Annotated in this window: 41 protein-coding genes, 1 rRNA gene and 1 riboswitch; of the genes, 17 read left to right on the top strand and 25 right to left on the bottom strand. The window is 71.1% G+C overall.

The genetic code is table 11. The annotated features are described in order from the left end of the window. Nucleotides 1-195, top strand: a 195-nt coding sequence (locus AB0F56_RS16755) for a hypothetical protein (protein WP_362009636.1), incomplete at its 5' end; no start/stop codon positions are given. A gap of 101 nt (nucleotides 196-296) precedes the next feature. Continuing rightward, a complete protein-coding gene (locus AB0F56_RS16750; RefSeq protein ID WP_362009633.1) occupies nucleotides 297-956 on the top strand; it encodes an MSMEG_1061 family FMN-dependent PPOX-type flavoprotein in 660 nt (219 codons plus the stop codon). Between the two features lie 63 nt (nucleotides 957-1,019). On the opposite strand, the gene AB0F56_RS16745 is transcribed toward AB0F56_RS16750, so the two are convergent. The 3 genes from AB0F56_RS16745 to AB0F56_RS16735 form a co-directional block, all read right to left on the bottom strand. Next, on the bottom strand, nucleotides 1,020-5,207 hold the full coding sequence (locus AB0F56_RS16745) for a bifunctional nitrate reductase/sulfite reductase flavoprotein subunit alpha (RefSeq protein ID WP_362009631.1): 4,188 nt from the start codon (nucleotides 5,205-5,207) through the stop codon (nucleotides 1,020-1,022). 292 nt (nucleotides 5,208-5,499) lie between these two features. Then, nucleotides 5,500-6,090 (bottom strand): exonuclease, encoded by a 591-nt coding sequence (locus tag AB0F56_RS16740; RefSeq protein WP_362009628.1) that lies wholly within the window; start codon nucleotides 6,088-6,090, stop codon nucleotides 5,500-5,502. A gap of 208 nt (nucleotides 6,091-6,298) precedes the next feature. Next, nucleotides 6,299-7,120, bottom strand: coding sequence for a methyltransferase domain-containing protein (locus AB0F56_RS16735; RefSeq protein WP_362009625.1), 822 nt, complete (start codon nucleotides 7,118-7,120; stop codon nucleotides 6,299-6,301). 153 nt (nucleotides 7,121-7,273) lie between these two features. On the opposite strand from AB0F56_RS16735, the gene AB0F56_RS16730 reads away from it, so the two are divergent. Further along, nucleotides 7,274-8,587: an MFS transporter gene (locus AB0F56_RS16730; protein WP_362009623.1), complete on the top strand. Its 1,314-nt coding sequence runs from the start codon at nucleotides 7,274-7,276 to the stop codon at nucleotides 8,585-8,587. Nucleotides 8,588-8,609: 22 nt separating this feature from the next. Here AB0F56_RS16730 and AB0F56_RS16725 read toward each other — a convergent pair whose 3' ends face one another. Further along, nucleotides 8,610-9,074, bottom strand: a complete 465-nt coding sequence (locus AB0F56_RS16725) for a hypothetical protein (protein WP_362009621.1) — start codon at nucleotides 9,072-9,074, stop codon at nucleotides 8,610-8,612. Between the two features lie 175 nt (nucleotides 9,075-9,249). Between AB0F56_RS16725 and AB0F56_RS16720 the strand changes: the two genes are divergently transcribed. From AB0F56_RS16720 to AB0F56_RS16710, 3 genes are all read left to right on the top strand, one after another. Continuing rightward, entirely contained in the window at nucleotides 9,250-9,726 is a 477-nt protein-coding gene (locus tag AB0F56_RS16720) for a hypothetical protein (protein ID WP_362009618.1), read from the top strand. Nucleotides 9,727-10,003: 277 nt separating this feature from the next. Further along, a complete protein-coding gene (locus tag AB0F56_RS16715; RefSeq protein WP_362009615.1) occupies nucleotides 10,004-12,280 on the top strand; it encodes an alpha-N-acetylglucosaminidase in 2,277 nt (758 codons plus the stop codon). Between the two features lie 127 nt (nucleotides 12,281-12,407). Further along, nucleotides 12,408-12,830, top strand: a complete 423-nt coding sequence (locus tag AB0F56_RS16710) for a Rieske (2Fe-2S) protein (protein WP_362009612.1) — start codon at nucleotides 12,408-12,410, stop codon at nucleotides 12,828-12,830. Nucleotides 12,831-12,903: 73 nt separating this feature from the next. On the opposite strand, the gene AB0F56_RS16705 is transcribed toward AB0F56_RS16710, so the two are convergent. Then, complete coding sequence (locus AB0F56_RS16705; protein ID WP_362009609.1) at nucleotides 12,904-13,563, bottom strand: cysteine hydrolase; 660 nt, start codon at nucleotides 13,561-13,563, stop codon at nucleotides 12,904-12,906. A 150-nt stretch (nucleotides 13,564-13,713) separates the two neighbouring features. On the opposite strand from AB0F56_RS16705, the gene AB0F56_RS16700 reads away from it, so the two are divergent. Continuing rightward, a complete protein-coding gene (locus tag AB0F56_RS16700; protein WP_362009606.1) occupies nucleotides 13,714-14,181 on the top strand; it encodes a pyridoxamine 5'-phosphate oxidase family protein in 468 nt (155 codons plus the stop codon). A 39-nt stretch (nucleotides 14,182-14,220) separates the two neighbouring features. On the opposite strand, the gene AB0F56_RS16695 is transcribed toward AB0F56_RS16700, so the two are convergent. Continuing rightward, entirely contained in the window at nucleotides 14,221-15,126 is a 906-nt protein-coding gene (locus AB0F56_RS16695; protein WP_362009604.1) for a LysR substrate-binding domain-containing protein, read from the bottom strand. 74 nt (nucleotides 15,127-15,200) lie between these two features. Between AB0F56_RS16695 and AB0F56_RS16690 the strand changes: the two genes are divergently transcribed. Continuing rightward, complete coding sequence (locus tag AB0F56_RS16690) at nucleotides 15,201-16,268, top strand: DMT family transporter (protein ID WP_362009601.1); 1,068 nt, start codon at nucleotides 15,201-15,203, stop codon at nucleotides 16,266-16,268. A 17-nt stretch (nucleotides 16,269-16,285) separates the two neighbouring features. Here the strand turns inward: AB0F56_RS16690 and AB0F56_RS16685 are convergent, their stop codons facing one another. Continuing rightward, entirely contained in the window at nucleotides 16,286-17,617 is a 1,332-nt protein-coding gene (locus AB0F56_RS16685) for an aminotransferase class I/II-fold pyridoxal phosphate-dependent enzyme (protein WP_362009599.1), read from the bottom strand. Nucleotides 17,618-17,652: 35 nt separating this feature from the next. On the opposite strand from AB0F56_RS16685, the gene AB0F56_RS16680 reads away from it, so the two are divergent. After that, complete coding sequence (locus tag AB0F56_RS16680; protein ID WP_362009596.1) at nucleotides 17,653-18,348, top strand: pyridoxamine 5'-phosphate oxidase family protein; 696 nt, start codon at nucleotides 17,653-17,655, stop codon at nucleotides 18,346-18,348. Between the two features lie 13 nt (nucleotides 18,349-18,361). Beyond that, a complete protein-coding gene (locus tag AB0F56_RS16675) occupies nucleotides 18,362-19,012 on the top strand; it encodes an FMN-binding negative transcriptional regulator (RefSeq protein ID WP_362009593.1) in 651 nt (216 codons plus the stop codon). Between the two features lie 58 nt (nucleotides 19,013-19,070). Here the strand turns inward: AB0F56_RS16675 and AB0F56_RS16670 are convergent, their stop codons facing one another. From AB0F56_RS16670 to AB0F56_RS16660, 3 genes are all read right to left on the bottom strand, one after another. After that, nucleotides 19,071-20,018, bottom strand: a complete 948-nt coding sequence (locus tag AB0F56_RS16670; protein WP_362010286.1) for a DMT family transporter — start codon at nucleotides 20,016-20,018, stop codon at nucleotides 19,071-19,073. Between the two features lie 200 nt (nucleotides 20,019-20,218). After that, a complete protein-coding gene (locus AB0F56_RS16665) occupies nucleotides 20,219-21,208 on the bottom strand; it encodes an EamA family transporter (protein ID WP_362009590.1) in 990 nt (329 codons plus the stop codon). Between the two features lie 41 nt (nucleotides 21,209-21,249). Further along, nucleotides 21,250-21,822 carry a Clp protease N-terminal domain-containing protein gene (locus AB0F56_RS16660; protein WP_362009587.1) on the bottom strand — a complete coding sequence of 191 codons (573 nt, stop codon included), beginning with the start codon at nucleotides 21,820-21,822 and terminating at the stop codon, nucleotides 21,250-21,252. A 197-nt stretch (nucleotides 21,823-22,019) separates the two neighbouring features. On the opposite strand from AB0F56_RS16660, the gene AB0F56_RS16655 reads away from it, so the two are divergent. After that, nucleotides 22,020-22,229, top strand: a complete 210-nt coding sequence (locus AB0F56_RS16655) for a hypothetical protein (protein WP_362009586.1) — start codon at nucleotides 22,020-22,022, stop codon at nucleotides 22,227-22,229. A gap of 68 nt (nucleotides 22,230-22,297) precedes the next feature. Continuing rightward, nucleotides 22,298-22,726, top strand: coding sequence for an SRPBCC family protein (locus AB0F56_RS16650; protein WP_362009583.1), 429 nt, complete (start codon nucleotides 22,298-22,300; stop codon nucleotides 22,724-22,726). A 73-nt stretch (nucleotides 22,727-22,799) separates the two neighbouring features. On the opposite strand, the gene AB0F56_RS16645 is transcribed toward AB0F56_RS16650, so the two are convergent. After that, entirely contained in the window at nucleotides 22,800-23,429 is a 630-nt protein-coding gene (locus tag AB0F56_RS16645; RefSeq protein WP_362009580.1) for a PadR family transcriptional regulator, read from the bottom strand. A gap of 134 nt (nucleotides 23,430-23,563) precedes the next feature. On the opposite strand from AB0F56_RS16645, the gene AB0F56_RS16640 reads away from it, so the two are divergent. Together AB0F56_RS16640 and AB0F56_RS16635 are read left to right on the top strand one after the other, a co-directional pair. After that, nucleotides 23,564-24,154 carry a DinB family protein gene (locus AB0F56_RS16640; RefSeq protein ID WP_362009578.1) on the top strand — a complete coding sequence of 197 codons (591 nt, stop codon included), beginning with the start codon at nucleotides 23,564-23,566 and terminating at the stop codon, nucleotides 24,152-24,154. Nucleotides 24,155-24,296: 142 nt separating this feature from the next. Beyond that, a complete protein-coding gene (locus tag AB0F56_RS16635; protein ID WP_362009575.1) occupies nucleotides 24,297-25,106 on the top strand; it encodes a PhzF family phenazine biosynthesis protein in 810 nt (269 codons plus the stop codon). 67 nt (nucleotides 25,107-25,173) lie between these two features. On the opposite strand, the gene AB0F56_RS16630 is transcribed toward AB0F56_RS16635, so the two are convergent. Next, the gene (locus AB0F56_RS16630) at nucleotides 25,174-25,953 is read right to left on the bottom strand and encodes a CPBP family intramembrane glutamic endopeptidase (protein ID WP_362009572.1); all 780 of its coding nucleotides are present in this window, start codon (nucleotides 25,951-25,953) and stop codon (nucleotides 25,174-25,176) included. 123 nt (nucleotides 25,954-26,076) lie between these two features. After that, nucleotides 26,077-27,576, bottom strand: a complete 1,500-nt coding sequence (locus AB0F56_RS16625) for a glutamate-cysteine ligase family protein (protein ID WP_362009569.1) — start codon at nucleotides 27,574-27,576, stop codon at nucleotides 26,077-26,079. A 480-nt stretch (nucleotides 27,577-28,056) separates the two neighbouring features. On the opposite strand from AB0F56_RS16625, the gene AB0F56_RS16620 reads away from it, so the two are divergent. Both AB0F56_RS16620 and AB0F56_RS16615 read left to right on the top strand, forming a co-directional pair. Continuing rightward, nucleotides 28,057-28,677, top strand: coding sequence for a hypothetical protein (locus AB0F56_RS16620; RefSeq protein WP_362009566.1), 621 nt, complete (start codon nucleotides 28,057-28,059; stop codon nucleotides 28,675-28,677). Nucleotides 28,678-29,041: 364 nt separating this feature from the next. Next, nucleotides 29,042-29,248: a DUF5999 family protein gene (locus tag AB0F56_RS16615; RefSeq protein ID WP_362009564.1), complete on the top strand. Its 207-nt coding sequence runs from the start codon at nucleotides 29,042-29,044 to the stop codon at nucleotides 29,246-29,248. A 133-nt stretch (nucleotides 29,249-29,381) separates the two neighbouring features. Here AB0F56_RS16615 and gcvP read toward each other — a convergent pair whose 3' ends face one another. Next, nucleotides 29,382-32,267, bottom strand: a complete 2,886-nt coding sequence (gene gcvP / locus AB0F56_RS16610) for an aminomethyl-transferring glycine dehydrogenase (protein ID WP_362009561.1) — start codon at nucleotides 32,265-32,267, stop codon at nucleotides 29,382-29,384. Between the two features lie 178 nt (nucleotides 32,268-32,445). Beyond that, nucleotides 32,446-32,545, bottom strand: a riboswitch (glycine riboswitch). A 124-nt stretch (nucleotides 32,546-32,669) separates the two neighbouring features. On the opposite strand from gcvP, the gene AB0F56_RS16605 reads away from it, so the two are divergent. Beyond that, nucleotides 32,670-33,038 (top strand): PRC-barrel domain-containing protein, encoded by a 369-nt coding sequence (locus tag AB0F56_RS16605; RefSeq protein WP_362009558.1) that lies wholly within the window; start codon nucleotides 32,670-32,672, stop codon nucleotides 33,036-33,038. Between the two features lie 261 nt (nucleotides 33,039-33,299). On the opposite strand, the gene AB0F56_RS16600 is transcribed toward AB0F56_RS16605, so the two are convergent. The 11 genes from AB0F56_RS16600 to rrf all read right to left on the bottom strand — a co-directional run. Next, nucleotides 33,300-34,685, bottom strand: coding sequence for a DNA polymerase IV (locus AB0F56_RS16600; RefSeq protein WP_362009555.1), 1,386 nt, complete (start codon nucleotides 34,683-34,685; stop codon nucleotides 33,300-33,302). Between the two features lie 147 nt (nucleotides 34,686-34,832). Continuing rightward, entirely contained in the window at nucleotides 34,833-35,435 is a 603-nt protein-coding gene (locus AB0F56_RS16595) for a MerR family transcriptional regulator (protein ID WP_362009553.1), read from the bottom strand. Between the two features lie 282 nt (nucleotides 35,436-35,717). Beyond that, complete coding sequence (locus tag AB0F56_RS16590; protein ID WP_158985224.1) at nucleotides 35,718-36,191, bottom strand: bifunctional nuclease family protein; 474 nt, start codon at nucleotides 36,189-36,191, stop codon at nucleotides 35,718-35,720. A gap of 53 nt (nucleotides 36,192-36,244) precedes the next feature. Then, entirely contained in the window at nucleotides 36,245-36,988 is a 744-nt protein-coding gene (locus tag AB0F56_RS16585; protein ID WP_362009550.1) for a MerR family transcriptional regulator, read from the bottom strand. Between the two features lie 28 nt (nucleotides 36,989-37,016). Further along, nucleotides 37,017-37,937: an FHA domain-containing protein gene (locus tag AB0F56_RS16580; protein WP_362010283.1), complete on the bottom strand. Its 921-nt coding sequence runs from the start codon at nucleotides 37,935-37,937 to the stop codon at nucleotides 37,017-37,019. An 82-nt stretch (nucleotides 37,938-38,019) separates the two neighbouring features. Continuing rightward, nucleotides 38,020-38,865, bottom strand: coding sequence for a DUF881 domain-containing protein (locus AB0F56_RS16575; protein ID WP_362009547.1), 846 nt, complete (start codon nucleotides 38,863-38,865; stop codon nucleotides 38,020-38,022). A gap of 5 nt (nucleotides 38,866-38,870) precedes the next feature. After that, entirely contained in the window at nucleotides 38,871-39,203 is a 333-nt protein-coding gene (locus tag AB0F56_RS16570; RefSeq protein WP_015032176.1) for a small basic family protein, read from the bottom strand. After that, nucleotides 39,200-40,129 carry a DUF881 domain-containing protein gene (locus tag AB0F56_RS16565; protein WP_362009546.1) on the bottom strand — a complete coding sequence of 310 codons (930 nt, stop codon included), beginning with the start codon at nucleotides 40,127-40,129 and terminating at the stop codon, nucleotides 39,200-39,202. The genes AB0F56_RS16570 and AB0F56_RS16565 overlap by 4 nt, the downstream gene beginning before the upstream one ends. Before the next feature lie 101 nt (nucleotides 40,130-40,230). Next, nucleotides 40,231-42,726 carry a mannose-1-phosphate guanyltransferase gene (locus AB0F56_RS16560; protein ID WP_362009544.1) on the bottom strand — a complete coding sequence of 832 codons (2,496 nt, stop codon included), beginning with the start codon at nucleotides 42,724-42,726 and terminating at the stop codon, nucleotides 40,231-40,233. A gap of 117 nt (nucleotides 42,727-42,843) precedes the next feature. Next, nucleotides 42,844-43,452 carry a CDP-alcohol phosphatidyltransferase family protein gene (locus AB0F56_RS16555; RefSeq protein ID WP_362009541.1) on the bottom strand — a complete coding sequence of 203 codons (609 nt, stop codon included), beginning with the start codon at nucleotides 43,450-43,452 and terminating at the stop codon, nucleotides 42,844-42,846. Between the two features lie 148 nt (nucleotides 43,453-43,600). Further along, nucleotides 43,601-43,692: ribosomal RNA gene (gene rrf / locus AB0F56_RS16550) — 5S ribosomal RNA — on the bottom strand; the annotation flags it as partial.

Here is a 43,692-nt window from a genome sequence, read left to right as displayed (position 1 = left end):
AAGCCGATGTGGACCGTCCCCGACCGGGTCTGGAACGCGCTCCCGACCCGGTTCGCGGACAACACCCTGCTCAAGTCACCTGAATCAGCCACGGTTTGGCGGGTGGTCGACGGCAGGAAGGCCCAGATCACCGATCCGGCCGCCACCGTATGGGTCGTCCCCCAGCGCATTCTGGACGCCATTCCAGAAGGCTGACCCTCACAGGCGGCATGGCGGGGCCAGGGAGGGTGTTCCTTCCCTGGCCCCGCTTCGTTGTCGACGACGGGCCATCGCAGGTCGGCCCGTAGGGTCGGGGCATGACGACTTCTCTCGCCGGCAGTGCCTTCGACTCGCTCCGCCTTGACGCCGTGTCCGATCAGGACACCTTGCGCCGGGTCTACGAACGTCCCAAGGACGCGGCCATGCGCAAGCAGATGACCGAACTCACGGAGCAGACGAGGCAGTTGATCGGCTGCTCGTCGTTGGTCCTGGTCGCCAGCACGGACGCCGAGGGAAACTGTGACGTGTCCCCGCGCGGCGGCCCCGCCGGGTTCGTCGCCGTCCTGGACGCACGGACGGTGGCGATACCGGACGCGACAGGCAACAAGCGTCTGGACACCCTGCGGAACGTCGTCGCCACCGGGCGGGCCGGGCTGCTGTTCGTCATCCCGGGGCGCACCACGACGCTCAGGGTGAACGGCCGGGCCTGCGTCTCCACCCGCCCGGAGCTGCTGTCGCAGCTGACCGCCGTGGGCAAGCCTCCGGTCAGTGCGCTGGTGCTGGGGGTCGAGGAGGTCTACCCGCACTGTCCCAAGTCGCTCCTGCGCGGCGCGGCCTGGAAGCCGGAGCAGTGGCTGCCCGCGGACGCCCAGCCGACGTCGGCCGAGGTGACGCTGGCCCAGCTGCGGATGCCGGAGCTGACGATCGCCGACATCGAGCAGGCGGAGGCGGATTCGCTGGAGTACCGGTACGAGTAACGGGCTGGTGCCGGCGCTCAGTAGACGTCGGTACCCGTACGCGTAACGGTTCGGCACCGGCCGTCAGTAGACGTCGCGGACGTAGCGATGGTCCGAGGCCAGGCGGCGGACGTAGGCGGCGGCCTCGTCCTCGGTCAGGCCGCCGTGCGTGGCGGCGATGTCCCTGAGGGCTCGGTCGACGTCCTTGGCCATGCGGGAGGCGTCGCCGCAGACATAGAAGTGGGCGCCGTCCTGGAGCCATTGCCACAGGCGGGGGCCGTGTTCGCGCATGCGGTCCTGGACGTAGACCTTGTTGCGCTGGTCCCGGGAGAAAGCGAGGTCGAGGCGGTCGAGGTGGCCGGACGCCCGGTACGCCTCCAGCTCCTCGCGGTAGTAGGAGTCCGTGGCCTGGCGCTGTTCGCCGAAGAAGAGCCAGTTGGGGCCGGTGTGGCCGCGGGCCTGGCGGTCTTCGAGGAACCCGACGAAGGGGGCGACGCCGGTTCCGGGTCCGACCATGATCATGGGGGTGGCGGGGTCGGCGGGCGGCCGGAAGTGCGCCGAACGCTGGACGAAGACCTGGACCGGGCCGTCGTCGGCGTGGTCGGCGAGGTAGGTGGAGCAGACGCCCTTGCGGTCGTGGCCGAGGCTGTTGGTGTAGCGGAGGACGGAGACGGTGAGGCGGACCTCGCCGGGGTGGGCGAGCGGGCTGGAGGATATCGAGTACAGGCGCGGCTGGAGGCGCTTGAGGACGCCCGCCCATTCCGGTGCCGAGGCACGGACGGGGAACGCGGCGATGACGTCGGCGGCCTGTCGTCCCCAACTCCACTGCGCGAGGGCGTCCTTGTTGTCGGTCCGTAGCAGGCGCTTCAGGTCGTGGTTGCCGGTGCGTTCCGTCACGAACCTCAGCAGGTCGGTGGTGATGCGGGCGATGTCCAGGCGGGTGCGCAGGGCTTCTTCGAAGGGGAGGGGTATGTCATCCCCGAGGTCGACGGGTTCGTCGGGGTCGAGGCCGGTGAGGGCGAGCCACTCGGCGACGAGCGGGGCGCCGTTCGCGGGCCAGACGCCGAGGGCGTCGCCCGCTTCGTAGGCGAGTTCGCCGCCACGGGTGTCGAAGGCGAACTGCCGGACCTCCTTCTCGGAACCGGGCAGGCTCAGCAGCCTGTTGCCGACGAGGAGCGTGGCGAAGGGGGATGTCTTGGTGTAGCCCGGCGATGACGGTGCCGGTGACGGCTCCGGTGCCGGTTTCGCAGGGGAGACGACCGGAGCGGTCGTGGCCAGGGCGGTGACGACCTGGCCGAGCCACTGTTCGGCGGGCTCCTCGAAGTCGGGCTCGCAGTCGGTACGGGGGACGAGCCGAGTGGCGCCGAGGGCGTCGAAGCGTTCGTCGAGGCGGCGGCCGTGGCCGCAGAAGTCGGCGTAGGCGGAGTCGCCGAAGGCGAGGACCGCGTAGCGGACCCCCTCCAACCGTGCCGCGTCCGGAGCGGAGAGCGCCTGCCAGAAAGCGGCGCCGTTGTCCGGGGCGTCGCCGTCGCCGAACGTGCTGGTGACGAGGAGGACGTCCGTGTCCGGTGTGAGGCGTGCCGGGGAGGCGTCGGCCATCGGCAGCACTTCGGCGGCACGGCCGGACTCGGCGAGCCGGGAGGCGGCGGCCACGGCGAACTCCTCGGCGCTGCCGGTCTGCGAGGCCCACAGGATGACCAGGCGGCGGGTCGGCCCGGCCGAGGCGCCGGACTGCGCCGGTATCGGAGCCGGTACGGCAGTAAGAGACGCGGCCGTACGGGAGAAGATGCCGGCGAGCAGACCGTCGGCCCACAGGGCGTTGTCTGCGGTGAGCGGCGCCCCCGGCGGCAGGACGGGCACTCCTCCGTCGGGCGGGGCGACGGCGAGGCCGGAGAGGAATCCGGACAGATACCGGCGCTCCGGCTCGGCCAGGGCCGCGGGGGCGAGGTCGCTGACGCCGAAGAGAGTGGCGAGCGCGTCGAGGCGCGAATCCACCGGGGGCGCCACGGGAGGCGTCGCCGCCGGGAGGGCGGTTACGGACGCTTCTTGCTGGGACTGGACACTGGGGCGCGTCGCCGTGACGGGGGCGGCCGTCTTGGCGAGGGTGACGGCGCAGACCTTGAGTTCGGGTTGGAAGGAGATCGGGTCGACGGCGTCGTTGGTGACGGCGTTGATGCTGAGGTATTCGCCGAACAGGTCATTCCAGTGGAAGGGCGCGAAGCAGGTACCCGGCCGGACCCGGTCGGTGAGCACGGCGGGCAGGACGGCCCGCCCGCGGCGGGAGGCGACCTCCAGGTGGTCGCCCTCGACGACACCCAGCCTGTCGGCGTCTTCGGGATGGACCTCCACGAACGGCCCGGGGTGGAGCCTGTTGAGCTTGGCCACCTTGCCGGTCTTGGTCATGGTGTGCCACTGGTGCTGCAGGCGACCGGTGTTGAGGACGAACGGATAGTCGTCGTCGGGGAGTTCCGCCGAGGGCAGGTGGGGGCGGCCGAAGAACTGGGCGCGTCCGCTGGCGGTCGGGAAGGCCAGCCGGGGGCGGGTGCCGTCCTCGCGTTCCAGGAGGGTCTGGCTGACGCCGTCGTTGAGGTAGCGGATCGGGTTGCGGTCCGGGCCGTCGGCGGCGGGCGCCGGCCACTGGACGGGGGTTGTGCGCAGCCGTTCGTACGTCACACCGCGCAGGTCCCAGCCGGTCTTGGGGTTCCACGCCTGCTTGAGCTCCTCGAAGACCTCCTCCGAGGAGGAGTACGTGAACGCTTCGGCGAAGCCCATCTCGCACGCCACCCGGGCGATCAACTGCCAGTCGGGCAGCGCCTGCCCGGGCGGGTCGACGACACCGGGCACGAGGGTGAGGTTCCGCTCGGAGTTGATCATGACGCCGTCGGACTCCGCCCACAGCGTCGCGGGCAGCACGACGTCGGCGTAGGCGTTGGTCTCGGTCTCGGCGAAGACGTCCTGGGTGATGACGAGTTCGGCGGCCTCCAGGCCGGCGATGACGGTCTTGCGGTTGCCGACGGAGGCGACGGGGTTGGTGCAGATGATCCAGCACGCCTTGATGTCACCGGAGGCCATCTGCTCGAACATCTCGACCGTTCCGCGCCCGACCTCGGTCCGCAGGGAGCCCTCGGGGATGTTCCACAGCTTCTCGACGAAGGCGCGCTCCGCCTCGACGAGGACCGAGCGCTGGCCAGGCAGTCCGGGCCCCATGTAGCCCATCTCACGCCCGCCCATCGCGTTGGGCTGGCCGGTCAGCGAGAACGGGCCCGATCCCGGGCGGCAGATGGCGCCGGTGGCGAGGTGCATGTTGACCAGGGCGTTGGTGTTCCAGGTGCCGTGGGTGGACTGGTTCAGGCCCATGGTCCAGCAGCTCATCCACTCGCCGGCCTCGCCGATCCAGGCGGCGGCCTGCCGGATGTCGGCCTCCGGGATTCCGGTGATCTCCGCGACCTTCTCCGGCGGATAGTCCGCGAGGAACGCCGGCATCTCCTGCCAGCCCTCGGTGAACTCGGCGATGAACTCCTCGTCGGTGTGGCCGTTGGCGACAAGGAGGTGCAGCAGGCCGTTCAGCAGCGCGAGGTCGGTGCCCGGCTTGATCTGCAGGAAGAGGTCGGCCTTGTCGGCGGTGGCGTTGCGGCGCGGGTCGACGACGATCAGCTTGGCCCCGGCCGACTTGATCCGGTCCATCATGCGCAGGAAGAGGATGGGGTGGCAGTCGGCCATGTTGGCACCGATGACGAAGAACGCGTCCGCGTGGTCGAAGTCCTGATAGGAGCCGGGCGGGCCGTCCGCGCCCAGCGACAGCTTGTAGCCGGTGCCCGCCGACGCCATGCACAGCCGGGAGTTCGACTCGATCTGGTGGGTACGGACGAACCCCTTGGCCAGCTTGTTCGCCAGGTACTGCGCCTCAAGCGACATCTGGCCGCTGACGTAGAAGGACAGCGCGTCGGGCCCGTGCTCGTCCAGGATCGCCCGCAGCCGGCCGGCGACCGCGGCGATCGCCTCGTCCACGCCGGTCGCGACGGGCTCGCCACCCCGCTCGCCCCGCATCAGACCCGTGGAGAGCCGTCCGGCCGCGGCCATCATGTCCGCACTCGCGGCCCCCTTCGTGCACAGGCAGCCGAAGTTGGCGGGGTGCGCCTTGTCTCCGGACGTCTTCGCGACTCGACGGCGGCCGTCGGCAGGGTCCCGCGTGAGGTCGAGCACGATTCCGCAGCCGACCCCGCAGTACGAGCAGACCGTGCGGACTCTGCCGCCCTTCGAGCCAGATGCCACCGAAACTCCCACCCGCCGCGCGCGTACCGTCCCGAGCCGGGATGGACCCGTCGACGACGGACATCCCACGATCAGCACCGTAGGAAGATCGAATTTCCGGCCGGTCACACACCCGGAACGCCCCGGGTTACACCCCGCGCACACCCTGCGACCGGGCCGTGTGAGACACAAGATCCGCTCGCCGAGCCAGCCTAGGCCATCGTCAACTGCCCGATCTCCTCCTACTCGGTCACCAAGTGAACCGGAGGCCTCAGCCCGCTCCCCCGGGACGGCGGGCTCACGTCTCCCTGGCTCAGTCGTCGGCGCCCCACCGCATCAGGTTCTGGAACAGCTCGGCCTGCTCGATCGCGTCGTCCAGGGCGTTGTGGGTATGGGCCCGCGAGGACAGCAGATGGGCGGGCATCGACCGCTTCGTCGCCCGATTGACCTGCACGGCGGCCTTGGCGGCGTACAGCGTCTTGATGTCCATGCAGCGGGAGTGCCCGAACGGCGAGCCGGCGTCCGCGAACCGCATGAAGTACCAGTACATCCACATCCAGTCGTACCCCAGCGGATACGCGACGAAGACCGGAACGGCCCCCGACTCCTCGGCCACCCCGCCGAGCCAGGCTGCCGCGGCATTCATCCCCTCGGCAGGCTCCCGCCCTTCCCGCGCCAACCGCCCCCGATCGAGCCCACTGACCGCGAGTGCCTCCGGGTCGTAGCCGTCACTGATCGGCTTGAGCTCAGCGTAGAAGGTCCGCTCGGCAGGATCACAAGCCGTGAACCCGTCGCCGTCATGCACCCCCGCGACGGCAAGCCCGAAACTCGACATGGAAAACGGCCCGGGCACGGGCCCGTCGGCCTCCACGTCGGCCGACACATAGAACTCGGCTTTCGCCATAACTTCCCCCTCCTCAGAACCACCTGCAGGCTTCTGTCAGGAACCTCCGCTCTCAAGGCCATTCGAACTGGCCTTTGAAGAGTCGATCATCGTCATCCATGCGAACGCGCGTTGTCCAGTCGGAAAGTCGACGGGCGAGGGCGGGCGACGTGCGACGGGCGACGTGCGACGGGCGAGTCACAGCAATGGTCAAGGTCATCCGCATCGGTCAGCGCTTGACCGGCTTCCTCCCCCACGCAGTGAGCATCCCGGCCGAAAGTGCCGCGCATTCCTCCGAGTCCAGGTAGCGGATCGCCGTGTCGACGAACGCGTCGTCCACGAGGCCGGTGGCGCGCATCGCGGCTCGGCTGCGCTCCCAAGTGTCCGCCCAGAAGCGGCTGATGGGGCTGCCGGGCTCCAGTGGTGGCACGTGGATCTCTGCAGCGACGGGTTCGAGCCCGGCTCTGCGCAGGAGGTGCGGGTACGACGGTACCCAGGAGACGTCGGTGCCGATGGTCTCGCGCAGCCCCCGCCACATCGCGCGCATCACCTCGCTGTACGGCGTGGGAGGCGTCCGGTCGCTCGTCAGGTCGATCGCGTCGCTGAGGACCAACACACCGCCTGGCGCGACGAGTTCGGCGAGGCGGCCGATGAGGCGCTCGTGTTCGGGGAGGTGCATCAGGACGAAGCGCGCGTGGACGAGCCGGAACCGGCCGGGGGCGAAGTCCGGGGCGGTGACGTCGGCTTCCCGTACCTCGAGTCCCGGTACCGGCCGCTCGCGGAGGAACCGTACGTCACGGTCCACCGCGAGGACGCTCTCCACCCCCGCCTCTTCCAGCAGCCGGCGGGAGACCGTGCCCGTCCCGGCGCCGACGTCGAGGCAGTGCCACCCGGGACCCGCCCCCAGGGTGCGGAGCCGGGCCATGGTGATGTCGTCGTACGCGAGGGCACCGAAGTCGATGCGCTCACCCTCGCCCGCCTGTTCGGGGCGGAACACCGCCTCGCCGTAGCGGCCGCTTTCCTGCGCGTCCGGGTCGTCACGCTCATCCATGGCCGGATCTCTTCACACTGTGGCGTGATGCCGGACTAGGCGCGCCGCGCCTGAGCCGATCGGCCCAAGGCGCGCCGCCCCGAGGCCGGGGAACCAGAGGGAGTCGGCTGGATCTCGGGCGTACGGAGTGGCCGACCCGGGCAGGTCGTGATCATGACAGACACCCCCTCCGTCGGCCTCGAACCCGCCCCCGGTCGCCCCACCGCCGTCCCGCCCCAGCGCCCGCTCCGTCAGTTGCTGGCGGCCTCCGTCGGCAACGCGGTCGAGTGGTACGACTGGTACGCGTACACCTTCCTCGCGGCCTACATCGCCAACCAGGTCTTCCCCAAGGGCTCCGGCAACTCCCTCGTCCCGCTCCTGTCGACCTTCGCCGTCTTCGCCGTCGGCTTCTTCATGCGGCCCGTCGGCGGGCTCCTCATGGGTGCCGTGGCGGACCGGCGCGGCCGGCGGACCGCGCTCACCGTCACCATCCTCCTCATGGGCGGCAGCAGCCTGCTGGTCGGCCTCACCCCGACGTACGCGGCCGCCGGCGTCCTCGCGCCCGTCGTGCTCGTCGTCGCCCGGCTGCTCCAAGGGCTTTCGGTGGGAGGGGAGTTCGCCGCCTCGACCACCTTCCTCGTCGAATCCGCCGGACCCCGGCGGCGCGGACTCTTCTCGTCCTTCCAGTACGTCTCCACCTCCGCCGGACAGCTCGCCGCCTCCGGGACGGCCGCCCTGCTCGTCGCCGTGCTCGGGGACGACGGGATGAACGGCTGGGGCTGGCGGATCCCCTTCCTCCTCGGAGCCGTCCTGAGCCTCGCCGGCTTCTGGATCCGCCGCGGCGCCGAGGAGACCCACGACGTCGGGCGGCAGGACGCGCCCCGACCGCGCCTCTTCGAGGCGCTGCGGCGCCATCCCCGCGCCTCGCTGCTGATCTGCGGCATCACGGCCGGCGGAACCCTCGCGTACTACACATGGACCTCCTACCTCCCGACGTACGCTGAGCTCAACACCGGTATCGACAAGGCGGACGCACTGCTCGCCGGGACCCTGTCGCTGGCGTTCTTCGCCCTTCTCCAGCCGGTCGGCGGGCTGCTCTCGGACCGGTTCGGGCGCAGGCCGCTCCTGCTCTTCTTCGGCCTCGGTTTCGCCCTGCTCGGCGTGCCGCTGCTGCGCGCCCTCGACGGTTCGTTCGGCTCGCTCCTGCTGGTGCAGTGCGCGGGCATGGTGCTGCTGACCGGCTTCACCTCGATCTCGGCGGCCGTGAACGCCGAGATGTTCCCCGCCCGCGTCCGCGCGGCCGGGATCGGCTTCCCGTACTCGCTCACGGTCGCGGTCTTCGGCGGAACGGCGCCGTACGTCGGCACGCTCTTCAAAGAGCTGGACCGGCCGGGTCTCTTCCCCTGGTACGTCGCGGTCCTCTGCCTGGTCTCCTCGGCGGTGTACTTCCGGCTGCCGGAGGCCGCCCACAAGGAGCTGGACCGCTGAGGCGGTGCCCCGAGCGAGGAGATCAGGCGACGGGCCGTGGGCGGGCCCGGTTCGCGGGGAGCCACATCGGGACGATCGCGGCCGCCGCCAGCAGGTCGGGCAGGGCGTTGCACGCGGCCCACCAGGCCGGCTCCACGCCGTCCATGCCGAAGTCACCGACCCGGAACAGCACAAGCCCCGCGCCGATGACGGTCAGGACGATCCGGGCCCAGCCACGTCCGGCCCGCATCCACACCGCGACGGCCACCCAGGTGCCCAGGAGCAGGGCCAGGACACCGGCCGAGACGGCCAGCCGTGTGACCGCCTCCCCGCGCCCCGCGTACTCGGTCAACTCGTCGAGCCCCGTGGGCGCGACGACGAAGGCGCCGAGGAACCAGACGGCCACTTCCGCCGCCACGGCGGCCAGCGTGACCGCCCAGGCCACCTGGAACCCTCCCGGGCGCTCCGGGCCCATGCGCATGTTCGTGCTCGTGATGTCGCTCGTCATCCCGGCCTCCCTCGGGCTCCCCCTACGAGGGGCGAATCGCGGCTCCACGGTTCCCTCGCCACCGACTCCGCCTCCGTGGTGATTCCGTGGTCAGCACGGAGGCGGCCCGTACCCCCGCCGGGCGAGGCTGTGACCACAACGAACGGGCCGCCGGCCCACCACGACGGGAGTAGCCATGACCAGCAAGGCCATCACCACGACGGGCAACACGACCAGCACGGCGTACGAGGGCTTCACGGCCGAGGAGCGGGCCGCGATGAAGGACCACGCGCAGGAGCTGCGCGCGGCGGCGCGGCGCGGTTCGCGCGCCGACAAGGCGGCGGAGGCGGAACGCGACGTGCTCGCGAAGATCGCCGACATGCAGGACTCGGACCGGACGATGGCCGAGCGCCTCCACGCCGTCATCACCGCCGCCGCCCCCGCCCTCGCGCCGAAGCTCTGGTACGGCATGCCCGCCTACGCGCTCGACGGCAAGGTCCTCTGCTTCTTCCAGAGCGCGGAGAAGTTCAAGGCGCGTTACGCGACGCTCGGCTTCAGCGACCTGGCGCGACTGGACGCGGGCCCCATGTGGCCCGCGGGCTTCGCCCTGACGGAGGTGACGCCCGAGGTGGAGGCGCGCGTCGGCGAGCTGGTGAAGCAGGCCGTGCGCTGAATGCGCGTCCGTGCGCCGAGTACGCGTCCGTGTGGCTCGATACGCGTCCGTGCACACGGTACGTATCCGTGCGCTCGGTACACGGGCGTGCGCCCGGTACGCGGCCTTCCGTCGCGTACCTGACATGCGCTATGCACGTCACCGGGCGCCACGTGCGCCCGGTGCTGCACCCGCACGGATGAGCGCCGCCGGAAACCGGCTCCGCCTGCGGCACGGGGCCGGTCGTTCGTCGGACAGTGAGCTGATCATGCGTCAACCACTCCGAGGAGAGAGCTGGATGGGCAGTCACCTGGTCCTTCGAGTCCGTAGGACGCTCACCGTCGTGGCGCTGGCCGCGACGACCGCGCTGGCGCTCCCCGCCACCCCGACCACCGCAGCCGACCCCCGGGCGGCCACGGTCGCCCGGACGCCCACGGCCACCGCCGACCGGAAGGCCCCCGCCTTCGACACCGCCCCCGCCCGCGCCGCACTTGAGCGTCTGCTGGCCACCCGGGCCGCGCAGTTCACGCTCGTCCCGATCGCCCGGGCCGCCGGCTCCGAGGAGGACTCCTTCGCCGTCTCCGGCCGGGCCGGGGCCATCGTCGTACGGGGCACGTCACCGGCCACGCTGCTCACCGGCGCCGGGTGGTACCTGGAGCACGTCGCCGGGGTCGACATCGGCTGGCCCGGAGACAGCCTCGGCCGCCTGCCCGCCACGCTCCCGGCGGTCGACGGCGAGATCACGCGCACGGCGAGCGTGCCCCACCGCTACGCCCTGAACGACACCGACGAGGGCTACTCCGGCGCGTACCGGGACTTCACCTCGTACCAACGCGACATCGACCTGATGGCGCTGCACGGCGTGAACGAGGTCTTCGTCCCGACCGGCGCCGAGTACACGTACTACGAGACCTTCCGGCAATTCGGCTACAGCGAGGCCGAGTTGCGTGCGTGGATTCCCGGTCCGGCCCACCAGGGCTGGTGGCTGCTGCAGAACCTGTCCGGCTTCGCGGGCCCCGTCTCCCACCAACTCGTCGACGCCCGCGCGGAACTGGGCCGAAAGATCGCCGACCGGCTGCGCGCGCTCGGCATGACCCCCGTCCTGCCGGGCTTCTTCGGCACGGTGCCGCCCGGCTTCGCCGACCGCAACCCCGGCGCGGTCACCGTGCCGCAGGGCAACTGGGTGGGGTTCGAGCGCCCCGACTGGCTGGACCCGACGGGACCCGTCTTCGACCGGGTGGCCGCCACCTTCTACCGCGTGCAGCGGGAGAGGTTCGGCGCCACGGACATGTTCAAGATGGACCTGCTGCACGAGGGCGGCAGCTCCGGTCCCGTCGACGTCCCGAGCGCGGCCGGCGCGGTCCAACAGGCCCTGGAGACCGCCCATCCCGGCGCCACCTGGGTCATGCTCGGCTGGCAGGACAACCCGTCGGCGGCCCTCCTCGACGGAGTGGACCGCAGCCGACTCCTCGTCGTCGACGGCCTCTCCGACCGGTACGACGACCTGGACCGGGAGACCCATTGGGGCGGTACGCCCTACGCCTTCGGCACGATCCCCAACTTCGGCGGCCACAGCGGTCTGGGCGCCAACACCGGTGCGTGGCTGAGCCGTTTCCACGCGTGGCTGGCGAAGCCCGACAGCGCGCTGCGCGGCATCGCGTACCTGCCGGAGGCCACCGGCGGCAGCCCCGCGGCCTTCGACCTGTTCACCGAACTCGCCTGGCAGCGCGAGCCGATCGACCAGGCGTCCTGGTTCGCCACGTACGCCGCCCGCCGCTACGGCGGTGAGGACCCGCACGCGACCGCCGCCTGGGAGCAGTTGCGCCTCGGCCCGTACAGCATGCCCTCCGGCAGCTGGAGCGAGCCGCAGGACAGCCTTTTCACCGCCCGCCCGAGCCTGACGGCGGTCCGCGCCGCGCGGTGGAGCCCGTCCACGATGCGCTACGACCCGGCGAGCGTGGAGCTCGCGCTCGCGGAGCTGCTCCAGGTGGCCCCGGCACTGCGGACCACGGACGCGTACCGCTACGACCTGGTCGACGTGGCCCGCCAGGCGCTCACCAACCGCAGCCGGGTCCTCCTCCCCCGGATCAAGTCGGCGTACGAGGCCAAGGACCTGGCCGGCTTCCGGGCCCTGGTGGGCGAGTGGAACGCCGACATCGAGCTGCTCGGTCGGCTGGTCGGCTCCGACCGGCGCTTCCTGCTCGGGCCGTGGCTCACCGACGCCCGGTCCTGGGGCGCGGACGCCGCCGAGCGCGACCGGCTCGAATACGACGCCCGCTCGATCCTGACGACCTGGGGCGACCGCGTGCCGAGCGAGGGCGGCCTGCGCGACTACGCCAACCGCGAGTGGTCAGGGCTCCTCCAGGACCTGTACGGGCCGCGCTGGCGCACGTACTTCGCGGATCTCGACCGCGCTCTCGTCAGCGGTACGGCTCCGGCCGCGATCGACTGGTTCGCGGTGGACGACACCTGGGCGCGCGGCCACGCGACGTACCCGACGCGTCCGGCCGGCGACCCGGTGGCCCTCGCGGGCGAAGTCCTGGCGGCGCTGCGCGCCGACTCGTCGAAGGGTTGAACGTTTCGGTACCCCGGCGCGTACTCACTCCGCAAGGAGATCGAATCTGGTCCCGTCCCAACGGGTCCCAACGAAACCGGTCCCGTCGAAACCGATGGGGAACCGATCGGAACGCAAGGGGAGTGCGATGAGTGGTGTGGCACGTCGGACGGTCGTCGCGGCGGCGAGTGGCGCGGGCCTGGCGGCGGCGCTGACCGCCTGCGGAGGCGGCGGCACGAACGACAAGGGCAGCGGCGGCGGGGCGGACGCGCCGCAGGAGGCCGGAGCCGCGCTCGCGAAGACGGCGGACATCCCGGTGGGCGGCGGCAAGGTCCTTGACGGTCAGGGCGTGGTGATCACCCAGCCGAAGGCGGGCGAGTTCAAGGCCTTCTCCTCCAAGTGCACCCACCAGGGCTGCGCGGTCAGCGGTGTCGCCGACGGGGTGATCACCTGCCCCTGCCACCAGAGCAAGTTCGACGCGTCGGACGGCAGCGTGAAGGGCGGCCCCGCCACCGCGCCGCTGCCGCCGACCCCGATCAAGGTGGAGGGGGACTCGATCACGCTCGCGTGACGCACCTCGGACTCTTCACGTGCGCGTGACACACCTCGGACGCTTGACGTGCGCGTGACGCACGTCGGGTGCTTCACGCGCGCGTGACGCGCCGCGGGCTCTTCCAGCAGCTCAGCACGTCTTCCGTCGTGGTGACGGTGGAGACGAGCGCGAGCGTGTGACGGATCATCGCGGGGGTGTAGTCGGCCGGCACCCCCGCGATGGCGTCCCCGGGCACGACCACGGTGTATCCGAGGTTGACCGCGTCGAAGACGGCGTTGGGGATCGCCACGTTGGCCGAGACGCCGGTGACGACGAGCGTGCGGCAGCCGAGGTTGCGCAGCAGCGGGTCCACATCGGTCCCGGCGAGGGGCGAGAGCCCGTGCAACCTCCGTACGATCAGGTCCTGTTCGGAGACCTCGATGGGCTCGGCGATGCGAACCGCCGTACTCCCACTGTGCTGTTGGACGGGCAGCCGGGCCGCGGCCCGGAAGAGCCGGGCGTTGGTATTGGCTCCGCGCCCGTCGGGCCGCCGTTCGGCGACCGCGTGCAGCACCTGGACGTCGGCCTCGTGCGCGGCCGCGACCAGCCGGGCGACGTTGGCCAGCGCGCCCGACGAGCGGACGGCGGTGGCCAGTTCGGGCAGGGCGCTGTCCCGGCCGACGACTCCCTGCTGGCACTCGACGGTGAGCAGCACCGTTCCGGCCGGTTCGAGCTGCTCCTGGAGCTGCGCCCACTGTTTCCCACTGGCCATGATCGTCTCCCCTGTCCCCGCACCGCGTCTGGCGTACTCCGGGCGGGGGAGGCTAGCCACCCTTGCCCCAGGAGGGAAGAGCGCCCATGATTTCTGACATTCCATCAGAATCCATGGGACTCCATCGGAATGACAGAGAAGGGGCGGACGATGACCGTCGCACAGCGCCGTGGACGCCGGATCATGATGACCCCGGAAGAGCTGGACAGCTTCCTCACCGAACAGCGCACCTGCCGGGTCGCGACCGTCTCCGCGGACGGCCGCCCCCATGTCGGCGCCCTCTGGTTCGTCTGGGACGGCACCTCGCTCTGGCTCTACTCGATCACCAGGAGCCGCCGTTGGGCGGAGCTGCGCGCGAATCCGCGGATCGCGGTGGTCGTCGACGACGGTGTGGAGTACGGAGAGCTGCGGGGCGCCGAGCTGTCGGGCACGGCCGTCTTCGTCGGCGAGGCCCCGCGCACCGGCGAACCGTGCCCCGAACTCGACGTGCCGGAGCGGCTGTTCGCCGCCAAGAACTTCGGCCTGGACGTGATGCCGCACGACGGCCGGCACGCCTGGCTGAAGCTGACCCCGGACGCCGTCGCGTCCTGGGACTTCCGCAAGCTGGCCTCCCTCTGAAGGGCCGGGCGAGACGTACGCACGTCTCCGCCCCGCACCTCAGAGGCTCAGCGGCCCCCCGACGCCCTGCAGCGCCTCGACCGCCGCCCGGATGGACGGCCGCCGGTCGGCGTCGCCGCGCCAGGTCGCGTAGATGTGCCGCTTCACCTTCTGCCGTACCGGCACGAACGCGATCCCCTCCGGTGTCGGTCCGCGACCGAGGCGCGGGGTGACGCACACCCCGAGCCCGGCGGCGATCAGCGCGAGCTGGGTGTGGTGCTCCCCCGCGAGATGGGCGATGCGCGGCTCCATGCCCTGCGAGCGCAGGGTGAACATGAGCCAGTCGTGGCAGAACTCGCCCTCTGGCCAGGAGACCCAGTCGTCGTCGCCGAAGTCGATCAGGTCCACCTCGTCCCGCCCGGCCAGCGGATGCCCGGCGGGGACGGCGACGTCCGCGGCGTCGTCCAGGAGGTGGACGCGTTCGAGCCCGCCCGGCACCGGGGCGCGCTTGTTGCTCCAGTCCAGGACGATCGCGAGGTCGGCGTCGCCCCGCAGGACCTCACGAATACCCTGCTCCGGCTCCAGCTCGGTGGTCTTGACGCGGAGATCGGGGTGGGCGGTGCGCAGCGCGGCGAGGGCGCCCGGCAGCAGCCCGCGCGCCGCCGTGGGGAAGGCCGCGATCCGCACCTCGCCGACCACCTGTCCGCGCTGCGCCTCGATGTCCGCCTGCGCGAGCTCCACCTGCGACAGGATGCGCGCCGCGTGCTCGGCGAGCAGCAGCCCGGCGTCGGTGAGCCGGACACCCCGGCCGTTCTTGGCGAGCAACTGCTGGCCGATCTCCCGCTCCAGCTTGGACAGCTGCTGCGACACGGCCGAGGTGGTGACGTGCAGGCCGTCGGCCGCACCGCTGACCGATCCGTGCCGTGCGACGGCGTCCAGGGTCCGCAAGCGCTCCAGGTTCAACATGTAAGCAATACTAAGGGGAGCGCTTCACTTAATCTCGCTTGTTCTACGAGGTTGAAGCATCCACCCTTAGGGGCATGAGCTCCGCGACCTCTCCGCCCGCCGACCCCGCCTCCGCCACCTCCCTCACCTCCCCCGCCTCCGCCGAAGCCGCTCCCGAAGCCTCCCCCTCCCGCCGTTCACGCCTTCTCGACTGGCGGGTCCGCTTCGGCGTACTGGCCCTGATCTGGGGCTTCAGCTTCGTCTTCATCAAGGTCGGCACGGAGGGGTTCGCGCCGTTCCAGGTGACCTTCGGCCGCCTGTTGTTCGGTACGGCGGTGCTGGCCGTCGCGATGCTGATCAAGCGCGAGCGGCTGCCGCGCGGCCGCCGCACCTGGCTCCACCTGACGGTGGCCGCGTTCCTGCTCAACGCACTGCCGTTCTCGCTCTTCTCGTACGCCGAGCTGACCATCCCCTCGACGCTCGCGGGCATCTGCAACGCCACGACACCCCTGTGGGGCATGGTCCTCTCGCTGGTCGCGCTCTCCGAGGACCGCCCGACGCGGGTGCGCGCGGCGGGGCTCGGCATCGGCTTCATCGGGGTCCTGACGGTGCTCGGCGCCTGGCAGGGCTTCTCCGGACTGGACGTCACGGGTACGGCGATGGCCCTGCTCGCCTCGTTCAGCTACGCGGTCGGCTGGATCTATGTCCGCCGTACGCTGGCCGGCACGGGCGCGTCGAACCTCTCGCTCGCCGGCTCCCAGGTGGGGCTCGCGACACTCCAACTGGCGGTGGTGACACCGCTGTTCACGTCGCTCCCGTCGACGGTCGAGGTCGTTCCGCTGCTCGCCGTGATCGCCCTGGGCGCGCTCGGCACGGGGTACGCGATGCTCCTGCAGTACGGGGTCGTGGCCGAGGTCGGCCCGACGACGGCGTCGATGGTCACGTACTTCATCCCGGTGATCGCCACGGCGGCCGGCGTGGCCCTCCTGGACGAGCAGCTCGCGTGGAACACCCCGGTCGGCGCGGCGATCGTCCTCGCGGGCGCGGCCCTGACCCAGCGCCGAGCCCCGTCCAGACACCCGAAGACCACACCGATCGCCCAGGGGACCTCTTCCGCCCCCGCAGCACCGACCCCGGACCGCCACCCGGCAGCCCGCACCTAAGCACCCCGCCCCAAGCCTCAGCCGTAGCTCCTGGCCGGCGCCGGTCCCGACGCGTTCGCGACCGCGTCGGCCAGGGGCTCGATGTCCTCCTGCCGCAGGCCGGAGACGGTGACCCGGACGGCCGGTCCGGTGCCGAGGCGGAAGCGGGCGCCGGGAGCCACCGCCCACCCCGCGCCGAGGAGCCGGGTCACCGCGCCCGTCTCGTCGGCGACGGGGACCCACACGTTCATGCCGCTCCGCCCGTACGCCTCGACCCCGCGCCGCTCCAGGGCCCGTACGAGCCGGTCGCGCCGCGCCGCGTACGCCCTCGCGACGGCCGCCGGGTCCACCGCGCCCGTGGCCCACAGGTGGGCGACCGCGCGCTGGAGGATCCTGCTGACCCAGCCGGGGCCGAGCCGCTGGCGCCCGAGGACCCGGTCGACGGTCTCGGCGTCGCCGGTCAGGCAGGCGACCCGCAGGTCGGGCCCATAGGCCTTGGCCACGGACCGTACGAAGGCCCAGTGGCGGGTCACCCCCGCGAGCGGCGACAGCGGCAGGTCGACGATGCCGTGCCCGTGGTCGTCCTCGATGAGCAGCACGTCGGGGTGGTCGGCGAGTACGCGGCGCAGGGCCTCGGCGCGCTCGGCGCCCACGGCCGCCCCGGTCGGGTTCTGCGCCCGGTCGGTGACGATCACCGCGCGCGCCCCGTCGCGCAGCGCCCCCGCCACGGCCGCCGGCAGCGGGCCGTCGTCGTCGACCGGGATCGGGACCGGCCGCAGCCCGAGGGCCGGTACGAGGTCGAGGAGGCTCCCCCACCCGGGGTCCTCGACGGCGACGGCGTCGCCGGGCCTGAGGTGGACCGCGAGGACCCTTTCGATCGCGTCCAGCGCCCCCGAGGTGACGGCGATCGGCCCGTCGGGGACCCCGTCCGCGTCGAACGCGGCGCGCGCGAGCCGCGCGAACCCCTCGTCCACGGGGGCCTCCCCGTACAGCCCGGGCCGCTCCGCCTCCCGCCGCGCGGCCTCGGCGAACGCCGCGCCGAGCGGGGGCAGCAGCTCCGGGTCGGGGTTGCCCTGACTGACGTCCCGTACGCCAGGCGGCGCCTCCACCCGGATCGACCCGCGGGCCGTCGTCGCGGGTTTGGCCCGCACCCGGCTGCCCCGCCGCCCGTCCGTCTCGATGACCCCGCGCTCGCGCAGCGTCCGGTACGCGGCGGCGACCGTGTTCGGGTTCACGCCGAGCGCGCCCGCCAACTCCCGCATGGGCGGAAGAAGTTGACCGGGCTCCAGCGCACCCGTACCGACCCCGCGCTCGACGCTGGCGGCAATCTCCGATGCGCGACGACCTTCGATCCGATACTCTCCTAGCACAAACGACATTATGCACTAGTGCAATGGAGATCGCAATGACGACGGCCACGCCAACAGACGCCGCAGACGCCGTAGACGCCTACAAGCCGACCGAGCGGACCGTCCCGACCCGCTCCCGCGACCGCGCCTCGTACGACCGCGCGCTGGTGCACTCGATCCTCGACGAGGCGTACGTCTGCCACCTCGGCTTCGTCCGCGACGGCGCGCCCGTCGTCCTGCCGACGCTCTACGGCCGGATCGGCGACCGCCTCTACGTCCACGGCTCCACCGGCTCGCGCCCCCTGCGCATGGCGGGCTCGGGCGAGGAGGCCCCCGGGCTGCCGGTCTGTCTGACGGTGACGCACGTCGACGGCCTGGTCCTGGCCAAGTCGGCGTTCCACCACTCCATGAACTACCGCTCCGTCGTGGTCCACGGCACGGCCCACCAGGTCACCGACCCCGAGGAGCTGCGCACCGCCCTCGACGCCCTGGTCGACCACGTCGTCCCCGGCCGCGCCGCCGACTCCCGCCGGGCCAACGCCAAGGAGCTGGCCGCGACGGCCGTCCTGCGCCTGGACCTCGACGAGGTCTCCGCCAAGCTCCGCACGGGCGGCCCGAACGACGACCCGGAGGACGCGACGCTCCCCCACTGGTCCGGCGTGGTCCCGGTACGCAAGACCTACGGCACCCCGATCCCGGCGGACGACCTGGACCCGTCGATCACCCTTCCCGCCTACCTGGCCACCCCCTGAGGACCGACCCGCCATGCTGATCCACCCCTGGGACGCCGCCCACGACTCCGACGAGTGGCGCACGTGGCTGTCCCGGCACGACTTCGGCCAGCTCGCCGTCAACGGACCGCCCGGCGAGCCGCCGTGGGTGCAGCCGCTGCACTTCCGGTACGACTCCGAGCCCGGCCCCTACGGGCAGGTGCTCACCCATCTCGCCCGCCCCAACCCCCTGTGGCGGGCGCTGGAGGAGAACCCCACGGTCCTGCTGAGCGTGGTCGACGACTACGCCTACGTCCCGGGCCCGTGGGCGGCCCCCGAGGGAGCCCCGCCCGAACACGGCACGCCGACCTCCTTCTACGCCGCCGTCCAACTGCGCTGCACGGCCCACGTGGTCGACGACCCGGCGGAGAAGGCGGAGCTCCTCAACCGCCAGGTCGCCCACTTCCAGCCGGAGGGCGGCACCGCCCCGGTCGCACCAAGCGAGGCCCCTTTCGGCCGCCTGCTGGCGGGCCTGCGGGGCGTACGCCTCGACGTGACGGACGTCCGCGCCAAGTTCAAGTACGCCAATCACAAGCCGGAACCGGTGCAGGACGCGATCGTGGTGGGCCTGACGACGCGCGCCGCCAGAGGCGACGCGGAGGCGGCGACCCACCAGCTCCGCCGCCGCCCCGCGAGCTCGAACTAGGGCACCTTCGTATCGATCCGGCCGGAGCGGCGGCCCGCCGGCGCCCCCCGCACTCGGACTAGGCCGGAGCGGCGGCCCGCCGCCGCACCGCGGCCGACCGCGCCTCGGCGAGCGCGAGCCCCGTCACCGCCGCGAGCAGCACCAGCGTGCCCACAGCCGTGGCGGCGGCCAGCTCCTCGCCCAGTACCGCGACGGCGATCACCGCCGCGCTCACCGGCTCCAGAAGCATGATCACCGACACCGTGGCGGCCCTGACCACGGCCGCCCCGGCGAAGTACAGCGCGTACGCGAGCGCCGTCGGCACCGCCGCGACATAGATCACCAGCACGAGCACCTCCACCGGCTGACCCGTCCGCGGCAGCAGGCCCCCGGGGGACTCCAGGAGAGCCATCGGCAGCAGCCCCACCGCGCCGATCGCGAAGGCCCACGTGGTCGTCGACAGAGCGTCCGAGCCGCCCCCGTCCCGCCCGAGCCACCGGGTGAGCAGCGTGATCGCCGCGTACCCGGCGGCCGAGAGCACGGCGAGCCCCACCCCCACGGGCCTGACCTCGCCGCCCTCACCGCCGAGGACGAGCACACCGAGCCCCAGGAGAGCACCGGTCACGGCCAGCGCTCCCCCGCGGCCGAGCCGTTCACCCATGCCGAGCCGGGCGCCGACGGCGATCAGGACGGGGCCGGCGCCGAGCGTGACGACGGTGCCGACCGCAAGCCCGGTGGCCTCGACGGCGGCGAAATAGGCGCTCTGGAAGACGGTGAGACCGACCCCCGTACCGAGGATCCGGATCAGCCGCCTCCGGCGCGGCTCGGCCACCGCGCCCGCACTCCGGCGCGGCCGCAGGGCAAGCGCCCCGAGCAGCAGGACGAGTCCACCGGCGCACCGCCAGAAGGAGAGGGCCAGCGGCCCCATGTCGCTGACCCGAAAGATCAGAGAAGCCGCGGCGCCCGCGGTGCCCCAGGCGATTCCGGCGACGATCAGATAGAGCAGACTCCGCCCGACGGCAGGCATGGCCGTCACGGACGAGGACAGCGAAGAGTTCGACACGTGCTTCTTCTCCGTACGAAAACAGGGGATGTGGTCGCTCGACTCCGCACGCGGGCAGCGACGAACCGCTCGGGGACTGCCCGAGCCCGGTCTTCGTCAGAGAGAACGCCGCCCGCGCCTAGGCGGCAGGAGGCGGAAGCACGGCCGAATGCATGATCCTCACCCTAGGCTCCGGTCCGCCCGGCGGACAACTCGGATTCGTCGTGCGCGGTCTGTACGGAACCGGCCACAGGCTCGACGGACGCCGCCTTCGGGGTCGACGACTGGGCGATGAACGCGCCGACGAGGACCACCGCGCCGCCGATGATCTGCGGCGCCCCCAGGTGTTCGCCGAGCAGCACCCAGGCCAGGACCGTCGCGATGACGGCCTCCAGGCAGGCGACGACACCGGCGACCTGGGGTGAGAGGCGGCGGACCGAGACGACGCCGGTGACGTACGCGAGGACGGTGGCGATCAGCACGATCCAGCCGAGGAGCAGCCAGGCGGCCACACCCGTACCGTTCATGTCCGCGTCGCCGCCGAGCAGGGACCAGTCCATCCCCCACGGCCGGGCGATCACGGTGAGGACGAGCGCGCCGATGAGGAGTCCGTACGCGATGACGCCCAGCGGGTCCACCGGGTCGGACTCGTCGCCGCCGTGGTCGGAGAGGACGAAGTAGCCGACCTGGCAGCACGCGGCGCCGAGCGCCAGAAGAAGTCCGAGCAGGTCGAAGGTGAGTCCGGACCAGACCTGGACGACGCAGGCGAGGCCGCCGACGGCGAGGACGACGCCGAGCGCGGCGGCGCGCGTGACCGGCCGGCGCTGGACGAAGCGGACCCAGCCGAGGACGAGCGCGGGCGCGAGGTACTCGATGAGCAGCGCGACGCCGACCGGGATCCGGGAGATCGAGGCGAAGTAGAAGGCCTGGACACCGGCCACGGCGAGGAGACCGAATCCGGCGAGCAGGGCCGGCTTGCGCCGCAGGAGGTCGCGGTGGCGCCAGGCCACGGGCAGCATGACGAGCGCGGCGCCGGCGACCCGGAGCCACACCACATGGAGCGGGTCGAGCCCCGCTTCGATGAGCGGCTTCGCCGCCACACCCGAACCGCCGAATGCGAAGGCCGAGGCCAGGGCAAGTCCCAGGCCGGCGCTTCTCCCCTGAGACGCGTGCATCGGGCCATCATGACAGGACGGCGTCAGGAGCGTCACCCCCGTCACACCTGTTGAGACAGCTCCCCGATCCGGTCGGCGAGAGCGCGCGGATCGACCCCGGCCCGGCCGAGCACCTCGACGGCCCTGCTCTCCGGGTCCGCGGCGATGACGGCCAGCAGATCGAGGCCCCGCGCCCGCTGGTCGCCGCGCAGCGCGGCCCGCTCCCAGGCGCCGCCCATCGCGGCGGCCGCCGTGGGCGACCAGCCGGCCGCGGCCGCTGCTGCCGCCGTGTCCCGTACGACCTCCAGGGCGCCGGAGTCCTCTACGGAGCCGCGCCACCGAAGCCCGTAGCCGATCGAGCGCTGGACGAGATAGCCGAGCACCCGCGCGAGCTGCGGCGGGCCGCCCTCGAAGGCCGCGCCCACCTCGGGGTCGGACTCGATCAGGGAGTGCAGCAGATGGGCGGTGTCGATCTGCCGGTCGCCGTCCCGCAGGGCCCGGCGGCGCGCGCTGGCCACGACCGTCGCGAGTTCGGCGGTGAGGCGGCCGAGCTGGATCTCCGGGCGGCGGGACGCGAGGAGATCGGGGCGGTGGGACGCGGGCTGCTGCGGTACGCGAGGGACAGGACTATGCACGCTCCCACCTCATCAGCCGACGGCCGCCGGAGCATCCCCGGCGAGAAGCATGTGCGCATCCCACCACAGTTGGGCACAGGCGACCGGATCCTCCTCCTTACGGAGGAGATTGCGCCCGATCACGCCCGAGGGGCGCGCGCCGCCTTGCCCTGCGCCCCGAATGCAACCACGAGGCCCTCCCGTTTCGTCTCCTCAATATGTTCTGGATGGTCGCCCTGCTCGCGCTCGACGGGCGGCAGTACGTCTACCGCGTGTACGCGCCGCGGGACGCGCTGCCGGCCGATCTCTTCTGGGCCGCGTTCCACTGCCACGACGAGAGCGGCGGTCCGCGCGCCTCCGACTGGTTCGACGCGGCGCAGATCTGGTGGATCGGCGACGTCGAAGAACTGACGGTTCATCAGTATTGAATGTTCACGGCCGCCCGGCTACGTTCCGCGACACCAGAGTCGGACGGAACCCGCGAAGGGGTGGTCGTATGGCCGAAGTCAGCGCCGAGACACGGATCGATGCGCCGGCCGAGAAGGTCTGGGCGCAGCTGACGGACTTCTCCTCGTACGGCGAGTGGAACGCCACCCACACCAACTTCCCCAGCGGCGGCCCGGCCTCCCTGGAGACGGGTGCCACCTTCGCGGAGAACATGAAGCTGATGGGCTTCCCCGCCGAGGTGACCTGGACGGTGGAGGAGCTGGAGACCGCGCGCGTCCTGGCCATCCGCGGCAAGGGCCCGATGGGCGTCATCGTGGCGACCCGCTACTCCCTGGCCGCCGACGGCGACGCCACGACGGTACGGATCGACGGCGAGTTCACGGGCGCCGCCGTGTCCCTGATGGCGGGCAAGCTGAAGGACTCGGCGACGGCGGCCCTGAACGAGTCGCTGCGCAAACTGACCGGCCTGGTGGCCTGAGCCCCACACGCACACGGAGGGCCCGTGCGGCGATCGCCGCACGGGCCCTCCGGTATTCCCCCGACCCCGAAGGTCAGTCCTCGTCGGCCAGGATCAGATACAGCTTCTTACGGGCTTCATTGATGACCTCGACGGCCTTCTGCCGCTGCTCGGCGCTGCCGGTCTTCCAGACCTGGCCGAACGCCTCCATCAGACCGAAGCCGGCCTGCCGGATCTCGTTGACGGCGTCCCAGTCGACTCCGCGCCCGGCCTCCTCCCAGGGAGCCTCCGGCCCCGACTCGGCCTCGGTCCGGCCGGTCTCGGTGAGCGTGAACAGCTTCTTGCCGCCCTCGCTCTCGCTGGTGATCAGGCCCTCGTCCTCGAGGAGCTGCAGGGTCGGGTAGACCGAGCCGGGGCTGGGCTTCCACGCCCCGCCGCTGCGCTCGCCGATCTCCTGGATCATCTCGTAGCCGTGCATCGGCCGGTCCTTCAGCAGCGCGAGGATCGAAGCGCGCACGTCTCCGCGCCGCGCCCGGCCCCGGCCGCCTCCATGACCGCGCCCACCGGGGAACGGCCCTCCCCGGAACGGCCCGCCGCCGAACCCCGGCCCGAACGGGCCGAAGGCGGCACGCCGCCGCTCGTCGTCACCACCGCGGAAGCCGCCCCAGCCACGAGGGCCGGGCCCGCAGTCTCCATGTCCGTGTTCGTGTCCATGTGAACGCATCGCAACGCTCCTTCCATCGGGTATACATCGTTGAACGGTCGCGATGCCTCAACGATATATCGGAATACTTCGTTTGCCAACCAGGCTCGAAAAATCCCCGGACCGGAGCGCGCACGAGCGCCAGACTGGGCCCCATGACCCCTACGGACCCCAAGGCCGACCTGCGCTTCTACCTCCAGTCCGCCCGCGACGCGCTGCTCTGGAAGCTCGACGGGCTCTCCGAGTACGACGTCCGCCGCCCGATGACACCGACCGGCACCAACCTCCTGGGCATGGTGAAACACGCGGCGAGCGTGGAGCTGGGCTACCTCGGGGACACCTTCGGCAGGCCGTCGCACGAGGACCTGCCCTGGGTCGAGGCCGGCGCCGAGCCCAACGCGGACATGTGGGCGACCGCCGAGGAGTCACGCCGGCAGATCGTGGGGCTCTACCGCCGGGCCTGGGCGCACGCGGACGCGACCATCGACGCGCTGCCCCTGGACACGGTCGGCACCGTGCCCTGGTGGCCCGAGGGCAGGGACGAGGTGACGCTGCACCACGCCGTCGTACGCGTCATCGCCGACACGCACCGGCATGCCGGGCACGCCGACATCCTCCGGGAATTCATGGACGGCGCCGTGGGGATGAACGAGGGCAACACCAGCATTCCCCCGGGCGACACGGCCTGGTGGAAGGAGTACCGCGACCGCCTGGAGCGGACCGCCCGGGAGGCGGACAAGGCGTAGGCAAAGTCATAGGCACAGACACAGACACAGGCAGACGGGAACACCCGACGCCGGACCGTGGTTCACGTCCCCGGACGGATCGGTCCAGTCCTCCGGAATTGGCCTTGGCCTGCCACTTTCCCGTCACGGTACGGTCCGGTCCATGCGGATCCGAATCGTCGACGCCTTCACCGACCGCCCCTTCTCCGGCAACCCGGCAGGGGTCCTCCTCCTCGACTCCTTCCCCGACGACCACTGGCTCCAGAAGGTCGCCGCCGAGGTCAACCTCTCCGAGACGGCCTTCGCCCACCCCCTCCCCCCGGGCGGCGACGCCGACTGGGCGCTGCGCTGGTTCACACCGGTCGCCGAGGTCGACATGTGCGGCCACGCCACCCTCGCCACCGCCCACGTCCTGCACACCACGGGAGCCGCGACCGGGACCGTCCGGTTCACCGCCCGCTGCGGCATCCTCAGCGCGACGGCGGCGCCGGACGGCTCGATCACCATGGACTTCCCGACCTCGTCCCTCACCCCCGTCGAGACCCCCGCCGGCCTGGAGAAGGCCCTCGGCGCCGAGGTCGTCGCGGTCCACGACACCGCCGCCCACATCGGCGACCTCGTCGTCGAGCTGCGCGACGAGGCAGCCGTACGCTCCCTCGCGCCCGACCTCGCGACCCTGGCCGGCCTCGCCGAGCGCGGTGTCGTCGTCACCGCCGCCGCCGAACAGCCCGAGCGCGGCTACGACTTCGTCTCCCGGGCCTTCTTCCCCCGCCTCGGCATCGACGAGGACCCGGTCACCGGCAGCGCCCACACCGCGCTCGCCCCGCTCTGGTCCGCCCGCCTCGGCCGCGACGACCTCACGGGGTTCCAGGGCGGCGCCCGTACCGGCATCGTCCGCACCCGGCTGCGCGGCGACCGCACCCTGCTGACCGGCGACGCGGTCACGGTCATCGAAGGCGACCTGCACGCCTGACGCGGCCCCCGGACATGGTGAAGGGGCGTACGGCACCCGGCCGTACGCCCCTTCACCGTGGGCTGCCCTACACCGTGGGCAACCAGTCCACCCGCCCCGCCAGCAGCCCGTACCCCACGAAGGCCACGATGTCGAGCAGCGCGTGCGCCACCACCAGCGGGCCGACGCGCCCCCAGCGGCGGTAGAGGTACACGAAGACGACCCCCATCACGACGTTCCCGATGAAGCCGCCGATGCCCTGGTAGAGGTGGTACGAGCCGCGCAGCACCGAACTCGCCACCAGCGCGGCCATCGGTGTCCACCCCAACTGCCCGAGCCGGCGCAGCAGATAGCCGACGACGATGACCTCCTCCACGACGGAGTTCTGCACCGCCGACAGGATGAGCACCGGGTACTTCCACCACACGTCCGGTAGCGACTCGGGCACCACGGTCAGGTTGAACCCGGCGCCCCGCGCCGCGAGGTAGAAGGCGAGCCCCGCGCTCCCGATCACGGCCGCGACCAGCGCACCCCTGCCGAGGTCGGGCCAGGGCCGGGTCCGGTCGAAGCCGATCGCCCGCATCCCGGTGCCCTCCCGCAGCAGCAGATGCGCGACGAGCAGGACCGGAACGAGCGCCGTGGCGATGCCGAAGAGCTGCCAGGCCAGATCGAGCCACGGCCGCCCGGGCGCGTACGAGCCGTTGAGCGTCGCCGCCTGTTCCTTGAGCCCGCCGGGCTTGGTCAGCGAACCGATGAAGCTGATGAGGGACGACAGTGCGCTCGCACCGAGCGACAGCGCCAGGACGATCAGGGTCTCGGACCGCAGGATCCCGCGCGGAAGGCCGCCGGGCGGCAGGGCATCAGGCACCACTCGTTGATCCGACACCACACCTGTCTCCCATTCCCCATCGCGTTCCGGGTACGGAGATCATGCGTGACGCCCCCCGCCGAGCGCCATTCCGACAGCGGTACAGCCCCTTCGTCCGCCCGGCTACCCGACCCCCACCGGCCAGCGGTGCACCGGCTCGCCGCCCCGCATCAGCTCGGCATACCGGCGGGTCGTGGCCGCGAGGGCCGCGTCGCGGTCAAGGCCGGAGGCGAGCGCCCGGTGGAAGGTGTCGACCTGCCAGGACGCCCCGTTGACCCGTGCCCGGCACCGTTCCTCGATGACCCCGAGGTAGAAGTCGCGGTCGGCCGGCTCGACGTGCCAGGCGTCGAGCCCGGCCGCCGCCAGCGGCAGCAGTTCGTCGAGGACGAGCCGTACGGCCGGTACGGCGGCCACTCCGCCCGAGCGCCCGGGGCGCGGCCAGCGCAGCTCCGCGTCGATCCCGTGGCGGCACGCGGTGTCGAAGTTCGCGGCGGCGTCCTCGAAGGGCAGCCGCTTCCAGACCGGCCGGGTGTCCTCGGCGAGCGCCCGCACCAGGCCGTAGTAGAAGGCCGCGTTGGCGACGACGTCGGTGACCGTCGGCCCGGCCGGCAGCACCCGGTTCTCCACGCGCAGATGCGGGACCCCGTCGACCCAGCCGTACACGGGCCGGTTCCAGCGGTACACGGTCCCGTTGTGCAGGACCAGCTCCTGCAGCCGGGGCACACCGCCCTGGTCCAGGACGCGGAGCGGATCCTCCTCGTCACAGATCGGCAGCAGGGCGGGGAAGTACCGCAGGTTCTCCTCGAAGAGGTCGTACGCGGAGTCCACCCACCGCTCCCCGAACCAGGTGCGGGGCCGCACCCCTTGGGCCTGGAGCTCGGGCGGCCGGGTGTCGGTGGCCTGGGTGAAGAGCGGCGGCCTGGACTCGCGCCACAGCTCGCGCCCGAAGAGGAACGGGGAGTTGGCGCCGACGGCGATCTGGACCGCCGCCACGGCCTGCGCCGCGTTCCACACGGCGGCGAACCGGCCGGGCGTGACCTGGAGGTGCAACTGCACCGACGTACAGGCCGCCTCGGGGACGATCGAGGTGGCCGTGCAGGTCAACTGCTCGACGCCATGGATGTCGAGGGTGAAGTCCTCTCCGCGGGCGGCGACGATCTGATCGTTGAGAAGGGTGTAGCGGTCGACGGCCGAGAGGTTCTCGGAGACGAGATCGTCCTGGGCGAGGGTCGGCAGAATTCCGATCATGATGACGCCGGCATCGACTTCACGGGCCTTGCGATCGGCATATCCGAGGCCGGTCGTGAGTTCCTCCGCGAGCCGATCGAAAACGCGCCCGCCGAGCCGGTGCGGGGCGATGTTCACTTCAAGATTGAATCTTCCCAGTTCCGTCTGGAAATCCGAGCTCGCGATGCGTTCCAGGACGGCCCCATTCACCATCCTGGGCATGCCGTCGGCACCCGCGAGATTGAGTTCGATCTCCAGGCCCATCAGATTCCTCGGCCGGTCGAACCGCTTCTCCGCCAGGAGCCTCGCAAGACCCGCCAGGCACTGCTGGAGCTTCCTGCGGTATCGCTGCCGATCGGACAGGTCGAACCTGTCCGCCACGACCTTCTCCCCCATGGAAGCTTCCCTCCCGATCGGGCGGCCACGGCGACGGCCGCGCGTGTCACGGAACGATGATGCCCACGCGATTGATCCATAACGCCTGCGGAGCGCCCTCGTTGAACGATAGGCTGGAACGAGCAATCGCCCGGCACGTCCCGACGGCATCCGGCAATGGACATATTCCCCGAACATATTCATCGAAAGCATGGGGTCGATATCCGGCCGTCCGCTCCGGTGAAGTTCTCGCAGGCAGACGACCGGCACCCGGCATAAATACGATGAATCGCCTCCGTAGCGAGACCGGATGCGGCCTTGCGCGCAATATCGGCGACCGCTAGCGGAAACATCGTGTGAACACGTCTCGTATAAACTCCGCGAACGAGGCAGAGTGTTGGCACCCGGCCATGGCTTCATGGCCCCTTCGGCCCGGCAGCCCACAGCGCCGTCGTACCTGCCCACGCGTCACCGTGTCTCCTGAGCGAGAGGCGACCCATCATGCTCCGACCCTCCCCGGCCCCCGCGCCGGCCCTGCGCAGTGTCCTCGCGGCCCTCGGTTCCCCCACCGCCGTCCGCGAGGCGCGAACTCCCGCCCTGCGGGCGGCCCAGGGGCCGCTGAGCCCCGAGCTGCCCCTGCCCGTCCACGTCCTCGACGTGCGGGACCAGGTCGTCGACGTACGGGACCAGGTCACCCCGACCGGGCAGCCGCCGCGCACGCGGCTGGCCGGCTGGCGCTTCCTGATCCGGGGCACCGACCGGGCGGTCGCCGCCGCCGACACCATGCTCACCCCCGACGGCTGGTCCTTCTCGCACTTCTTCGAGGGCCCTTACGTCACCGCCACCGAACGCGCCCTGCTGCAGGCCGAGGCGCTGCCCACGACGTACCAGCCGAGGCTGCTGTCCGTACCGGAGTTGTACATGCTGACGCTCTGGCTGCACGGCGACACGGAGTCCGACGGGGCCTCGTCCTCGCCCGACCCTGACGACCTGCTGATCCCGCTCGCCCCGGCACCGCCCGGCATCGCGGCGAACCAGCCGCACCTGGTCGCCGACCTGTTGCCCGTGCTCACCCTGCGGCTGGCGCCCCCGCCGCTGTTCGGCACCCCGGCGCCGGCCTGAGCGGGCCTCGAGAAGCGCACCACGCCCCGCGGCCCGGCCGGCCGCGGGGCGCCCTGCTGCCCGAACCCGCACCCCGGGAGGACGGGTTGTCGCCGAACGACCACCTCGAACACCCCCTCCCCTTACGGGCTAGCCCAGCAGGACTACCCCGAACCACCCGAAGAGACCGCCCAGTTGAGCTGAACCGCCCGCGCGGGTGATACGTCTTCATGCAGTAGGAAGAGCTGCCGCGAAATACCTGCGGATCGTCGTCCGTGGGGGAACACTGGACCAACCGAACCGACAACGGGGGGCGGCCATGAGCACCGAACCGAGCCGCAGGACGACACACTCACTCACCACGACGCAGCGAAAGAACCCATCCATGTGCCAGCACCAGCCTGCCTGTCCCACCGCCGAATCCGCCGACCGGGAGGCGGCCCGCATGACGGCGCACCACCCGGAGCAGGGCTGGAGCCTGCTGTGCAACGGGGTCCTGCTCTTCGAGGACACCGGTGAACTGCTGCCGGACGGCCAGATCATCGCCCCGCACCGCCCGCTGACGACGGCCGGCGTGACGACCGCCGCCTGACAGCAGGACGGCACGTCGGGGCAACGTCAGGCACGACACCGTACGAGGGAACACGCAAGGGCCGGCCCGGAGAGAACTCTCCGAACCGGCCCTGACTCATGCGTTCATGCCGTCACGAGCGGCCGGTCGCTCGTCAGTGGTCGTACTCGTCCAGCGGCGGGCAGGAGCAGACCAGGTTGCGGTCGCCGAACGCGCCGTCGATGCGGCGGACCGGCGGCCAGTACTTGTCCGCGGGCGAGACACCGGCCGGGAAGACCGCCTCGTCACGGGTGTACGGGTGGTTCCACTCGCCACCCAGGGCGGCGGCCGTGTGCGGGGCGTTGGCCAGCGGGTTGTCCCCGGCAGGCCACTCGCCCGACGCGACCTTCTCGATCTCGCCGCGGATCGCGATCATCGTGTCGCAGAAGCGGTCGATCTCGGCGAGGTCCTCGGACTCGGTCGGCTCGATCATCAGCGTGCCGGCCACCGGGAACGACATCGTCGGCGCGTGGAAGCCGTAGTCGATCAGGCGCTTGGCGATGTCGTCGACGCTGACGCCGGTCGCCTTCGACAGCGGGCGCAGGTCGACGATGCACTCGTGGGCGACGAGCCCGGCCGGACCGGTGTAGAGCACCGGGTAGTGCGGCTCAAGGCGCTTGGCGATGTAGTTCGCCGCGAGGACGGCCACCTGCGTGGCGCGCTTGAGGCCCTCGCCGCCCATCAGTCGGACGTACGACCACGAGATCGGCAGGATGCCCGCGGAGCCCCACGGGGCGGCCGAGATCGGGCCGACACCCGTCTCCGGACCGGCCGTCGGCTGCAGCGGGTGGTTCGGCAGGTACGGGGCGAGGTGCGCACGCACACCGACGGGCCCGACGCCAGGACCGCCACCACCGTGCGGAATGCAGAACGTCTTGTGCAGGTTCAGGTGCGACACATCGCCACCGAACTTGCCCGGCTTGGCGAGCCCGACCAGCGCGTTGAGGTTGGCGCCGTCGACGTAGACCTGGCCGCCGGCCTCGTGGACCTCGGCGCAGATGTCGGCGACGTGCTCCTCGAACACACCGTGCGTGGACGGGTAGGTGATCATCAGCACGGACAGCTCGTCGCGGTACTGCTCGATCTTGGCGCGCAGGTCCGCGACGTCGACCTCGCCGTCGTCGGCGGTCTTGACGACGACGACCTTCATGCCGGCCATCACGGCGGAGGCGGCGTTGGTGCCGTGCGCCGAGGACGGGATCAGACAGACGGTGCGCTGCTCGTCGCCGTTGGCGCGGTGGTAGGCGCGGACGGCCAGCAGACCGGCCAGCTCGCCCTGCGAACCGGCGTTGGGCTGGATCGACACCTTGTCGTAGCCGGTGACCTCGGCGAGGCGCTCCTCCAGCTCGGTGATGAGCGTGACGTAGCCCTGCGCCTGCTCGACCGGGGCGAAGGGGTGCATCTGCCCGAACTCGGGCCAGGTCACCGACTCCATCTCGGTGGTCGCGTTCAGCTTCATGGTGCAGGAGCCGAGCGGGATCATGCCGCGGTCGAGCGCGTAGTCGCGGTCGGCGAGCCGGCGCAGGTAGCGCAGCATCGACGTCTCGGAGCGGTGCGCGTGGAAGACCGGGTGGGTGAGGTACGCGTCGGAGCGCAGCAGCCCGGCGGGCAGCGCGTCCTCGGTGACGGCGTCCAGGGCCTCGATGTCGGCGTCGACACCGAAGGCGGCCCAGACGGCGGCGATCTGCGCGCGCCCGGTGGTCTCGTCGCAGGAGGCGTACACGTGGTCGGCGTCGACGAGGTACAGGTTCACGCCGGCCTCGCGGGCGGCGGCCACGGCCGCGGCGGCCTTGCCGGGCACGCGGACGGTGACGGTGTCGAAGAAGTCGCCGTGGACGACCTCGACACCACCGGCGGTGAGCCCGGCGGCAAGAACGGAGGCGTACCGGTGGGTCCGCTGCGCAATCCCCTTGAGGCCCTCGGGCCCGTGGTAGACGGCGTACATCCCGGCCATGACGGCGAGCAGCACCTGAGCGGTGCAGATGTTGCTGGTGGCCTTCTCGCGGCGGATGTGCTGCTCGCGGGTCTGCAGGGCCAGGCGGTAGGCGCGGTTGCCGTCGGCGTCGACGGAGACGCCGACCAGGCGGCCGGGCAGCGAGCGGGCGTGTTTGTCCTGGACGGCCATGTAGCCGGCGTGCGGGCCGCCGAACCCCATGGGCACACCGAACCGCTGGGTGGTACCGACGGCGATGTCGGCACCGAGGGAGCCGGGCGAGGTGAGCAGCGTCAGCGCGAGCAGATCAGCGGCAACGGTGACGATCGCACCGAGCTCGTGGGCAGCGTCGATCAGCGGCTTGATGTCACGCACGGCGCCGGAGGCACCGGGGTACTGAATCAGCACGCCGAAGACACCACGCTCGGCGATCTCGGCCGGGATACCGGCCGAGAGGTCCGCGACGACGACCTCGACACCGGTCGGCTCGGCGCGGGTCTCGATGACGGCGATGGTCTGCGGCAGCGCGTCGGCGTCGACGAGGAAGACCCCGTTCTTGACCTTGCCGACACGGCGGGAGAGCGCCATGGCCTCGGCGGCGGCGGTGCCCTCGTCGAGGAGGGAGGCGCCGGAGGTCGGGAGACCGGTGAGGTCGGCGACCATGGTCTGGAAGTTGAGCAGCGCCTCGAGCCGCCCCTGCGAGATCTCGGGCTGGTACGGCGTGTAGGCCGTGTACCAGGCAGGATTCTCCATGACGTTCCGCAGAATGACGGGCGGAGTGAAGGTCCCGTAGTAGCCGAGCCCGATCATCGGCGCGAGCACCTGATTGCGATCGGCGAGCTCACGCAGCTCGGCGAGGACCTCGGCCTCGGTGCGGGCGGCCGGCAGCCCGAGGGCCTCGGCGTTCTTGATCACGTCCGGCACGGCGGCGGCCGTCAGCTCGTCGAGGGAGCCGTAGCCGACCTGGGCGAGCATCTTGGCCCGGGCTTCGGCGTCGGGCCCGATGTGCCGCTGCTCGAACGGGATGCCCTGTTCGAGTTCGGAGAGCGAAATGCGGTTGGCGGTCATGTACGGAGGCCTCCTGGTCGTCACGACCTGCGAGGGACACCACGGCGCGGGTGCCCGGACGGCCTCCCCCTCTGTCATCTCAACCTGAGAGCTTCACCGGCGATGCCCAGGGCTCGCCGGCTTTCACCGTCGGTGAGAGCGGACGCCGTCGGACCTCCGCTCTGCTTTCCAGAGTGACCTCGTCCATGCGGTACCGGGTGCCTGAGAGATTCCGGGGAGGATTTGCTCCTTCGGCGCCTCCGAAAGGTTTCTCCGGAGGACTCTCCCGCACGGGGTCGACAGCCACAGCCAGCCTACCAGCGCGGTTCCGCCTTCCATCGCTCAAGTGGCCGACATCCCAGATGTGCACTTTCGTATTCTTTGTAGGCCTTCGCAGAGCAGGTGCGACCAGTTGGAGGGACCGTGCAGACCGACATCGATCCGCGCAGCCTGATCGGCCGCAAGGCGTTCGACCGCAACGGGCACAAGATCGGCACCGTGGACGAGGTGTACCTGGACGACGCGACGGGCGTCCCCGAGTGGGCCGCGGTCCGCACGGGCCTGTTCGGCCGCGACGCGTTCGTCCCCCTGGAGCCCAGCGAACTGGTCGAGGACGGCCTCCACATCCCGTACGAACGCGCCCTGATCAAGGACGCCCCGGACTTCGGCGTGGGCCGCCACCTCTCCCCGGAACAAGAACTCCAGCTCTACCGCCACTACAGCCTGGCCCTCCCACCCCCACCACCCCCGGACCACGACTTCGGCCGCCTGGCAGGCCAGGACGACACATAGCCCTGCCGCCCCCTCCCGCACCACAGCCAGCCCACCGACCCCCCGAGCCCGCCGACGGCGCACAGCCGCCCACAGGCAGACCCGCACCTCTGCCCTCCCACCCGCACAACCGGTCCCGGCGCGGGCCTGCGGGGCAGCCACCGACCCCACCGAGCCCGCCGACGGCGCGCACCCCCACAAGCAGACCCGCACCTCTGCCCTCTCACTCGCACGGGTGGTGCGGGTGAACACAAGCCCGGCCGGAGGCCGGGCGCACTCCCCCTAGGCGACCGCCGCCGTCCCCGCCCCGCCCCCCACCAGCGGCAGCGGCTCCCCCGCCTCCAGCTCCGGATCGTCGACGAGAAACGTCCGCACCCGCCCCGGCGCCGACCCCGGCTGCTCGAAGCGCACGGTGACCCGCCCCACCCCGCTCCCCTGCACCCACCCGGCCCCGTACACGGCATGCCGTACGTCGTGCCCGGGCACCCACCTCCGCTCGGCGGCAGAGGGTTCCCCCGCCTCAGGAGCCCCCACTCCCACAGGCACCTCCTCCACCGCACCCCCGCCGTCCCGCACCCCCTCCGCCGCCTCCGCCTCCGCCGCCTGCGCGAACAAATCCTCCTGCGTGTAGTCCGCAAGCCCACTCACCCCCACCCCCAACAACCGCACCCCACCCGTCGTGTCCACCCCCTCCAGCAGCCGCCCCGCCGCCTCCCGGACCACCAACGGGTCGTCCGTGGGCCCCCGCAAGGTCTCCGAGCGCGTGAGCGTCGAAAAGTCGAAGCGCCGCACCTTCAGCACGATCGTCCGCCCCGAGTGCCCCGAGGCCCGCAGCCTCCCCACGCACCGCTCGGCCAGCCGCTCCACCTCGATCCGGATCCGCACCCGGTCGTGCAGGTCCACGTCGAAGGTGTCCTCGACCGACACCGACTTCGCGTCCCGCTCGGCCACCACGGGCCGATCGTCGTACCCCTGGGCCATGCGGTACAGCGAGGCCCCGTGCGCGCGCCCCAGCAGCCGTACGAGCTCGTCCTCGCCCGCGTCCGCGAGGTCCGACACCGTGGTCATCCCGGCCCGCCGCAGATGCTCCCCCGTGGCCGGCCCGACCCCCGGCAGGATCCGCACCGACTTGGGCCCGAGCAGTTCCCGCTCGGTCCCTGGCTCTATGAGCACCAGGCCGTCCGGCTTGGCCTCCTCGGAGGCGATCTTGGCGAGCATCTTCGACCCCGCGAGCCCCACCGACCCCGTCAGCCCCGTGGTGGCGAGAATGTCCCTACGTAGCCGCTCACCGGCCTCCCGCGCGGTCCCGCTGTCGTCGGCCACACCCCCGGCCTCGAGGTCCACGAAGGCCTCGTCCAGGCTCAGCGGCTCCACGAGCGGCGAGAGCCGCCCGAGCAGCTCCATGACCTGCTCGCTGATCGCACGGTAGAAGCCGAAGCGCGGCACGAGATACGCGGCGTTCGGCGCGAGCCTCCGCGCCTGCGCCATCGGCATCGCCGAGTGGACGCCGAACCGCCGTGCCTCGTACGACGCCGTGGCCACGACCCCACGCGGGCCGAGACCACCGACGACCACCGGCTTTCCGCGCAGACTCGGCTTGGCCGCCTGCTCGGCGGCGGCGAAGAAGGCATCCATGTCGAGATGCAGAATCGTCGGCGCGGTTCTCACACTCCGATGCTGCCCCACGCCACTGACAATCGACCCGCACTCCCGTACGGACGCGCGCCACAAACCCCAACCCCGGCGCTCAAACCCCAGTCCCGGCGCTCAGACCCGAACCTCGGCGCTCAGACCGCCCGGAGCGCAGCCCCCCGCTCAAACCGCCCGGTCGCGCCGCCTCCGGGCAAGCTCGTCACCCGGGTTGTGCCCGATGAGGGTCTCCCCCGTATCGATCCGCTCCCCGTGCAGCTGCGACAGCGCCGCCTCGACATCCCGCCAGACCACGCCCACGGCGATCCCGAAGACGCCCTGACCGCCCTGGAGCAGGTCCACGACCTCGTCCGGCGACGAGCACTCGTACACCGTCGCCCCGTCGCTCATCAGCGTCATCCGCTCCAGATCGCGGAAGCCGCGGGCCCGCAGATGCTGAACGGCCGCCCGGATGTTCTGCAGCGCGACCCCGGTGTCCAGGAAACGCTTGACGATCTTGAGGACCACGACGTCACGGAAGCTGTAGAGCCGCTGCGTCCCGGATCCGTACGCGGGCCGCACGCTCGGCTCGACGAGCCCGGTGCGCGCCCAATAGTCCAACTGGCGGTAGGTGATCCCCGCCGCCGCGCACGCGGTCGGCCCCCGGTACCCCACCGTGTCCGTACCGGCCGAAGCGCCCACCGCGGGACTGCCGTGAAGCGGATACGGACCGCTTTCCTCGGGCGCGCGCCCGAGGGAGCCCCCTGCCGTACCGTCGCCGCTGCTCATCACGCCGACCCTCCGTCCTTGACCTGCCCACACGAAGGTAGGCAGTCACTAGGGGTGCGTCAACGATCGCCACACTCGGCACGCCGAGTGATAATCACCCTGAGAGTGGTTTCGCGTGCCCCTCTCTGTGGAAAGGGTCTCCGAATGCGCTGATGGCGCCCCGCACACGACGGCCAAAACCAGCCCCGCAGGCTAAAGCCAGACCCGCCCGGCCCACTCCGGAGCCAGCCGCACCAGAGTCGGCCGCACCGGACTCGCCCACACGAGAGCCGGCGCCACCCTCTACTGACTGCTGGACCCGAAGTCCTCGGGGGAGATCTGGTCGAGGAACTCGCGGAACTTCTCCACCTCGTCCTCCTGCTCGTCCGGAATCGCGATACCGGCGTCGTCGAGCACGCCGTCACTGCCGAAGATCGGCGTCCCGGTGCGCAGGGCCAGCGCTATCGCGTCGGACGGCCTGGCGCTCACCTCGACGCCGCTGGCGAAGACCAGCTCCGCGTAGAAGACACCTTCACGGAGATCGGTGATGCGGACCTCGGTGAGCTCCTGGCCCACCGCCTCAAGGACATCCTTGAAGAGGTCGTGCGTCAGCGGCCTGGCAGGGGCCATGCCCTGCTGGGCGAAGGCGATCGCGGTCGCCTCCCCCGGTCCGATCCAGATGGGGAGGTACCGATCGCCTCCCACTTCACGCAGGAGCACGATCGGTTGGTTGGAGGGCATTTCCACCCGGACACCCACAACGTCGAGCTCGTTCACACAGCAACCCTAGGACGTGCCCGACCGGTTTGGGTAGTCGGGCCCCCACAAGATCACGGCAACCGTAGCCCCAGCGCGGTCTGGACCAGTGCCGCGTGCAGCCGTACGGAGAGCCCCGCGAGCTCCTTCGCGGTGGCCTCCGCATGGGCTCTGGTCTGCGGATTACGGTGCCGGCGCAGCGGCGCCACCATCTGCTCGACGAGCCCCGCCTCCCGATCGGCGGCCGCTTTCACTGCCCGAAGGTGCCGAGGTTCAAGACCGAATCTCCCCAGATCCGCGACAAGCCTGGCCACGGTCACCGCCTCGGCGTCGTAGCCGCCCTCGGGCCCGGGAACGAGGAGTCCGTACGACTCCCACTCCACGAGCTCCTCCTCGGTGACCTCGGCGGCCGCCAGCAGCTCGGCCCGCCCCACTCGCGCGGCGGTGGGCCGGTCACCGTCCACGTCCCACGCACCGTCCAGCAGGTCCCGCTGGGGGCTGGGGGAAGGAAGCCTGACCTGCTCGCCCCGGGCGAGGGCGTCGAGATGCTCCCGGATGACCTTCAGCGGAAGATAGTGATCGCGCTGCATCCGCAGGATCTGGGCGAGCCGCTCCACGTCCTGCGGGCTGAACTTCCGGTACCCGGAGGCCGTCCGCCGGGGCTCGACGAGTCCCTCGGCCTCCAGGAACCGGATCTTCGAGATGGTCACTTCGGGAAACTCGTCGCGCAGCTGGTTCAGCACCGTCCCGATGCTGACCAGCCGGTCGCCCGCGGTGGCGGCGCCGTGTCCGGCACCGCCCGTCGGAGTTCGCAACATGGACCTTCCCTGAAGAGTTCCCGAGGCGTCACACGCCTCGCTGGCTCGAGTAGAAGACCAGCCGGTACTTGCCGATCTGCACCTCGTCGCCCGCGGACAGAACCACCGAGTCGATCGGCTCACGGTTCACGTACGTACCGTTGAGGCTGCCGACATCGGCCACGGTGAAGCTGCCGTCCTGCGCCCGCCGGAACTCCACGTGGCGCCGCGACACGGTGACGTCGTCGAGGAAGATGTCGCTCTGCGGGTGACGGCCGGCCGTGGTCAGCTCGCTGTCCAGCAGGAAGCGGCTGCCCGAGTTCGGTCCCCGGCGCACCACCAGGAGCGCCGATCCGGCCGGCAGCGCCTCGACGGCCGCCAGCGCCTCGGGCGACAGGCTCGGCAGCTGCGTCTGACCGGTGACCTCGGCGTCGTACGCCTCGAGGCCGGAGATCGAGATCGTCGACGTCGTCTCGGACGGGCGCTCCACGCTCGCCCCGCCCCGCAGCGGCGTGCCGCAGTGGGAGCAGAAACGGCTGTCCGCGGCATTGCGGTGACCGCACCTCGTACACACCGGCATGGACGCGTCCTCCCGCCGCGGCTGACCCGCGGAGGTCTGGGTCGCGTACGGGTCGGGCGTGAACCCTCCACCCGTACTTGAGGTTGATGGTTCTCCGAAACCTATGCGCCCGGCACCGGCAGGGTCAACAGACGACGCGCCCTCGCCGCCGACCTCGTCACGGAAGAGCGGGCGCTCGCCGCCCTGCTCCTCCTCGTTCTGGGCGTGGCGCGGCGCGCGGTGCTTGGCGTTGCCGCCGTCCTCGCGTGCGCTCTTGCCGAACAACTTCGCAAAAAAACTCACGGGCGATTCCCCTTGACCGAAACAGACCCGCCCGTGGGGCAGGACGAACCCTGAATGAACACACCTGCCGACCCGGACATCCTCACAACGTCCGTATCCACCCGACAGTTTCCACCACGCACCACCCTTGTGGTGCGGCGACCCCCCGCAACGCCATCCCCATGTCGCGCGGCTGCCATGTGCCCCCGCCTCACTGCGAGGACGACTGAGCGTAGTCAGGCCGATTCGCAGGTCGCAAGGCATCCACGACGATCTTCTGGGACCGGGCCACGGTCGCGGTGGCCTGCTCCTTCTCCAGCGTCTGCACGACTCCACCGGGGATGTTGAGCGCGGGCTCGAGATCCTCGGGCTTGCCGATGACCTTGAAGACGTACGGAGCGGTCACCTTCGTTCCATCGATCTCCATGTCGGCGCCACTTCCTGTGAAGTAGCTGTCAGCGACGACCCGTACATCGTTGATCTGGATCGCCTCGGCGCCGGCGGCACGCAGCTCCTGGGTCGCGTCGAGCAGCTTGTCCGACTCGACCGCCTCGGCCGCACCACGAATGGTGAGGGTGATGCCGGGACCCTCCGCGGCGACGGTTCCGGCCAGGATCCCGAGCTGCTGCTCCTTCTCCTGGGTCTGCTTGCGCGCCTCCTCGGCCTGGTCCGAGCTGGACTCCAGCTCCGAGCGCTGGGTCTCGAGCCGCGCCTTCTCGTCCTCGAGCCGCTGCGAGCGGTCGTCGAGCTCGTCGAGGATGCGGACCAGGTCCTCCTGGCGCGCACCGCGCAGCGCGCTGTTGTCACTGGTGGAACGGACCTGGATGGCCAGACCCAGGCCGAGGACGAACAGCAGCAGGGCGACGATGAGTTGGGCCCGGCTCACCCGCGGCGGCCACAGCCCGGCGGCCAGCCGCTGCCGCCCGGTCTGCTCCGGGGCGGCCGGCTGCGTCTCGGGCTCGGCGGCGGGAGCGGACGGCTCCGTCGGCTTCGGCCGGTCCTCGTCGGGGTTCTCGTCGGGGTTCTCGGGGGTTCCCGGATTCACGTCGTTGCTCATCGGTGTCACGCCCGGAAGACATGCCGCCGGATGGCGGCCGCGTTGGAGAAGATCCGGATGCCGAGCACGACGACCACACCCGTCGACAGCTGCGCGCCGACGCCCAGCTTGTCGCCGAGGAAGACGATCAGCGCCGCCACCACCACGTTCGACAGGAAGGAGACCACGAAGACCTTGTCGACGAAGATCCCGTCGAGCATGGCCCGCAGCCCGCCGAAGACCGCGTCGAGGGCGGCGACCACAGCGATCGGAAGATAGGGCTCGACCACCGCCGGAACCTCGGGACGGACCAACAGTCCGACCACGACTCCCACGATCAGGCCCAGTACGGCGATCAAGATGTGCCCTTCCCTGTGTCGGCCGTGGCCTGCCCGGTGGCCTTGGCCGCCCCGGCTCCCCTCGGCTCTGCTGTACGTACGATCAGGCTCGGCGCGGCCGGCAGACGTACCTCCGCCTCGGCGGAGATACTGGTGCGGATCCCGAAGTTCTCCTGCAGCGCGTGCAGATACTGCCCGTCGGCGCTGTCCTGGAACGCGGTGCTCAGCCGCTTCCCGTCCCCCACCGCGAGCACGGTGTACGGCGGCACCAGCGGCTTGTTGTCGACCAGTATGGCGTCGCCCGCGGCCCGGATCGCGGACAGCGACGTCAGCCGCTGGCCGTTGATCGAGACGGCCTCGGCCCCCGACTCCCAGAGGCCGTTGACGACCCGCTGCATGTCGCGGTCCTGCACCCGGCCGGTGTCGGTGAACCCGCTGTTCTCGCGGGGACCCCCGCCATCGCCCTCGGTGCCCTTGGCGTCGTCGACCACGAGCTTCACGCCAGGACCGTGCACCGGGGTCGCGCCCGAGAGCAGGGCGACCAGTTCGGCCTGGTCACCGCCGTGCTGTTCGAGCGCCTTGCGCTGCCGCTCGCCCACCTCGGCGCGGATCTTCTCGACGTCCTGCTCCAGCTCCTCGGCCGCCGAGGTCTCCGCCTCGATCCGGTCGATGAGCTCCTGCCGCTCCTTGGCAACGACCGGGGCGGAGATCCGCGCCTCGGCCGCACCCACCGTCACCACGGCGGCGGCAAGGACGAGCCCCGCCGCGAGGCCCAGCTTGGCCCGGAGCGTACGGGGAAGTCCGCCGCCCTCGGCGGCGCGCCGGGCCGAGGCCTCGGCGTAGCCGTCGTCGAGCGCGTGGTCCATCACATTGTTCAGCAGCGACATGGACGCGTCCGGACGCGGCGGTGGTGTTCCGGTGCTCCGAACGGGGGGCTGCTGCGACATGCCGCACATCGTCGCACGTCGGGGCTGCTACCGCCGAATGGCCCCACCGATGAGCCGGGCGGCGTCCGACGGACACCACCCGGCTCACCCGTCCCTGTGGTTCAGTGACCTGCGCTGTCGACCACGTTCGACCACTCGTCTAGCAGCGCCTGGGCGGAGCTGTCGTCGGGCCCCTCGGCCCACAGATGGGTGACGGCCTCGGCCGGGTCGGGCAGCACCATCACCCACCGCCCGTCGGCCTCCACGACCCGAACACCGTCGGTGGTGTCCACGGACCGCTCGCCGGCCGCCTCCACCACCCGCCGCATCACGAGCCCCTTCACGGCCCACGGCGTCGCGACATCCCGCTTCAGGACATGCGCCCGCGGAATACGGGCGTCGATCTGGCTCAGGGTGAGCTGCGTCCGCGCGACCAGACCGATCAGCCTGACGAACGCGGCGGCACCGTCGAAGACGCTGCTGAACTCGGGAATGATGAATCCACCGCGACCGTCGCCACCGAAGATCGTCGACTCCTCACGCCCGACCCTGGTCAGATCGTCGGGCGAGGTCGTCGTCCACTCCACCTGCGTGCCGTGGTACGCGGCGACCTGCTCGGCGATCCGTGTGGTCGTCACGGGCAGCGCCACCCGCCCCGAGCGCCGCTCGGCGGCCACCAGGTCGAGCATGACCAGGAGCGAGCGGTCGTCCTCGATGATCCGGCCCCGCTCGTCGACGAGCGACAGCCGCTCGCCCACCGGGTCGAACCGCACCCCGAACGCGGCCCGCGCCGAGGCGACTATCTCGCCGAGCCGTACGAGCCCGGCCCGCCGGGTCTCCGCCGACTCCGTCGGCCGCGACTCGTCGAGACCCGGGTTGATCACCAGCGAGTCCACCTGGAGCCGGCCGAGAAGGCTCGGCAGAACGAGCCCGGCGCTGCCGTTGGACGCGTCCACGACGACCTTGAGGCCTGCCTCGGCGATCCCGGACGTATCGACGTTACGGAGCAGGGAGCCCGTGTACGAGTCGAAGACGCTCGCCGGGAAGGAGAGGTCTCCGATCTCTCCGGGGAACGCCCGCCGGTACTCCTGACGTGCGAAGACCCGGTCCAGCTTGCGCTGCCCGGCCTGCGAGAGGTCCGCTCCCCGCTCGTCGAAGAACATGATGTCCACGGAGTCCGGGACACCGGGCGAGGTCCGCAGCATGATCCCGCCCGCGCTTCCTCGGGCGGTCTGCTGCCGCGCGACCGGCAGGGGTACGTTCTCCAGGTCGCGTACGTCGATGGCACTGGCCTGGAGCGCCGAGATCACGGCCCGTTTCAGCGCCCGGGCGCCCCTGGAGTGGTCACGCGCGGTGGTGACCGTCGCGCCCTTCTTCAGCGTCGTGGCGTACGCGCCGGCCAGCCTGACCGCCAGCTCGGGCGTGATCTCCACATTGAGGATCCCGGAGACCCCGCGCGCCCCGAAGAGATGGGCCTGACCGCGCGACTCCCAGATGACGGAGGTGTTGACGAAGGCGCCGGCCTCGATGGTCTTGAACGGATAGACCCGGACGTTGCCCTGAACGATCGATTCCTCACCGACCAGGCACTCGTCCCCGATGACGGCCCCGTCCTCGATCCGGGCCGCCCGCATGATGTCGGTGTTCTTCCCGATGACACAGCCGCGGAGGTTGCTCTGCTGCCCGATGTAGACGTTGTCGTGGATGACGGCCTTGTGCAGGAACGCGCCACTCTTGACGACGACGTTCGACCCGATGACGGTGTGCTCACGCACCTCCGCGCCGGCCTCGACCTTCGCGTAGTCGCCGATGTACAGCGGCCCGCGCAGTACGGCCTCGGGGTGCACCTCGGCGCCTTCGGCGACCCACACGCCGGGCGAGATCTCGAAGCCGTCGATGTCGACCTGGACCTTGCCCTCGAGCACGTCGGCCTGGGCCTTCACGTAGCTCTCGTGGGTACCGACGTCCTCCCAGTAGCCCTCGGCGACATAGCCGTAAATCGGCTTGCCCTCCTTCATCAGCTGAGGGAAGACATCACCCGACCAGTCCACCGAGACATCGGCCTGGACGTAGTCGAAGACTTCGGGCTCCATGACGTAGATGCCCGTGTTCACGGTGTCCGAGAAGACCTGTCCCCAGGTCGGTTTCTCCAGGAACCGCTCGACCTTCCCCTCCTCGTCCACGATCGTGATGCCGAATTCCAGCGGATTCGGCACACGGGTCAGACAGACGGTGACCAGGGCGCCCTTCTCCTTGTGGAAGGCGATCAGATCGGTCAGGTCGAAGTCGGTGAGCGCGTCCCCCGAGATGACGACGAAGGCGTCGTCCTTCAACGCCTCCTCGGCGTTCTTCACACTCCCCGCGGTGCCGAGCGGTTTCTCCTCGTTGGCATACGTGAGCTCCATTCCGAGCTCTTCGCCGTCACCGAAGTAGTTCCTGACCAGTGAGGCGAGAAACTGCACGGTCACGACGGTCTCGGTGAGACCGTGCCTCTTGAGCAGTCGAAGGACATGCTCCATGATCGGCCGGTTTGCCACCGGCAGGAGAGGCTTGGGCATGCTCGAGGTCATGGGGCGAAGTCGGGTTCCTTCGCCACCGGCCATCACGACGGCCTTCATGTCGGAAGCGTCCTCCTTGAAGAGACGACGGTCCTGCCGACTTCACCCTGTCCGCTCGGTAGGCCTCGGGCGTCCTCGTTCGTACCGGCGACGCTGCACGGCACAGGACTGACGGGCTCAATCGGCCGCGGTATCCGCCTTCACGAGTCGACGGACCTGGACCACGTAGAGGATCCCTGCCCACCAATACAGAGTTGTACCCCATCCGGCGAAGGCCCACCCGAAAACTTCGGCGAGTGACGAAAGCCAGCCCGTTCCGTCACTGAGCAGCAGCAAGGGGAACGCGTACATCAAGTTGAAAGTCGCAGCTTTACCCAGGAAGTTCACCTGCGGCGGCGGATACCCGTGCCGGCGGAGGATTCCCACCATGACCAGCAACATCAGCTCGCGGGCGAAAAGGGCGACGGTCAGCCAGAGCGGCAGGATCTCGCGCCAGGTCAGCCCGATGAGGGTGGAAACGATGTAGAGCCGGTCGGCGGCCGGGTCGAGCAGCCGGCCGAGGCTGCTGATCTGGTTCCAGCGCCGTGCGAGCTTCCCGTCGAGATAGTCGCTGACGCCACTGAGCATCAGGACGAGCAGAGCCCAGCCATCGCTGTTGGGACCGCCGAACACAGGGCGGAGAATCAGCCACAGGAAGAGCGGCACACCCACCAGCCGAGCCATGCTCAGGATGTTGGGGATGGTGAGGACCCGGTCCGTCTGAACGCGAGTCTCCTGGACCTCCACCCGGGGGCCTCCTGTGGGAACGTGCCAATGATGCCCCCTGACCTTACCCTCAGCCACGACACCCGGATGCACAGGGGTCGACCGACCTCGCCTGAACGCAAAAATGCCTCAACCCCCGGACAAGGTCCGGGGGTTGAGGCTAAAAATTGTTCGGCGGCGTCCTACTCTCCCACAGGGTCCCCCCTGCAGTACCATCGGCGCTGAAAGGCTTAGCTTCCGGGTTCGGAATGTAACCGGGCG

Origin of the sequence: Streptomyces sp. NPDC026092, from assembly GCF_040638605.1 — a bacterium.
Lineage (GTDB): Bacteria > Actinomycetota > Actinomycetes > Streptomycetales > Streptomycetaceae > Streptomyces.
This window is presented reverse-complemented; position numbering and strand designations above follow the sequence as displayed.

What these genes read in the sequence shown, in the direction of transcription:
- AB0F56_RS16560 (WP_362009544.1), bottom strand. Translation starts at nt 42,726, where the DNA reads ATGAAGGCCGTCGTGATGGCCGGTGGCGAAGGAACCCGACTTCGCCCC.
- AB0F56_RS16725 (WP_362009621.1), bottom strand. Translation starts at nt 9,074, where the DNA reads ATGACGAGCGACATCACGAGCACGAACATGCGCATGGGCCCGGAGCGC.
- AB0F56_RS16710 (WP_362009612.1), top strand. Translation starts at nt 12,408, where the DNA reads ATGAGTGGTGTGGCACGTCGGACGGTCGTCGCGGCGGCGAGTGGCGCG.
- AB0F56_RS16620 (WP_362009566.1), top strand. Translation starts at nt 28,057, where the DNA reads ATGCTCCGACCCTCCCCGGCCCCCGCGCCGGCCCTGCGCAGTGTCCTC.
- AB0F56_RS16690 (WP_362009601.1), top strand. Translation starts at nt 15,201, where the DNA reads ATGAGCTCCGCGACCTCTCCGCCCGCCGACCCCGCCTCCGCCACCTCC.
- AB0F56_RS16625 (WP_362009569.1), bottom strand. Translation starts at nt 27,576, where the DNA reads ATGGGGGAGAAGGTCGTGGCGGACAGGTTCGACCTGTCCGATCGGCAG.
- AB0F56_RS16715 (WP_362009615.1), top strand. Translation starts at nt 10,004, where the DNA reads ATGGGCAGTCACCTGGTCCTTCGAGTCCGTAGGACGCTCACCGTCGTG.
- AB0F56_RS16750 (WP_362009633.1), top strand. Translation starts at nt 297, where the DNA reads ATGACGACTTCTCTCGCCGGCAGTGCCTTCGACTCGCTCCGCCTTGAC.
- AB0F56_RS16585 (WP_362009550.1), bottom strand. Translation starts at nt 36,988, where the DNA reads ATGTTGCGAACTCCGACGGGCGGTGCCGGACACGGCGCCGCCACCGCG.
- AB0F56_RS16595 (WP_362009553.1), bottom strand. Translation starts at nt 35,435, where the DNA reads ATGAGCAGCGGCGACGGTACGGCAGGGGGCTCCCTCGGGCGCGCGCCC.
- AB0F56_RS16695 (WP_362009604.1), bottom strand. Translation starts at nt 15,126, where the DNA reads ATGTTGAACCTGGAGCGCTTGCGGACCCTGGACGCCGTCGCACGGCAC.
- AB0F56_RS16675 (WP_362009593.1), top strand. Translation starts at nt 18,362, where the DNA reads ATGCTGATCCACCCCTGGGACGCCGCCCACGACTCCGACGAGTGGCGC.
- AB0F56_RS16615 (WP_362009564.1), top strand. Translation starts at nt 29,042, where the DNA reads ATGTGCCAGCACCAGCCTGCCTGTCCCACCGCCGAATCCGCCGACCGG.
- AB0F56_RS16700 (WP_362009606.1), top strand. Translation starts at nt 13,714, where the DNA reads ATGACCGTCGCACAGCGCCGTGGACGCCGGATCATGATGACCCCGGAA.
- gcvP (WP_362009561.1), bottom strand. Translation starts at nt 32,267, where the DNA reads ATGACCGCCAACCGCATTTCGCTCTCCGAACTCGAACAGGGCATCCCG.
- AB0F56_RS16645 (WP_362009580.1), bottom strand. Translation starts at nt 23,429, where the DNA reads ATGCGTTCACATGGACACGAACACGGACATGGAGACTGCGGGCCCGGC.
- AB0F56_RS16705 (WP_362009609.1), bottom strand. Translation starts at nt 13,563, where the DNA reads ATGGCCAGTGGGAAACAGTGGGCGCAGCTCCAGGAGCAGCTCGAACCG.
- AB0F56_RS16655 (WP_362009586.1), top strand. Translation starts at nt 22,020, where the DNA reads ATGTTCTGGATGGTCGCCCTGCTCGCGCTCGACGGGCGGCAGTACGTC.
- AB0F56_RS16665 (WP_362009590.1), bottom strand. Translation starts at nt 21,208, where the DNA reads ATGCACGCGTCTCAGGGGAGAAGCGCCGGCCTGGGACTTGCCCTGGCC.
- AB0F56_RS16575 (WP_362009547.1), bottom strand. Translation starts at nt 38,865, where the DNA reads ATGAGCAACGACGTGAATCCGGGAACCCCCGAGAACCCCGACGAGAAC.
- AB0F56_RS16640 (WP_362009578.1), top strand. Translation starts at nt 23,564, where the DNA reads ATGACCCCTACGGACCCCAAGGCCGACCTGCGCTTCTACCTCCAGTCC.
- AB0F56_RS16720 (WP_362009618.1), top strand. Translation starts at nt 9,250, where the DNA reads ATGACCAGCAAGGCCATCACCACGACGGGCAACACGACCAGCACGGCG.
- AB0F56_RS16730 (WP_362009623.1), top strand. Translation starts at nt 7,274, where the DNA reads ATGACAGACACCCCCTCCGTCGGCCTCGAACCCGCCCCCGGTCGCCCC.
- AB0F56_RS16650 (WP_362009583.1), top strand. Translation starts at nt 22,298, where the DNA reads ATGGCCGAAGTCAGCGCCGAGACACGGATCGATGCGCCGGCCGAGAAG.
- AB0F56_RS16635 (WP_362009575.1), top strand. Translation starts at nt 24,297, where the DNA reads ATGCGGATCCGAATCGTCGACGCCTTCACCGACCGCCCCTTCTCCGGC.
- AB0F56_RS16565 (WP_362009546.1), bottom strand. Translation starts at nt 40,129, where the DNA reads ATGTCGCAGCAGCCCCCCGTTCGGAGCACCGGAACACCACCGCCGCGT.
- AB0F56_RS16680 (WP_362009596.1), top strand. Translation starts at nt 17,653, where the DNA reads ATGACGACGGCCACGCCAACAGACGCCGCAGACGCCGTAGACGCCTAC.
- AB0F56_RS16735 (WP_362009625.1), bottom strand. Translation starts at nt 7,120, where the DNA reads ATGGATGAGCGTGACGACCCGGACGCGCAGGAAAGCGGCCGCTACGGC.
- AB0F56_RS16740 (WP_362009628.1), bottom strand. Translation starts at nt 6,090, where the DNA reads ATGGCGAAAGCCGAGTTCTATGTGTCGGCCGACGTGGAGGCCGACGGG.
- AB0F56_RS16670 (WP_362010286.1), bottom strand. Translation starts at nt 20,018, where the DNA reads ATGCCTGCCGTCGGGCGGAGTCTGCTCTATCTGATCGTCGCCGGAATC.